Source organism: Massilimicrobiota sp. An134, from assembly GCF_002160815.1.
In the GTDB taxonomy this organism is placed as follows: domain Bacteria; phylum Bacillota_I; class Bacilli_A; order Erysipelotrichales; family Coprobacillaceae; genus Allocoprobacillus; species Allocoprobacillus merdigallinarum.
Window position 1 is genome coordinate 1 of sequence record NZ_NFLH01000009.1, and the last position, 57,671, is coordinate 57,671.

Genomic DNA, 57,671 nt, shown 5'->3' on the forward strand with positions numbered 1-57,671 from the left:
CCAGTGTGGCCGTCCACCCTCTCAGGCCGGCTACGCATCGTCGCCCTGGTGAGCCTCTACCTCACCAGCTAGCTAATGCGTCATAAGCCCATCCCTGTGCTATCCCGTAGGATATTTAACATACTCGACATGCGTCATGTATGCCTATGCGGTCTTAGCTGCCGTTTCCAGCAGTTATCCCCCTCACAGGGGCAGGTTGCTTATGTATTACTCACCCGTTCGCCACTCAATGCCGAAGCATTGCGTCCGACTTGCATGTATTAGGCACGCCGCCAGCGTTCATCCTGAGCCAGGATCAAACTCTCCATTGTCCTTTTCTATCTTCAGACAATTTCATGTCTTCTTGACTCTTTCTTTTTTCCTATCTTTATTGACGTGTTTACTGTTCAGTTTTCAATGTCCCTGTGCTCTCTCGTCGAGTGCTCATCTATAATACCATCTATCCTTTACCTTTGCAAGTCTTTTTTTTACTTTTTTTCATTTTTTTTATTCATAGTTAGACAAAGGAAACACTATAAATTCAATTTTCCTTTTTATAATCAACAAAAAATGATATTTTATAGTTTAAAATTTTTTTATAATCACTATTAAAATATAAAATATTTCATTTTGTTTAACTTTATTAATACAATTTTAAATAACTTTATTCTTCTTTTTATACATATAGTATAAAATTATATCTCAAATAATCTTATCAACTTTCAATAAATTACTATATTATTTATACGAATAATATATTTCTTACATGATATCAAATACTATACTAGAATTTTCATTGCCTACATACACACATTTAATCTAAAATTATTAACATGAATATTGATATCATTTCTCAATATTATATTTTGATATCTTTTACTTTTTTTACTATCAAAAAATGGCTAACTGTGGCTATTTGATATAATTTTCAATAAAACAATATAAAAAAACCGCTTAAAATCAATGTTTTTAGCGGTTATTGTTTTCTTTGGTGGAGGCGAGGGGAATCGAACCCCTGTCCAAAAGCCGTCCCATATGAAACTTCTACAGCTTATCTTGTCGAATGAATTTAACTAAGCTACGATCCACAAGCAGTCTTTCACTTAGCGATTCTGTACATTTTCGTGGTATAAATCCAGAATCTTTATACCCTTAACCTATTAGATATGTTACCAGTTCTATAGCCATAGGTATGCTATAGGCTGATATTCGCTAAAGTCTAACGTCGACTAGCAAGCGAAAGATAATTGTTGTCTGTTTCCAGATATTTTTTGTTTGCAATTAACGTATGCCCACGGCTGCCATTCCATTCAAACTGACCCCTGTCGAATCCAAGACGCCCCCATTAGTAAGCATTTTTTAATGCTCTTTCCATATCTCTTTTTGCATCTTTAGCTTTCAGATCCTGACGTTTGTCATATAATTTCTTACCTCTTGCTAAAGCAATCTCTACTTTTAACTTAGACGTATTAAAATATAATTTTGTAGGAACTACTGTTAAACCATTTTCTTTCACTTCTCTTTGTAGCTTTTTAATTTGCTTTTTATGAAGCAATAGCTTTCTATTACGAAGTGGTTCATGATTAAAAATATTTCCTTGTTCATAAGGAGCGATATGCATGTTTTCAATAAAAGCTTCATCGTTCTTAAAACGAATAAAAGCATCTTTTAAATTGACATGTCCAAGACGTACTGATTTAATTTCTGTCCCTTTTAACTCAATTCCAGCTTCATAAGTATCTAAAATAAAGTAATCATGAAATGCTTTTTTATTCTGAGTGACAACTTTCATGCATATCACATCCTTTCTATCTATGTTTTCTTGTCTTTCTATGTGACCTATTTATTTTACCCTTTTTTGTACGTTTTGTCTTTACTTTTCTATCATTTATTTTCACAATTTTTGATTTCTTTTTTCTTGATTCCATTCCCACAACTTCAAAATCAATTGTTCTTTCTTTTTTATCGCAAGCGACAACTCTAACTTTCACTTTATCAGATAATTTAAAGATTCTTCCTGTTCTTTCACCAACGAGAACCATTTGTTTTTCATCATAGTGATAATAATCATCTGTTAAATCTGTGATATGTACCAAACCATCAATAGTATTTGGCAGTTCAACAAAGAAGCCAAAAGAAGTAATAGAAGAAATCATACCTTCAAATTCTTCCCCAATATGTTCAGACATATACTCAGCCATCTTCATATCTGTTACTTCTCTTTCAATATCAACAGCTTCTTTTTCACGATATGAAGATTGTTCTGCTAATTCTGGAATCACTTCTTCAAAATGGGCTGTCTGTTTATAATCCTGTTTAAATAAGAATGTTCTAATTAAACGATGTCCCAATAAATCAGGGTAACGACGTATTGGTGAAGTAAAGTGTGTATAATATTCATCCGCTAAACCAAAATGCCCTAAACATTGAGCGTCATATCTTGCTTTTTGCATACATCTTAACAATAATGTTGACACAATCACATGTTCATCAGTTCCTTTAGATGCATGAATAATCGCATTTAATTCATTTGGATAAACATGTTCTAAAGATCCTTTAATCGTATATCCTAATGGTTTTACAATATTCACAAATTGTTGTAATTTCTTAACCTTTGGCTGTTCATGAACACGATAAATAAATGGTAAATCCATCCATTTAAAATGTTGCGCTACTGTTTCATTGGCTTTCAACATAAACTCTTCAATAATTTTATCAGAAGCGCCACGTTTTCTTAAAACAACATCAGTTGGCTTTCCTTTTTGATCAACAAGCACCTTAGCTTCATCAACATCAAAATCAATAGCACCACGTTCATCTCTGACTTTTCTTAATAATGTCGCTAATTCCTGCATTAAAAAGAATAATGGCACAGCTGGTGCATATTCCTGCTGTAATTTTTGATCACCATCTAAAATCTTATTCACATTATTATATGTCATACGATAAGAAGAATGAATCACCGTTGGTAAAATATCATGATTAACAACTTCACCATGTTTATCAATTTCCATAATACAACTGATTGTATAACGATCTGTATTTGGATTTAATGAACATATTCCATTTGATAATTTATGTGGTAGCATTGGAATCACACGGTCAACCAAATAAATAGATGTTCCTCTTTTAATGGCTTCCTTATCTAAAGGTGAACCTTCTGTGACATAATAAGAGACATCTGCAATATGAACTCCTAAGTGATAATGTCCATTATCCAATTTCTTTAAAGAAATGGCATCATCTAAGTCCTTAGCATCATCACCATCAATTGTCACAATCAACTCATTTCTTAAATCCACACGATTTTCAATATCACTTGGATCAATTTCATCTGAGATACCTTCAATTTGTTCGTAGACTTCCTTAGGAAATTCAATATCTACATCATGCGCATGGACAATAGATAAAATATCTATTCCAGGATCATTACGATGTCCAATAATTTTAATAATATCGCCCTTAATTTGTGGTTTAAAAGTCTTAATTTCTACCACAACCTTATGCCCTGGCATAGCGCCATGCATATGTGCTGCATCAACAATAATAGGCTTATCAAATTTCTGATCATCTGTTTTGACAATATAGTCTTTTCTTCCACGCTTCACTTCCCCAACATAACGAAGTTTTCCACGCTTTAAAACACGTACAACACGTCCTTCTTCACGTTGTCCATGAGATTTAATCTTTTCGATTAAAACAGTATCATTATGAAGTGCATCCTTCATATTGGAATCATGTATATAAAATTCTCTATCTTCATCAACTTTTACAAAACCAAATCCACGTTTATTTAATTCTAAGACACCTTTATAATATTGAAGCTGATTAATCAAATAATAATCATTAATACGACTTCTTATAATAAGCCCTTCATCTTCCATTTCATTAATAAGTTTGATAAACGCAACATAATCCTGTGTTTCTGTCATATGAAAGTGTTCTGCTAATTCTTGAATTTTTCTTCTTGTATAAGTTTGATCAGATAATAACTCTAATATTTCTTCTTTCAATTTTCTCACCTCACTTTTAGTTTATCCAATTAATAAAAAGAGGACACATCAAAGTGCCCTAATGATTAACCCATTCTAATTAAGATTGCAAGAACAAAAAATGCAATTGCAAGTCCAACAGTAATACGTGTTAAAACCAAATCTGCTCCTCTTTCTTTTTGATGAGCAAATAGGTTAGAACTTTGACCAGTCAAAGCATTCACCACACCATCAGATTTTCCACTTTGTAATAGGCATACAACAATAAGAGCAATTGAAACTATAATCAATAAAATATTTAAAATCATTGTCGTACCTCCTTTTCTTTTTTATACATTCGCATAGACATCATAGCATATCATCATTTAAATTACAATACTTTTATTTTTAACGAAGATTTTCATCAACAATGGTGCCCCAATTAAATAGAAAAAGAAGTTTCCAACTGCATGAAAAGTATCAAATAATAATCCCGATATATAATAAACAATAAATAGTGATGGTCCACCCACAACAAATTTATCTAATGATACAATAAAACCAAAAACATATCCCATCAAAAAAGCAAATATAGCCATAACTAAAATATGTGGTTGTTTATGTATTTTCTTAAAAAAATCCATTAAACATTGCGTCAATAAACAAATCACAATCCATGCTAAAATCTGAAAAATTGTCCAAATTCCCATACCTAAATAGATATTAGAAACAAGTGTTGTCACAATCGTTAATTTAATACCAAATGCCAAACCAAAAATCATCACTGAAATAATGATAATGGATGTTACGGGCTTAATATTAGGTAATGCCTGTAAAGCTATACGTGATGCTATATTGACAGCCGCTAATATTCCAATCAAACTGATTTCTTTAACTTTATCCATTTGTTGAATAGACCCATTCAACCTGATCACCATCTTTTAAAGTGCAAGCACCTGCACTCGTTTGAGGATATGTTCCATTAACCTTATATTTCCATCCTGACATGCCACCATAATCAAATTCCATAAGTCCGTTGATCCCTTTCACATAAATGGCTTGCCCAATTCCTGATGTACTCACAGGCATTTCATAATTATCTGCTAATATTTTTAAAGCATCATAAGCACTTATACCTTCTTCATATTCTATATAATCTTGTGCCATAACACCATCAACACCAGTGATTGTCACATAAACAGATGCAATTTCTTCTTCAATATAAACTTCTTCCTCTTTTTCAGGTACATCCTCTACTTGTGTTTGGTGAGATGTAGATGTTTCCTGATTGGAAGTTGTTGTTTGTTTCTGTTGTGTTGATTGAGATTCAGGCTTTTGTTTTGATGACTGTTTTTTTTCTTGCTGAGAAACTTGATTCACTTGTTCTTCTTTTTTTTCTTGTTGAGAAGTTTGATTCTCTTGTTCCTCTTTTTTCTCTTGGGAAACTTCCTCTTTTTGTTTCGAATCTGTCATTTCTTGTTGAACTTGATTTTCTGTATTTTCAGTCACTTGTTTTGCTGACTGACTTGGTGAAGCAAAGTAGGCATGATAAATGCCTACTCCACCTATTAATAAAAAACATACAACAACAAAAATGAGCGTATATTTCTTTGTTTTATTCAAGATACTGTCTTCCTTTCAATAGAAGTATACCACTTCCAATAAATAATAAACTATATCCTATCAACCATGATGAATCATCTGTTTGAACCACATCAGCTTTTTGTGATGATGATTCTTCTTTTGTCTGATTATCATTTTGCATTTCTGTCGAAGATGTTTCTTTATCTTCTTTAACTGAATCTTCTTCAACAGGTATTTCTGGTTCTTTTTCTATTTCGGTAACTTCACCTAAAGCTAAGTATGCTTGATGGGCCTTTTGATAAACTGAACCATTATAATAGTATCCTATTGTTTGTACACCTTGTACAGTTGCAAGCAAATTATATTGCCCTTCTCCTGTAAATGATGACCAAAAACTTCCATCAGAGTTTTGGAAAGATAATAAGACATCATATGGATTATGTTCATTTTGATTATATGTTCCGGCTTTCACACCAGCACTATCATATGTTAATAATCCCGCCAGTACACATGCCTGCGTATTAGCATCTGCACCATATCCATACATATCAAATCCAGCATCCTCTTTTTGATATGATAAAATATATGTCATAGCCTGTTGAATAGTTGGCTGATATTTCTCTTGATTAACTAAACTCAAAGCTTCTATTGCCCATCCTGTGACAGCAAGATCTTCATAACCTCCAGCATATGTAAATGCTCCATTATCTTGAATCATAGAAGCTAGATAATCTGCGGCTAATTCTTGTTTATCTGAGCCTACAATATATAAAGCATCTACACAAAAAATCTGATTATTTGAACCAAAACCATTCTCATTTTCAAAATGAACAGCTCCATCACTTTGAATTGCTGATTCTAATAATTCAACATAGTTGACCCCGTTATAATTTCTAGGATCATTTCCATGTAAAGTTAAAACTATAATTGTTTTCGCAACATTTGATGCTGTATCTGTTGCAAGAAGTTCTTCAGGTATAACCTTCTGATCCGTTTCTACTCCAACTGATTCACTCGCAATGATTTCATCAACTGATTGAAACGCGCTTAAATTTTGAAAATAATTTTTTGCTAATGTATAGCTTTCATCATAAGTAAGTGCAGCTATTGGAAAAATATTTCCCATCACCAACATTAGCATAACCAATAAACATGTAAAAATTTTCTTCATTTTGTCCTCCTCTTTTTCTAGACAAAAACAGGACATCTCTGCCCTAGAATTGAAACTAGAACGACTTTATACTCCGTAAAGTGTATTCCAAGATGTTGGCATGTATTCCGGCTCAAGTTCTTTGTCTTTGCACCTTCCCAGTTGCCCAGTGGTTATATTACATTGACTCCCTTTCACGGCTGCGGGACAGCTCAGGATTCACACCTGCTTCCATTTTCATGAAATATCTCTATTTCCAACCAACAAATTCATAAACTTTTACACCATCATTATATACTATTACGAAAAGATAATAAAGAAAAAGAAGCATCATGATATGCTTCTATTGAACAATTATTCTTCCTAAATAAACACCAATAATACATCCTATCACACTTATCATAGCATATACTACAGCAAGTGCATAAAATCCATCTTCTAAAAGCGTCAAAGTTTCTAGAGAAAATGTAGAAAAAGTCGTAAATCCTCCACAAACTCCAGTTTTTAAAAATAAATTTATAGATGGTGAAATACGTTCTTTGGTAAACAAGCCTACAACCATTCCAATAATGAAAGCTCCTAGAATATTTGTTATAAGTGTGAGTATAGGAAAATGATTTTTTAATGGTATAAGACTTATGCCATATCTGAATATAGCTCCAAGTGCTCCGCCAAGTCCTACCCATAAAAATTTATCCATTATCGTTCTCCATCGCAACAACACTAAACTTCTGATCTTTTTCAATTAAAGTCACCGTTGTTGTATATTGTAATGTATCTAAAATAGGATTTATTTCTTTAAAAGTCATTTGAACTTTGACATCGTAATAACTATAATCTTCCAATCCTGACAAAGCTTTATAAGAAACCACATTAGATAAAATATCATAACGGATAACTTCAGGTGGATTTATATCTGTCTGTATTTCTTTATAATATTCATTTCGAGCATAAGCTGTAAAATCATCTTTTTTCTCAGCATAGAAATAATCAATACCACCTATTTCTCCATTCTCTTTATTCGATAAAGTATAGTAATCACTCACAAAATAAGCAGCCACTAATTGCCTTTCTGCTGTTTTATCACCACGATTAATAGCTGTGACTAATTGATTATATATATCACTCATTAAACTTGTTTCATTTTGCGACTCTATATACTCAGTAGTCACTGGTGTCTGAGGTTCTACTTTTTCCTCATTATTCAAAACAAAAACCATTGAGAATACAATACCTATAACAAGAACCAAAATAACAGCATATTTTTTCTTGGCTTTTTGAATAATTCTTTGGTATGGTTTTGTATCTTTGATGGAAGGCAAATATTCACTTTTAATGAAAATATTTAAAATCGTTAAAAGTGGTTTATATTTACGATCAATCATATTTGTTGCTTCTACAAAAAGTTCAAATAAAACCATCAAAGCAATAAATAAAATAGTTGCTGCAACCTTATCAAATAAATAAAGATAAGAACATAAAGAGAATAATACTGTAACAGCATATAAGATTAAAACACTCTTGGTTTGTCCAAGTTCTAAAGAAAACATCAATTTATGATGAAGATGATTACGATCAGCTTCACTAAAACTTTTATGATGAACTTTACGACGAATAATCGCAATAAACGTATCCATAATTGGAACCATCAAAACAACAATCGGTGCCCCTAATGTAAAAAAAGATGAGCTTTTATAACCAAATCCAAGTAATGAAATGACTGCAATCATAAAACCAATAAACAATGCCCCACAATCACCCAAAAAGATAGATGCAGGATGAAAGTTATACACTAAAAAGCCACCTATTGCGCCAGCTAAAAGCAATGATAAAGAAGAAATATCTGTACGTCCATAAGTTAATGAAGTCAATGAAATAGTCACCAGAACAATAATAGATATACCTGCACACAATCCATCTAATCCATCAATTAAATTAATAGCATTACTAATACCTACGATCCATAAAATAGTAATAATAATAGCTAGTATATAAGACACTGATTCAGGTAAGAATGGAAGCGTGAATCCCTTTAAAACAATATCACCATAAATAATAACGACTAACGCGGCAATGACTTGACCAAGCATTTTTAATTTCGGAGATAAATCATGAATATCATCATAAAATCCTGTTAAGAAAATGATAAAGCCACCTATTAAAATAGCATTAATCTGTGTGTCTGTTTTTAAGAAGATCATCGTTCCAATTAAAAAACTCATATAAATCGCATAACCACCAGTTCTTGCGATAATGCCTTTATGTATTGTTCGTTTATTTGTATGGGCAATAATACCAAGTTTTTTTGAAACCTTTCCTACTATTGGAACAAGAATTAAGCTTAATACGAATGTCACAACAAACGATAAACATATTTCTAAACTCATGATTCTTAGCTCCTTTCTTCAATTCTATATCTTTTGTTATATCATAAATATGCGATTTTGCGAAGTCCTGACTGCATTTATTTCATTTATTTATTCTTATTAATGAAAAAAATTTTCCATTTATATACTCATCATATAGACTTATCTTTTCTTTTGAAGTTATTTAATTATCTCTTTAAAAATATCATAATATAATATATTTTAAATGACAAAATCTATTCTAAGCTCTTTTTTGCTTAAAGTCTATTCACAAAGGTGTTATAATGTAAAATATAAGGAGGAAAATGAATATGCACAAATTAGGTATTTCTGTATACCCTGACAAAACACCAATGGAAGAGGTATACGCATACATGGAAAAAGCTGCAAAATTAGGTTTTAGCAGAATTTTTACATGTTTCTTATCTATTCCAGATGATGAAAGAGAAAGTTATTTAGTTCAATTTAAAGATTTCATGAAAAAAGCTCATGAATTAGGATTTGAAGTTGCTGCTGATACAAATCCACAAGTTTTTGACTTAATTGGAGCAACACCTAGCAATTTAAAACCATTCGCTGATTTGGGATTAGATATTATTAGAATGGATGGTAACTTTGGAACTCAAGGTGATATTCAATTAACACGTAATCCATACAATATTAAAATTGAATTTAACGCTAGTATGGATATGGGTGTAGAACTTTTAATCAATAATGGTGGTAATAAAGATCAAATCACTATGTGTCATAACTTCTTCCCAGAACGTTATACTGGGTTAGATTTTGATTTATTTATGGATTTTAACCGTTATTGGAAAGAATTAAATTTACACACTGCTGCTTTTGTTTCTAGTAACAATGAACATACAATTGGTCCATGGCAAGTTTTCTGTGGTTTACCAACTGTTGAAATTATGCGTGGTTTACCAATTGATTTACAAGCTCGTTATATGCTTGCGACTGGAGATGTTGATGATATCTTAATTGGAAACTATCCTGCAACTGATGAAGAATTAGAAGCATTATCTAAAGTGAATATGCAAGCTATTGAAATTAGAGTTGATGAAGCTGAAGGTATTAGTCAAAACGAAAAAGAAATCATGTATGATTTCGCTCCTCATTGGGATCGTTATGATCATTCATCATTCATGTTACGTTCTTCATCACCACGTGTATGGTTTAAAGAAAAGAAAAGTGTTCAAGATGGAGATATGGGAAAAGATTCTCAAATGAATGTAGAATCACAGTCTATTCCATATAGAGATCCAGGTAAAAAAGTTTTCACTCGTGGAGATGTATTGATTGTTAATGATAATTTAGCACACTATCGTGGTGAACTTGAAATTGTTTTAACTGAAATTCCTAATGATGGTGAACGTAACTTAGTCGCTACTGTAAAACCTGAAGAATTAATGTTGTTAGATTTCATTAAACCAGGACATCACTTCAAAATCTTAAAATAAAAAACAAAGGATTGAAAGTTTCGTTTTCAATCCTTTTTTATACCTATTTTCTTGATTCAACTGGTGCAATCAAAACCTTTCCTGTGCCACGATAGACATTCACAAGGCCTTCACCAGATGCTGCTGATCCTGCTAATGTTTTTCCAGAACGTTCTACTTTGAACTCAAGAGTTCCACTCCATGCAATAGCCATGTTACCATCAATCTTTAAAACATCATCTTCTAAAGTTATTTCAATCAACTCTTCCTTTGGACAATCAGACTCTAAACAGACAACACCAGATCCTTCAATTCCCAAGTTAAATAGTCCTTCATTTCCCGCAGCAGCAGAAGACAAATTAGAACGCATGACAGCTTTATGTTTTAAATTGGCATCACATGCTAAAAACAATCCATCATCTAATACAACTGAATGATTCCATTCATCAAGATCAAGCAATAAAATATGCTTATATGTTGGCTCTAAAACCAAAATTCCTTCTCCTGTATATTCTGGTTTAATTGCTGTTTCCCCTGTAACTTTTCCACGAACTGCTTTAGATAATAAATCTCCTACACCTTTTAATCCTGTTGTGGCATAAACATTTCCAACCATCCATTGCATTGCCCCTGCCTGAACAACAATATTTGCTTTATTAATATCACAAATAACTTGTCTTTTTCGAATATTCATTTCATTACAAAAATATGCCGTTTGAGCATGATGTGGCATAACACTTAAATCACGTTGATATTCAATAACCTGAAATGGTCCACATTCTTGAATAATTTGAACATCATTATTGTTCGTAAAATTTGAAATCTTAAACATGTTTTTTTCCTCCTTTTCTTTTATTATATCTAACGGAATAACAACTGTTTTAGCTGGTATTGTTTTATTCTATAAATATAAAGAAACATTTTTAAATAAAGATAAATAATTTTTACTCAAGTTGACTATTTCCTGTCGCATAATCAATTTTTACACCAGGTTGTACATTATAAACAAATACATTAAATTCAATATCTAATCCTTGATCTTCTACTGACATAGCTTCCATTAAAACACCATCAGCAACCAAATGATTTCCTTCAAAAACGGGCGTCACGCGATAAAGAACATGATTACCTGTTTCTTGTACATAATCAGCCACTTGATTTTCAAAAGGCAGCATTCCTTCTGTATTCATGTATCTTGTACCTGTAATTAGATTTTTCTCATTTGCATTTTCACCACTCAACTGATATCCAATCAAATGACAACGATTATATAAATATTTCCCATCTATAAAATCATATTTTTTAATTTGCCATCCAGAGGGTTTAATCATTCCAATATTCCCTCTTTTTTCTGTTGGCATAGTTTCTTCACCAATATTTGCATAAGCTACACCACATCTTCCTAATGAATCTAAAGAACTATATTTTTCAAATGCTTGTGTTGTTAAATCATCCTTATCAAAGTAAGGTTCATTATCATTAATAATCACATAAGGTTGCCCACTATATTCTGGGACATCTTCAATACTGATAGCACTATATGTCTGCTGATGAAATTCAACACCAAGATATCCACCCAGTGCAACAACACCAGCAACAATAATTTTTATAAGTTTCTTTTTATATCTTTTTCTCATTTCGATTCTCCTTGCATGATAAAGTTAATTTCTTCAACAATTGGCTTTAATGCTTGAAAATCAACAAAATCAACTTTTTTATTATACGAATCCACCATAGCTTGATCTTCTGCAGTCATATTTTCTCATGGTTTATTTTTAGTAACCTTATATAAAAGAGTCATCATAGTCTTGTGTTTAAAGCTTAACTTTGAATAATCAATACCTCCACGTAAATGAAAAAACTTTGAGCCATGAAAAAGTTCTGGTGATAATTGTTGTTGGAGAGCATGTCTTATATTTTTTATATTTTGTTCATCTTGAACATCTGCTAAACCTACTGTCACGACAATCATTTGTGTCTGTGATGGTATCATTTTAACTATATGTTTTAATCCCTTAACTCCTCCAGCATATAATCCACCTAAATAAACAATGAAATCATCTTGTATATTTTTTACATCTTCTTCGTTTTCTAATGGTAAATGTGTTAATCTTGATAATTCTTCAGCATATTGTTTTGTTGTTCCATAGTGAGAACCATATATAATAATTCCTTTCATTTTTATGCCTTCCTTCCATGATATTCATTCCTTTTTCTTGCTCTATACATACAATAAAATAGAAACCTTACTATTTCTAAAAAATCATTTTCTATCACATGACTCATTTATATCCGTTTCTTTTCTTCGTATATAAATTGTGTCCAATATTCCATTATTCTCATGAGATTCTACTAATTGTAATGGAATTGTTGAAAATCCTGTATGAAACAATGAAATGCCTGATCCTAAAAGAATTGGAATAATAGAAATATGATATTCATCAATCATTTGATTTTGCATAAGCGATTGAATGATTTGTACTCCACCACAAATCCATATATCTTTTCCTTCTTTTTGTTTTAACTCCCTAATCAAATCGCTTGGATCCTGTAAAACAAATTGAATATTTTCTGTTGATTCTTTTTGATTATGTGTTATGACATAGCTTTGAAGTGAAGAATAAATCCACTGATCTGGTGATAGTTCTGTTACAATCTGATGATATGTATTCCATCCCATAATAACTGTATCTATATTTTGAATAAATTCTGTATAAATATCTTTTGTTTCCTGATTGGAGTCCTGTCCTTGTAACCAGTCTACTCCACCATTTTGATCAGCAATATATCCATCTAGACTCATCGCAATAAATAAAATAACTTTTCTCATTCATCCACCTCAATGCTTTCAAATTATAACATGTTAAATCTTTGTCGTCATTTCTTTTTATATGCAATTAATACTTATATAAATGTTCATCTTTTTTATTTTTGTGAAAAAAAAGAAGATTAATACATAGTATCAATCTTCTCATTATTGTTATTGAGCATTTGAAGCTGCGATTTTTACTTTACTGAAGTAATCTGAAATGATTTTACGAGTTGCTTCATCATATTCAAAAACTTCATCTTTATCATTACCAGTTCTAGGTACGTAAGCATTAATTCCTTCATAATCTCCACTTGCTAATTCATCCATAACTTCCTGATTAGCAGAAGTATATCCTACAAAGCTTGAATTATCCATAGCAGCTTCATAGCTACAAGCATAGTTAATAAATTCATGTGCTAATTCTACATTTTCAGCATTCTTTGGAATCACCATAGCATCACTCCATAAATTTGTTCCTGTTTCAGGCATATAGAATCCCATGTTTTCATTTTCACTCATAACATAAGCAGCATCTCCAGAGTAAATCAATCCTAAAGCTTTTCTACCTTGAGCCATGTTATCAATAATTTCATCAGTTACGATTTCTGGTTCCATTGTTTCTACACATTTCACTAACCAGTTATAAGCTTCTTCTAATTCTTTTTCATCTTTTGTATTCATTGAATATCCTAAAGCTTTTAATGCCATCATGAATGAATCACGTTCAGAATCATATAGATAAATATCTCCTTTGTATTTAGTATCTAAGAAAATATTGTATCCTTCTTTTTCTAAGTCAGCTTCACTGACTTTTGTTTTGTCATAAACAATTCCAACTGTTCCCCAGAAATATGGAATAGAATATTCATTGTTTGGATCATAAGGTAATCCTTTGACAGCATCAACAAGCTCATCCATACATGTAATCTTATCTTTATCTAATTTTTGAATAAGATCTTCTTGAATTAATCTTTCAATCATATAGTCACTAGGAACTAAAATATCATATGGTTCTCCATTTGCGACTTTGATATACATAGCTTCATTTGAATCAAAGTAATCCACAACGACTGTTGCGCCTGTTAAATCTTCAAAACCAGAGATAAAATTTTCACCCATGTATTCTCCCCAGTTATAAAGGTGTAATTCTTGTCCAGCATATGGCTTATCTGCATTTGAATCCCCTCCACACGCTGTTAAAGTAAACATTGTTGCAACCGCTAATAAACTAGTTAATAACTTTTTCATCTTTTTTCTCCCTTCTTGCTTTAATTAGTGGTACTACATTGATAATCACTAAGACTACCGTTATCAATACTACGACAAGCGTAGATATTGCATTGATTGTTGGGTTAACTCTTTTACTCATTGTATAAACCATGATACTTAAGTTTTTAACCCCTCCTCCTGTTACAAAGTATGAAATGATAAAATCATCAAATGACATTGTAAAGGCAATTAAGGCTCCTGATACGATACCAGGCATAATTTGTGGTACTAAAACTTTTGTTAAAGCTTGCCATGGTGTTGCTCCTAAATCCATTGCTGCATCAGATAGATTTGGATCTAGTGAACGAATTTTAGGCATCACACTTAAAATGACATAAGGTATACAGAATGTAATATGAGCAAGTAACATTGTCATAAAACCACGTTCTATATGAAATGTAATAAATAGTAACATCAACCCAATAGCTGTCACAATTTCTGGATTCATAATTGGAAAATCATTTAACTGCATCATGACTTTTTTAACAATCTTGCTTGATTTTGATAAACCAATGGCACTAATTGTTCCTACTATTGTCGATACAATTGTAGCAATCACAGCAACTGTAATTGTGACATATAATGATTCCATCATATCTCTATTTTGGAAGAGTTTTTCATACCAGTTTAAACTAAAACCAGTAAAATGTGTTAATGATTTACTTTCATTAAAAGAGAAGATAACCATAAATACAATTGGTAAATAGAAGAATAAAATCATCAGAACCATTAAAATTTTACCAATAATTCTCTTATCTTTTTTCATGATTCCTGATTCCCTCCTCCACTATTACGTTCATCAATTTTTCTAATTGCATACATACAAATCATCATAATGACTGCCATAATCATAGAGATTGCACTACCAAAGTTCCATTCTCCAACTGTAATAAATTGATTTTCAATCACGTTACCAATTAAGAAGAACTGTCCTCCACCAAGAAGTTTAGGAATAAAGAATGAACTCACTGCTGGTAAAAAGACAAGTGTTATTCCACTGACAACTCCTGATAAAGATAATGGCAAAGTGACACGTAAGAATGTCTGAACTCTGTTCGCCCCTAAATCAGCACTGGCTTCTAATAATGATTTATCCATCTTACATAGAGATGTATTGATTTGTAGAATCATAAATGGAATAAAGTTATAAACCATTCCAAGCAATACAGAACCTTCTGTATATAACAACTCCATATCTTTAAATCCAAAGAAACCTAAAATTGTTTGAGCTATACCCCCATCAGAAAGAATTCCTATCCAGGCATATGTTCTGACTAACATATTAATCCACATTGGTAAAGTAATAGCTAAAACAAGAATATTACGAACACGATCACTGCTTCTTGCAATAAAATAAGCAACTGGATAACCTAAAACAACACAGATAATTGTTGTCTTCACAGCAATCGTCAATGAACGCCATAAGACAAGTAAAAAGTCTGGGTCGGTAAAAAACTTTTTAAAATGATCCAAAGTAAATGTAAAGTTAATGATGTCATTTCCACTTGTTGTTAATGAATAGAAAAGAATTAATAACATTGGTAATAAAATCATTAAGATCACCCATATCATATAGGGCCATGCTAATTGTGAAAAACGTTTCATTCTAGAACCCCATCTTTTCCATGACATGAATATCTTCAGGGAAGAATGTTAAACCGACCTCTTTACCTTCTTCCACATAATCTGTTGTATGAATCTTTAATTCTCTACCTTCTGTTGAGAAAGTGACTTTATATGTTCCTTCTTCAATATGTTCAGGATCAAAATCATAATCTACATAAATATCTACAGATTCATCTTCATCATTCAATTTCCATCCTTGAGCATTTGCCCATGTTTTTAAATCTGTATCTAATGCTACGGATTCATCAAGTTCATCAACTGTTTTAAAGAAATTGAATGCCATAACCCCCTCATTCGCTCTTTCATTCTTCACAACAGGTTGATTCACAACAATGATCTTACGTTCTACTGATGTTCCACTTGAAGTCGAGAATGTCACTGCATATTCACCAATTTCTTCTTTTAAATCATAATCAATCTTACTGATAGAAATATAATCATCTGTTTCAGGATTCCATGCCTGTGCATCAGCACGCGCAATAATTTCAGCATCATCTAATGATTTGACATCTTCAATATCGACATAGAAATCATTGGCACTGATTTTTTCTTTTCCGTTTTCAGATGTCACATCACGATTTCTGATGACATGCATGTTCACAGTTACACTTGTTCCTGGAACAGTTTCAACCATAACTTCATAATGTACACCTTTAAAAAGAACACTTAAGACTTCACCTGTCATTTTTCCATCTTTGACATCGACAATATCAATATCCTCTGGACGAATCACAACATCAACAGGTTGTTTATCTTTAAATCCAAAATCCACACAGTCAAAAACAATATCATCAAATTTCACTTTATAATCTTCTAACATGACAGCTGGAATAATATTACTTTCCCCAATGAAGTTTGCTACATATCTATTTTCTGGTTCATTATAGATTTCCTGAGGTGTTCCAACTTGTTGAATTTCCCCATCCTTCATAACAACAATCTTATCTGACATAGTTAGGGCTTCTTCCTGGTCATGTGTAACAAAGATAAAGGTAATTCCAACTTCCTGTTGAATTCTTTTTAATTCATATTGCATTTCTTTTCTTAATTTTAAATCCAATGCTCCAAGCGGTTCATCTAATAATAAAACCTTAGGTTCATTAACAAGTGCTCTGGCAATCGCTACACGTTGCTGTTGTCCCCCTGAAAGAAGTGTAACGTTTTTATTTTCAAAACCTTCTAAACCAATGAGCTTTAACATTTTCATAACTTTTTGTTCAATAACGTCTTTACTTATTTTCTTAATTTTTAATCCAAAGGCAATATTTTGATAAACACTCATATGTGGGAAAAGAGCATATTTTTGAAAGACAGTATTTAACTCTCTTTTATGTGCAGGAACTTGACTAATGTCTTCCCCATCAAAAATAACTTCTCCCTCAGTTGCATCTAGAAAACCACCTAAAATTCTTAGTAATGTTGTCTTTCCACAACCACTAGGTCCCAGTAAAGTCACAAACTCATTTTCATAAATATCAAGATTGACACCTTTTAAAACAATTTGTCCATCAAATTCTTTCACTATATTACGAAATTGTATTAACTTCTTCTTATCCATAATCATACTCCCTTCTTTTAAAACATTGGTGGTGTTGTGACCCACAATATTTTGGCATCACTTGAACCATTATTGATAAAATAATGACTTTCTTTACCATCCATATAGAATGTTTCTTTTGCTTTTAATCTATATTTTTTATTCCCACGAACTAAAGTGACATTTCCTTTTAAAATATAACCGAATTCTTCTCCATTATGACATTCCATTTCTTTACTTCTTTCATGTCCATGAATAGTTAAAAGAATTGGTTCCATTTCATTTTTCTGAGCATTAGGAATAACCCACTCAATCGTATATTCGTCTTTTTCATCCACAAAGAAATCCTGTGTATGAAAGACAATCTTTTCTTCCTGATCAGATTGAAAGAACTCAGAAAGATTGGTGCCTAGTGCCTCTAACAAATCTTCAAGTGTAGAGATACTTGGACTGGTTAAATTTCTTTCGACTTGAGAAAGAAATCCTTTTGTGAGTTCACTTCTTGAAGCCAACTCTTCCAAGGTCAAATCATTTTTAATACGCAAATCCTTCAATTTCTTTCCAATGTCCATATAAACCTCCATGTCACTATACTAAACTTTAAATTCAAAAAATCAAACAACTTTATTATACATATTTCTACCCCTAATGCAACAATAAATTTCATATTTTTAAAATAAAGTTCATAAATATTAAACTTTTTTATCAAAATCAATTTGAATATATATAATAAATTCATTATAATAAAAAAGTAAAGGAGTATAGATTAGATTATGCACACATATACACATCAAGTTCAATATTATGAAACCGATAAAATACAAATTACACATCATTCTAATTACATTCGTTTTATGGAAGAAGCGCGTATTGATTTTTTAAATCATATTGGTTTTGGTTATGATAAGATGGAAGAATTAGGTATTAGTTCTCCTGTTATAGGCATTCAATGTGATTATAAAAAAAGTACGACTTTCCCTGATCTTATTAACATTGAAACAAATGTTTCTGCATATAAGGGAACACGTCTAGAAATAGAATATACGATGAAAGTCAATGATGACATTGTAGCTATTGGGAAAAGTTTACATTGTTTTCTGAATCAAAATGGTAGACCTATTATTTTAAAAAGATCTCTACCTGAATTAGATCAAATTTTTGTTCAACTTCTTAACGAGGATACAAACAATGTTGAATGAACTCTTTCAAACTGATGGCTTTCATACATTGATATATCTTATCTGGTTTATTTTGCCTTTTCTCTTTGTGTTTTCATTAGCTTTTGGCATTAAAAATGAAGTACACGAAAAAACTGGCTTTAACTTTGCACTATTAGTTGCCAGTATATCCTTACTTTTTATGTTTGCAATGATATTATTTATGTAGATTTTATATGAGCAGAATGTTTCTGCTCTTTTTATATTATCAATAATACGAAAAAACTAGCTTTGATAGCTAGTTATTCATTAAACATCTTTTCTAATTGTATAGCCACTCCATTTTCCTGAACACTTGGACATATGATTTCTGCTCTTTTTTTAATATCTTCAATAGCATTTCCCATCGCAATAGGATGTCCAACTGTTTCAAACATTTCTACATCATTAGGACCATCCCCAAAACAGTAACTATCTTTAATATCAATATTTAATTCATGTAAGACATCTAATATACCTGTTGCCTTAGATACTTCATTAGAATAAATTTCTAAGCTATGATGATCTGGATGCAATTCGTAAGAAAAAGATTGAAAACATGAAATCGCATAATCTAACTCTTCCTGATTTTTTGTCCATGCTTCCATTTTAACTGTTCTTTTTATAATATCTTCTTCATCATATTGATAACATAAATTATGAAAATCTATATTACAATGAGAATAGAAATCTAATAAACATTGGTTTGACTGATTCAAATAACAAAGTGTTGGTGTCTGCAAAATATATTCAATATTTTTAGACTTTAAACACTCAGTCAATTCTTTAACCTTTTCTGGATTTAAATATCTTGCTGTTAAATCTTTATTATGATATTTCACATTAGCCCCATTTGCCAGTACATATCCATCAAACCCTATTTCTTTTACATTTTCAGCAATGAATCCATAAGGTCTACCACTTGCAACAAAACATAAATGTCCTTGCTTTTGAACTGATTTAATTGCATTTTTCACTTCATCAGTAATACGTCCTAACTCTGGACAAAACAATGTTCCATCAATATCAAAAAATATAATTTTCCTACTCATTTAATCCACCCATCCAAAATGCTGACATGCTTTATAAATGCCATCTTTATCAGCATCATCTGTAATATATGTTGCTTTTGCTTTTAATTCATCAATAGCATTTCCCATCGCAATAGAAGTCCATTCATCACGAAACATACTCAAATCATTCTTCTCATCACCAAAAACAACAACATCCTGATAATCTCCACCAAAATGATCAACAATAGCTTTAATTCCTACTGATTTATCTCCTGGTTCAACAAATAAATATTCTTTATGGAAACGACACCAAGGTAATTGCTTTAAAGTTTCTAGTTTTTCTTCTTCTGGAGAAAAACAAGCCACATAAACTTTATAAATTTGATCATAATTTCTTGGATCCAAGCCTTCTTCAACAACTGTATCCATATAAATATCATGTGTAAAATCATAAAAGCGATTATCTGGTGCTAAACGTCTTGTTTCATTATCTGGTGATATTGCCCAAATGAATCCTTTTTCTTTACATTCATCAATTAATGCTAGACACTTATCATAATCTAAAGGTTTGATTTCAATTAGTTTTTCATTGATAGTGATTCCATTTCCCCCGTCACTCACCATATTTTTAAATCCTAATTCTTTCATATGATTGACTGCCATTGCATAACTTCTACCTGTTGCAATAGCAACAAAATGTCCTTTTGCTTCTAATTCTTTAATTGTTTTTTTCGCTGATTCAGGAACATATTGATCTCCTGGTGTTCCTACAGCTAAAGTTCCATCAATATCAAAGAAAAAATATTTCTTTTTCCCCATCTTTATCACCTCAGTCATCTATTTTAACAAAATCATATAAAAAATCTATTTTTTTACAGATAAAGAAAAAACTATTATTTTCAATATTTTATAGATGATAAAAGATATTTAAACTATTTATAGAATTGGTTTTATATTTGAGTCAATATATATATCATAGTATAATTGAAATAGAAAAAGAATAATATGCCAAGGAAGGATGGTACGAAAAAAGAAGGCAATTCTTTCCATTATAGATACAGTAATAAAGGTAAAAATGACATATAAGATTGTATGAAGAAATAATTAAAATTTCTCTATGACTATTGATAATATTATGAATATTCTTATAACAATGATCAATGCAGTATATTTCACTCATATTGTAATCATTCAGTTGAAGAATACTTAGAAAAAGATGTATCCATTCATAATATTTAATTATATCATTTCAATGGAAAACAATTCTATGATTCAAATAAATTGATTGATGATTTTGCTAATACTATGGTGGAAAATAATAATTATTCATATAGAAATAAGTTCTACTATTTTAAACTTGATGATTATAACTTATATATAGCTCTTATGAGCTATAGTTCAATGATTAAACTTTCTAAAAAACTTATAAAAAATAGTAGGATAATGGGAATAAAGCTTGTCGAGGTAAAAATGTAATATGAAAAAACGTATAATAATAGTTTTAGGTTTTATGAGTCTTTTGATAATTGGATTTTTGTTTTCACAATTATGGGGATATAATGACTATAATCCGTATTTCGTGGAGAATTATGATAGCTTTGATTTTATTTATAATAAGGAAAATGAACCTGTTGGTGTTTCATTACAAGATGATACAGAGTACATCTATTTTCTAGAGGAAAGAGATTCTAAAGCGTATATAAATGATTATAATAAGAAACAACATGAATATAATTGGAAATATGAAGGATATGAATGTGAAGTTGAGCTGATGAGTAGCACTTCATTATGGATATACGGTAAAAAAAGTATATATGTATTTATCAAAACTGATGATTTTTGGATTAGAAGATATGTTGACTGTTCAAATATACAGAACAGTTCAGATTTTGAAAATATAAAAAATATTCAAGACATAGTGAATCCGTATATTACAAAAATGATCAACATATATGAAAAATACCATCAGCAAATTATACAAACTTATCAAAATGGCAGTGAAGAATTAATGCGCAGTAAAGATGAATTAGTCTAAGATATGGATGGTGGTTTTATGAAATTTATGAGTCCTAAGATGAATAATTTATGAATTTGTGTTTTAGGTCTTTTAGCACTATTCTAACAAAACGGCGAATATCACTTTTCGTTTATGAATGATTCAGTTATGTTGCTAATGATTGTTTTATTTATAGGTTTTGTTTTCTTTCCAAAATCATGATTTCATTGTATTTGGGGATTATTAATGGGATTTGCAGTCAGTATACCTTTATTATTGGAAGTATTTAATGGAACAAATAATATGATTGCTATTGTGTTTGATTCTATTTTATCATTCTTGATCTTTGGTTATTTTGGTTTCCTAATTTATAAAAAGTTAAAAATCAAGGTTCAATAATATTCTATGATTGATTTCATTGATTTTGTCAATGAAGACATTATTAAAAATAACTCAACCAAATATTTTTAAGTCATAATAAAAATGGGCAATGATCATCATTGTCCATTTTCATATCATAAGTTTATCATTTTTTATTCTCAAAATTCACATAAAAAAGCTGTACGCATTCACTTTAAAAAGCTATTTCGTTACAGCCTCTTTTATTAACTATTGTAAATATTGAGTATTTTCTAACATAACTCCACAACCTTCAGCGACACAGTCAAGAGCATTTTCAGCTACAAATACAGGAACTCCTAATCCTTCTTCTAAGAATTTATCTAAGTTATGAAGTAAAGCTCCTCCACCTGTTAAGAAAATACCTTTATTAACGATATCAGCTGATAATTCTGGTGGTGTTTGTTCAAGAACTTGTTTTGTAGAACGTAAAATTGTCATACAACATTCTTCTAAAGCTTCTTGAGTTTCTTTAGCATTCAATTGGATTGTATGAGGTAATCCTGTAACTAAATCTCTACCTCTTACATCCATTACTTCTTTTGAATCAGCTTCATAAGCACTACCAATTGTCATCTTAATTTCTTCTGCTGTACGGTCACCAATTAATAATTTATATTTATCTTTAACATATTTAATTAATTCAGCATCCATTTTATCTCCAGCAATCTTTAAAGATGTACTTGTAACGATATCACCTAATGAAAGAACTGCAATATCAGTTGTTCCACCACCGATATCTACAACCATGTTTCCTGATGGTTTAGAAATATCTAATCCAGCACCAATAGCAGCTACTTTTGGTTCTTCTTCGATATAAACACGTTTAGCTCCACATCTTAATGCAACATCCTGAATAGCACTCTTTTCAATTGAAGTGATATTTGATGGACAACAAATTAAGATAGTTGGTCTTGAGAAAACTCCTTTTAAGTTAAGTTTATTAATAAAATGAGTTAATAATATTTCAGTAATTTGAAAATCTGCGATAACCCCATCTTTTAAAGGACGAATAGCTTGAAATTTACCTGGAGTTTTTCCAAGCATATCTCTGGCTTCTTCTCCTACTGCGATAGGTTTATTTGTTTCAGTATTGATAGTTACAACAGAAGGCTCATTGACAACAATACCTTCACCTTTGACATAAATAAGAATGTTAGCTGTTCCTAAGTCAATACCAATTTCCTTTGATAATTTCATTGAACATTCCTCCTATAAGCATTTCTATTGTATCATTTTTCCTATTAATTACAAGAAAAAATTATTTCTATATCAACATAATTTTTATCTTTTTCAAAACACTTTCTTTTCCTCAATGATAATATACCAAATGTATGAAATTTATGTGAATATTTTAAAAAAATTTAGATTCCTAAGAACCTAAATTTTATTTAATCATATCAAGTGTCTGTCCAATAAATTTCTCTGGATTATACAATTGATCTCCTTTTTGAAGAATAAAATGTAAGTGATTTTTTAAGTCAGCTTCATAAACATTCTCACCACTTTTACCAATCACATCACCTTGTTTGACTTCTTTATTTAATTCTACTGATACTTCTGATAATGATTCATAAGTTGTAGAAATATTATCACTATTGGTAATAGTGATAACCCAGCCAAGTACAGGATCATTTGTTTTCTTTGTAACAGTACCACTGATAGCTGCCAACACATCAAATTTTTCATTCTTATTGGCATAGTCAATACCTTGATTAGGACGATAAACATCTTCAAATAATATTAAAGACTGTTCCTGCTTTGTGGCATCATCATCCTTATCATAATAATATCTCACTATCCCTATACCATCTTTAACCGGTGATTTTAAAGTTTCTACTTTCTTTTCTTCAGTTTTGTTTTCTTTTGTCTGATTTTCATCCACTTTGACAACAGTTTCATCTTCAAAATTTTGAGTACGTTCATCTAAAATATTTTGAACAATCCCAATTCCACCTAAAAATAAAGCTAAAGCTAGTGAGATTCCTAATATCTTCTTATAATGAAAAGATCTTTTCTTCATGTTTTCACCTCAACTTAAGTATGAACAAAAGTTAAGAGTCTATACTTTCAATTTCAACATTTTGATAATAATGATGTAAAATCTCTTTATAACTTTTCTTTTCTAAAGCCATAGCTTGAGCACCATATTGACTCATACCAACACCATGACCATTGCCATGCGTAATAAAAGTATAACCTTTTGATGAAAACTGAATTTGAAAACACGAAGATGGTAGCGATAGTTTTTCTCTGATTTCTCTACCTGTATATGTTTTTTGATTAATAGTGACTTTGTCAACATAGCCACTTGATGTATGGGATGTGATTTTGATTTGTTCAGGAACAACATTAAATATATTGGCTAATTGCTGTTTGGTAAAAGTCTGACTCCTTGTATTATGAGGATCAATACTTGTATCCCAATGACTATCAACCGATTTAAGATAGGCCACTTCTCCCGTAAAATAATCTTCACTATTAACAGTTCTGCCATTACTGCTAGAAAAAAACAATGCAGAAATATATTCTCCCTGATATGTCATAACTTCGCCTTTTGTTTCTTGAATTGCTTCTTCTATTTTCTGTTTATTTTGTGCATATTGTTTTCCCCATTTTTTCTTCATTTCATCATCATCTAAATAAACCTGTGAATTGGTTGTATTATCAACTTTTAAATTCCTTGATAATACAAAAGTACGACTGGCTACTGCCTGTGCCTTGAGTGCCTCCTTTTCAAAACTGACTGGCATTTCCCCGGCAATAACTCCTATAAGATATTCTTCTAATGGGATGGATACAACCTGATCAGACATTTGAACTTGTACATTTTTTTCCTTTGTTTTCACTTGATATTTTGAATGAATCCAAACCATTGCATCCTGATAATGAAAACAACCGATCACTAATAAAATAGAAAATATAAAAAGAAGTTTTACATATATTTTTTTCATCATTCATATATATGTTGAAAACTTCTTATTTAGAATTGAAAACTTAAACTTCCAAAATCCAATATAAAAGATGCAAATAAATAACCTAAAGCTATTGATGTAACAATAAAGAAAATATGAAATTCTCTTTCTTTACCTTTTCTGATGTATTGATCAAAGCGAAAACAGCTTAAACCAATCATAGCAAGAGTAATCGAAACAATATACACGATAATACTAACAATATGATACATGGAAACACCTCTTTTTCTTTTACATTATAATCATTATTTTATATAATAACAACAGGAGGGACTAATTTATGGAATATTTTCAAATATCAAAATCAGATTTAAAGGCTTCTCGTTTAGCTTTAGGTTGTATGCGTATTGCTGATAAAAGCCTAGAACAAGTCGAAGAACTCGTTCAAACTGCTTTAGATGCAGGTATTAACTTTTTTGATCATGCTGATATTTATGGTGGAGGAAAATCAGAAGAAATTTTTGGTGAAGTTTTAAAAAAGCACCCTGAATATCGTGAAAAAATGATTATTCAAACAAAATGTGGAATTGTTCCAGGGAAACGCTATGATTTTTCTAAGGAGCATATCTTAACAAGTGTTGAAAATTCTTTAAAAAGATTACAAACTGATTATATTGATATTTTATTATTGCATCGTCCTGATGCCTTATGTGATCCAAAAGAAGTTGCTGAAGCTTTTGATGAATTATATAAAAGTGGAAAAGTGAAATATTTTGGTGTTTCTAATCATACACCTTTACAAATAGAACTTTTACAAAAATATACTCAACACCCATTAATTATTAATCAATTACAGTTATCTATCGTACATTCTGTTATGATTGATTCAGGAATGAATATGAATATGAAAGAATCATGGGCTCAAGATAAAGATGGTGGTGTTTTAGATTATTGTCGTTTACATGATATCACGATTCAACCTTGGAGTGTTGTACAGGCATCATGGGCAGAAGGATGTTTTATTGATCATCCTAACTATGAAAAACTTAATTCTGTCATGGAAAAACTAGCAGATGAATATCATGTGACAAAGAGTGCTATCGCAATTGCATGGTTACTTCGTCATCCAGCTTGTATGCAACCTATTATGGGAACAACTTCACCTGTTCATTTAAAAGAAATGGTCCAAGCGTGTGATATTCATTTAACACGTCAACAATGGTACGATCTTTACCTTGCGAGTGATAAGCCTCTTCCTTAAGGAGAGTCTATGATTATTGAATTAAAAACTTTAGATCAAATTGATCCCTGTCAATTAGCATATCATGCTAATGAAAAAAGTATTGGTACGTATTTAAGAAATACTTTTCCCTATCCATATACATTAGATCATGCTATGTCTTTTATTACTCATTCTTTACAAAATCATGGTCTAGATTTTGGAATTGTTGTAGATGGTATTTGTGTAGGTTGTATTGGTGGAACTTTGCATAATGATATTTACGTCCATAATTGTGAATTAGGATATTGGTTAAATCCACTTTATGCTCATCGTGGTATCATGCGACAAGCTGTACGTTTATTTTGTCAGCATGTTTTTGAATGTTACCATATTCATAAAATTTATGCTGAAGTCTTTGTAGAAAATAAAGCATCATGTCGTGTTTTAGAATGGAATCATTTTGAAAAAGAAGGTTACTTATTTGAACATGCCTATAAGAACTTTCAATATCATGATGTCATCATTTATAGTTTAAGGAGAACAACATGGAAATAAGAAAATCTCATCTTGATGATGTACAAAGAATTATGACACTTATTCATCAAGCTCAAAATTATTTTAAACAACAAAATATTGATCAATGGCAAGATGGTTACCCTCAATCTTTAGATATTATTGAAGATATTCAAAAGAATAATAGTTATGTTATTGAAGATCATGATATTATTGGAACAATGTATTTTGCTATTGAAGACGAGCCAACTTATCAAAAGATTCAGGGACAATGGTTAACTCATCATAAGCCTTATGCTGTTATTCATCGAATAGTTGTAGATGAAAGTCATAAGGGTCAAAATATAGCTCATCAATTATTAGAATATGCTATTCATGAATGTCAACAAAACCATATTCATAGTATCCGCATTGATACCCATGAAGATAATTTATCTATGCAACGTTTTTTACAAAAACATGGTTTTCATCAATGTGGAGAAATTACTCTATTAAGTGGTGACTTGCGTATCGGTTTTGAAAAAATATTAGAATAATTATAGATAACCTTCATACAGTAGAAGTATGGAGGTTATTTTATGAACTACTTTATCAACAAACCTTATCCAGAAATGATTGATATAAAGGAAAATCCACAATATGCATCTTTAATGTTATCTAATTTAGCTGGACTCTATTCGGAAATGAATGCTGTTAGTCTTTATTTTTATAATCATGTTATTTTAAAAGACGTTTGGCCTGAATTATCTGTAGCAATGGAAAAAATCAGTATTGTTGAAATGCATCATTTAGATATCTTTGCTCATTTAGCTTATCATTTAGGTGCAGATCCTCGACTTTGGGATTGTCAGCAAGGTTGTCTAGAATACTGGTCACCTGGATATAATGTCTATCCTAGTCATTTAAAATCTTTATTAGAAAATGCGATTATTCAAGAACAAAATACAATTGCTATATATCAACAACAAATAACCTGTATAAAAGAAAGAACAATCCAAAAGATTTTGCATCGTATTATTGAGGATGAAGAATTACACATTCAAATTTTTGAATATTTTTTAAATAAATATTTACAAAATAGTTCCGAAATAGAAAAAGGAAGATTTATATAGAAATACGAAATCTATATAAACCTTCCTTTTCTTATTCGATAGGTTCTTGATAAAATCTTCCTGTTACACCTTCAGAGTTGATAATATTAATAAAAACATGTGGGTCTAATGCTTTAATCAACTGAACAACATCTTTCACTTCATCTGCTCCAACAACAGTATATAACATTGTTTTATTTTCTTTTAAATAACATCCTTGTCCTTCAAATTGTGTTACACCATGATGTGTATATTCTAATAACTCTTGTCCAATTGTTTCCCCATCTTTTGTAATAATTAATAAAGTCACTTTATGATCTCTACGATGTAATCTTTCTATGACTTGTGTTGAAACAAACTGGAAAATAATTGAATACATGGCTGCTTCAAATCCAAATAAGAAACCTCCTGTTGTTAAAATAACAACATTAATTCCAAATACAAAATTCCATGATGGTTTCTTTAATTTATTTGATAAATAGACAGCAATAAAATCAGTACCTCCACTTGATGCTTTTCCATATAATGCAATGACAATAGCTATACCATTTAAAATACCCCCAAAAACTGATACAAGTAATGGATCATATGTAATAGGTGTGACTGGTATTAAGTCGACTAAAAATGAATTGAGAACAATCATTAGCACTGAATAACTTGTAAATTTCTTTCCTATTATCTTAAATCCAATAAATGCTGGTACAGCATTTAATGAAATATTAATAAGAGAATAAGGTAATTCTAATTGAAAAAAAACACTACATGATCTTTGAATCAATAATGATAAACCTGTAAATCCTCCTGGTATCAAATCCCCTGCTCTAACAAATGATTTTATATTGATAGACATAATAATGGAAGCAACAAGTACACATATAAACGAAGTAATATGTTTTTTCCATTCTTTTTCATTTCTTGTCTTGGCATAAACCATTATATTTCACTCTCCCCTTTAAAACGCCTCTATTATACTATTGTACAAACATAAATACAATATGAAAAGGTATCGCTTTACAGCAATACCTTAACTTTTTAAGCGACCTTCTTGAAGGAGTCTTAATAATTCTAAATTTTGTCTGGCACTACCAGTATAGTTCTCAATTCCATTTTTTTGTGCTAAATCTTTTCTCGATGCAAAAGATGAATCAACTCCTATCTGACTCAAAGCATCTACCAATGAATCTCCACGATATGTTGGATGAGATAAATATCTGAGAGTTCCTGTAATACTTTCATTATTCACCCATCCAAGACCATTTCCTATCAAGTATGGATTTCTCACATTAGGAACAACTCTTGTAATAGTACCATGATTCATATATGGAACTAAAGGAACACTACTGTCTGAAGAGATAAAAACATGATTAAATGTTACATGATCTCCTACCTGATAGTTTTGTTGTGGTACTTCTGGTTCTGGTGCAGGTTCTGGGTTTGTTTCAACATTGAAGTTGTTATATCCACCAGCTTTAATTTCTGTTGGAAAATCACGATATGAATGATTTCTATCTACAGGTACACTTATTCCTTCAACAAAACCATGATTCGTATATTGCCACATATCAAATCCTTCTACTCCTAATTCTTCAGCATAGCGAGCAACCCATCTTGTATATCTTTTAAATGTTGGACCAGTTAGTTTTGTTGTCCACCAATAATATGAAGCATAGAATCCTGGGAAATAATTATGTTTAGCAAGCTCATCAGCCCAGACTCTTGCATTTTTTTCAATTTGATCATTTGTCAATCTTCCTATACTCGGATCTTCTAAATCCAAATAAATAGGATATTCCATCTTATAATCTTGAATAAGTCTCATAACATGTCTAGCTTCTGATAATGCCGCCCTTTCATCAGTGGCATATGAATAAAGATAAACACCAAAAGGAATACCTAATCTTGTACATTCATCAGCATTACGTTTAAAAGTAGGATCATCTTGTCCAGGCAAATCCTGCCCAAAGCCACATCTCAAAATTGCAAAATCAATATGATTTTTAACAAGTTCCCAATTGATTTCACCTTGATATTGTGAAACATCAATACCATCTTTAACCATTAACTCACCTCCTCAAGATACAATATGTTCTTATAAAAAAAATGCCTCCACATTTGCCATAGTTATAACGACTTTCTATTATATGCTTTATAATATATAAACATGTATGAATACTGACTTTCATAAATTCTATGAATTGGTATTTTTTTTAGAGTTTTTTATGTTATAATGTTTTTTACAGAGGTGATTAATTGAATGAAAAAATTAGGTATAAGTTTTTTAGCTTTTTGTTCAGTATTTGCTATGAGTCTATTTCCAATAGATGTTCATGCGACTGATTTTGAAGGACAGGAAGATAAATATATTAAAATTTGTTCTTCAAATCTAACAAATTCTAATAAAAAAGTATGTCAGGAATTTAACAAATATTTAAAAGAAAAAAATCAAGATTTAAAAGAAGAGATTCAAGATACAAAAGATGATTTAAGTGAAACTAATGATAACATTGAAGAAGTATCTAAAAAGATCGAAACTTTAAATTCTCAAATAGATGAAAAAAACAAAGAAATTGATTATATGTTAAAATCAATCGAAAAAATAAAGAAAGACATTGCAAAGAAAGAAGAACAAATGAGAGAACGTTTATATGTTATGCAAACAACATATAACTCTAACTGGGTTTTAGATTTCTTATTTGGTTCTGAAGATTTCTCAACTTTCTTCTCACGTATAGGAAGTGTTAATGATATTACAGCTTATGAAAAAGAGTTAGTAGAAGAACTCACACAACAAAAGCAAAATCTTGACACACAACAAAAGTCTCTAGAAACAGCTAAAGAAAACTTAGAATCACAGAAAAAATCACAGGAAGCTTTACAAGAAAAATACATAGAACTGAAAACTGCACAACAAGAAAAAATTAAAGATAGTCAACAAGAATCTAAAGAAGTTTCCTCTGCACAAAAGAAAATTGATGCAGCTTTATCTGAATTGATTTCTCGTGCTCCTAGTGGTGGTGGCGGTGGTGGATCATATGTTCCAGGTGATTCAGCCGTAGGAAATGCCATTGCTCAAAAAGCTCTAACAAGACTGGGTTGTCGTTATTGGTGGGGTGCAAATGGTCCTAATTATTTCGATTGTTCTGGTTTAGTTTATTGGGCTTATAACCAAGCTGGCGTAAGTCTTGGTCGTACAACTGCTGCAGGATATGCTGGTAGTGGAAAAGCTATTTCTCGATCAGAATTACAACCTGGTGATGTCATTACATTTAGTTATGGTAGTGGTGTTGCTCATATTGGTATCTATATTGGTGGTGGAAGTTTTGTTCATGCTTCTGGAGAAGGTTCTGGAACTGTTGGACAATATCCTGATCAATGTGTTAAAACTGCCCCATTATCTGGATACTGGGAAAGATATGTTTATAATTATAGAAGATTATATTAATAGCAAAATAAATATCCAATAGTCTACAAAAAGGGTAATGAAAATCATTTTTTGATCATCATTACCCTTTTTCATTTCATTGATAATACATATATTCTTCATCAATCATAATAAATCTTCTATAATAAGTAAAGAAATGTTAAAATTATATTGTAAAAACAGATATGGGGTGACACTATGAAACATTTATTGAATAATACAGGTGTTAAAATTTTTTTAGGTATAATACTCAGCATCATTTTAGGTAAAGAAATTGTTTATAGTTTTATATCAAACATGAATGGTACTGACTATATTCTTAAACAAATTTTAGCTATGCAAATTACAATCATTATCTTAATCATTACTTTTGGTTTTATTATATTAAAGAACATAAATAAATAGAAGTCATTTATAAAAAAACAAAGAGAATCAATTTTGAAGATACTATTATTTTTTTTAAAATTCAAATTAAAGAAAAGAAGCTGAACATATCAATTTTTAAAAAGATATTTTGTCACAGCTTCTTTTTTATTCCAATAAATTGTATATAGCAATTTATGCTTTTAGTTTTAACTTATTCATTATAACGATTAATAGTGTTCCTATGATCAGTGAAATCATTAAACTAGAGATAAAATAAATTGGATTATTAATGAGGAATATTGTCCATATACCACCATGTGGGAAAGCTTGACCACATTGAAAATACATTGATAATGCGCCAGCTATGCTTGATGCTATAATACATGGATATTTAACAGCGCTTTTATATTTTTTCATATATGGAATAGCTACTTCACTGACAAAACACAATCCATTTAATAAACAAGACCATTTCTTTTGTTTATCTTCTTGATCAAAAACTTTTGTTGTTAACATTGTTAACCATATGATCAATGGTGGCATCATACCAGCTAACATAACTGCTGACATCATATCATATCTACCTGTAAAGATACCGATAATACCTATTGTATAAGCAATCTTATTAATTGGACCACCTAAATCAATGGACATCATCATACCTAAGATTGCACCAATAATAACAATTACAATACTATCTAGATTTTGATTCAATAAACTGACATAATCAATAAAATATGGGGCTAACATATAAATGAGAAAACTTAATATTGTTGTTCCTATAATAGGTACAAATAAATTTGGAGTTAAACTTTGTAAATCCTTTGGTAAATATGAAAACAAATGTGATAAGCCTAATGCTAGATATCCACCTATGAATCCTACTAAAATCCCTTCTATAATATTACCCTGCACATTAATCAAAAAGATGGATGAAATCAAAGAAACAACAAATCCCTGTTTTCCTGCTATACTATCACCAATAAAAGCACTGGTTATTGGAATTGCAATATTAATAGCAAGTGATGCAATATAATACATGATAGTTAAATATTCCTGATCAACATCCATATTCTGTAAGTAAGGAATAAGACTCATTAATATACCTGAAATCATTAAGATAGGTATAATCTGTGATATACCATTCATGAGATGTTGATATATTTTTCTAGTCCCCTTTTCATTACTTTCTTTGTATAATTCTTTGCCATGATAAATTTCTGCTTTTTGCTGTAATGCGTTTTTTAATAATTCTTCAGTATGATCAATCGCTTTTGTCACAGGAACTTGAATAACATATTTATTTTGAAATCTTTCCATCTCCACTTTCTTATCTGCCGCTACAATAACACATTTTGCCTTTTCTATATCTTCTTTTGTTAATTTATGTTGAATACCACTTGCTCCATTTGTTTCAACCTTTATGGATATATTCATTTCTTTTGCTTTCTCTATTAATGCTTTTTCTGCCATATAAGTATGTGCTATTCCTGTAGGACAAGCAGTTACAGCTACTAGATCAATATTATTTTGAACAACATTGTGATCTTTCATTGTATCCATATTTTGAAATAATAAATGAATAAACTCTTGTTCATCTTGACTATTAATCAATTGCTTAACCATATCTTCTTCCATTAACATTTGACATAGTTGAGCTAATATCTGTAAATGCTGTGATCCACCATCTTTAGGTACTGCAATCATAAAAAAGAGAGAGACTGGCTTTTGATCTAATGCATCATAATCTATACCATTTTTGTTAACCATTGCTACTAAAGAAGGATAACAAACTGTTTCACTTTGAGCATGAGGTATTGCTATCAAATTGCCCACTCCTGTTGATGATATCTTTTCCCTCTCTAAGATAGCTTTTTCAAAAACGAACTTATCTTTGATATGTCCACATTGAAAGTGTTTTTCTACCATTTCATGAATCGCTTCATTTTTATCTTTAGCATTTGAATTAAGAATAATACTATCTTCTTTTAATAAATCTTTAATATTCATATTCGACCTCATTAATTGTTTTTAATAAAAGTTCAACTTCATCAGCAGTCGCTAAGTTTTTTGAAAATGCACTTGCACTTCCTGTTGCTACTCCCATTTTAAAAGCTTGTAGATAATCTTGAGTTTTGACATATCCTGCAATGAATCCTGCAACCATTGAATCTCCAGCACCTACTGAATTGACAACTTGACCTTTAGGTGCATCACAAAAATAGACTTTTCCATTTTCACATACAAAGAGTGCTCCATCTCCTGCCATTGAAATCAATACATTTTTTGCACCCATTTCTTGAAGCTTTTTAGCATATTTAACAATGTCTTTTTGATTAAAAAGTTTCACGTGAAACATTTCTTCTAATTCATGATTATTAGGTTTAATTAAAAATGGTTTATATTCTAATACATTCATTAATAAATTTCCTGTTGCATCAACAACAACTTTTATTCCTAAATGATTAATCTCTTTCATGATATGAGCATAAATATCATCAGATATACATTTTGGTATGCTTCCTGATAAAACAAGTATATCCCCTTTGTTTAATTTTTTTATTTTTTCAATAAGCTTTGTTAAATCAGTTTCATTAATCATTGGTCCATTTCCATTAACCTCTGATTCTTCATGACTTTTCATTTTAAAATTAATACGTGAATAACCATTTTGAACATCAATAAAATCTGTATGTATACCTTTTTCTTCTAAATGACTTTGAATATAGGAACCTGTAAATCCTGCAATAAAACCTAATGCCTGACTTTCAATTCCTAAATTATTTAAAACGATTGAAACATTAATTCCCTTTCCACCAGTTAAAATATATTCATTTGCTGTTCTATTGACTTTCCCCAGTTGAAAATCATCTACTTCAACAATATAATCAATTGATGGGTTAAATGTTATTGTATAAATCATATTTATTCCTCCTTTTTTATATGTTTATTATACATAAAATATAAAAAAAAGAATATATTTCTATATTCATTTTTTATGATATTCATTATATACAATATTTTTAGATAAACCTCTTTCTTTTGCTACTGCTTTAATAGCATCCTTAGTAGTTAAACCATTTTCGATATACTCTTCAACATGTTCTTCAATACTCTGATCAAAAGTTTTTATATCTTCTACATTTTCTTCTTGATTACCTTCTACAACAATGACCATTTCACCTTTCATATCATCTATAACAGATAATATGTCATCAATTGTTCCTCGATTAATTTCTTCATGCTTCTTAGTTAATTCTCTACATAATGCAATTGAACGATTTCCTAAAATCTCTAACATCAATTTTAGTGTCTTTTTAATACGATGTGGTGCTTCATAAAAAACAATTGTTTCTCTATAGTTTTTAAGTTTTTCTAACTCCTTCTTCTTATTCTTATCATTCCTATCTAAGAAACCATAAAACATAAATGGCTGAGGAGCAATACCTGAAACAACTAATGCATCTAAACATGCATTAGCACCTGAAACAGGTACAACATTAAATCCTTCACGAATAACCTCTTTAACAAGTTCATAACCTGGATCGCTAATTGCAGGATATCCAGCATCACTAACCAAAGCAATATTCAAACCACTCTTTAAATCATTAATAATTTTAGGTATTGCAATCATTAAATTATGTTCATGATGAGAAACAAGTTTTGTTGAAATGTCAAAGTGGTTTAATAATTTAATGGTATTGCGTGTATCCTCTGCAGCAATATAATCGACTTCTTTTAAAGTTTGTATAGCACGATAAGTCATTTCATTCAAATTACCAATAGGTGTCGCTACAATATATAGTGTAGGTAATGAATTTTCAAAACTTTTTTGTCTATTCATTGATATCTTCTCCAAACATTTTTCTTATTTCGTTCGTATAACTACCATCATCATTATGAGCATATAATGGTGATTCAATTTTCAGTCCTTTATTTCCTTTATACATACCTTCAATTAAAAAGATATGAGAATCCTTTCCAATTTTAGGATAAACAAAGCGAATACGTTTTGGTTCAATATCATATTTTTGCATGATATTAATAATTTCAATCATACGATCAGGACGATGAACCATTGCAAAACGTCCTTTATTATCCAAAATTCTTGCTGCTGATTGAATAATTTCTTCTAAGTTTATTTTAATTTCATGACGAGCTATTTTAAGGAACTCATTATCATTAAGATTACTTCTTTCATCAACCCTAAAGAATGGCGGATTACATACAACCAATTTCACTTTAGAAGCATTCTTTACATAATCTTTAATATCTGAATGTATAATTTTAATCTGATTCTCTAAATGATTTAATTGAACATTCTTCAAAGCCAAATCTACAGCTTCTTTTTGTATTTCAATCCCCTTTATTTTCTTGTCAGTTCTTAAACTCAACAAAAGAGGAATGGCAGCATTATTCGTTCCAAAATCAATAATTTCATCTAAATCTTTATTAATTGTACAAAAGTGAGCTAATAAAACAGTATCCAAAGAAAAGTTAAACATATCTTTTCTTTGGATAATCTGCATATTTTCATAAGCCAATAAATAATTAACGACTTCTTGGTTCATGTTTATGCTCTCTTGGTGGTAATATTTGAATTTCATCTAATGATACAAATGAAATATTACCATCATGTTCAATTTTGACTAAATCACTTATTACATTTAAACCAGTCACTTTTACAATTTTATTATCGTATTTTACTTTTGAACCAATTTTAGGAAATCTTTGTTTTTCCTTTGTGTATGTATCATCTTCATATTTAAGACAACAAAGCAATCTTCCACATGCTCCTGATATCTTATCAATATTGATTGCAAGCATCTGATTTTTTGCCATATTAATAGAAACACCATCAAATTCTCCTAAAAATGATGAACAGCAAAGTGGTAAACCACATGATCCAAGTCCACCCACAATCTTAGATTTATCACGAGGTCCAATTTGTCTTAATTCAATACGACATTTAAAAACACTTGCCAACTCTTTCAACAATTCTCTAAAATCTACACGTGTTTCAGAAGTGTACATAAATATAACTTTTGAAGCATCAAGTGTATATTCACAACTTACTAAATGCATGTCCAAATCATACTCTTTGACAATCTCTTTACATATTTCTAAAGACTTTTCAGCCTTTGCTTGATTATAAACAAATAATTCCAAATCCGCACGATTTGCAACTCTTTTAATTTTCTTCAGTTCAGTATCAAGATTAAATTCAGAAATATGTTTTAAATTTGATACCAACTCTCCTAATTCCAACCCTCTTATTGTTTCTACAACGACTTTATCACCTTTATAAAGATCTAAATCAGTTGAAAAATAATAAGATTTTCCAACATTATTAAAACGAATAAGAGCTAATCTTTCTTCCATAAGTTCTCCTTTCTATATTCTAAACATCATACTATCCATTAACAACATAACATTGGCATTTGTACTCAATAAATATTCTGTATTTAAAATCAAATCAATTTTATTAATAATATTTTCATCACTATCATTTATTCTTTTATATAAACTTAAAAAAGATGGATAAGTGAGATTCATAGAATGTTTCACGTGAAACAAATCTCTTAATGCTAAAACAAGCATATTCAAAAATAATTGAATGTTCTCTTTTTCTTTAAAATCTTTTAATAAATGAGTCTGAACATTAATAATTAAATTATCTCTGTGAAAATAAAGATCATCAAGAAAATGATAAACTTCAAGCTTTAGTTTTTCAAACATATCAGATTCAATATATTTTTGACATTCATCATAGCTTGTAAACAATTCAGATAAAATATTTATATCATCTTCCAAGATGTCATCTCCCTTTAACTCTTCTTTCAGTGATTTTTGAGAAACAGGTAATAATTGAATAACTTGACATCTTGATTGAATCGTAGGTAAAACACGATTTAAGTTTTGACAAGTAAAAATAGCATAAACACCTGAAGTTGGTTCTTCAAGCATTTTTAATAAACTATTCATTGCTTCAATAGTTGAATTTTCAATATTTTCCATTAAATATATTTTTGACTTTCCTTCTAAAGCAGATTTAGAAAATTGTTCTTGAATATATTCAATATGTGGTTTCTTAATTGTTTCTTCAAGTCCATTACAATAAATAAAATCCCCATAATTATGTTCATCAATACGTCTACATTCATTGCAATGATCACATGCGAGAACATCATTTTCACAAATCAAACTTTTCGCAATAAAATGAGCTGGTTGTCGAGCATTCTTCCCTACTAATAAAAAAGCATGTGGAATTTTATTGTTTTTAAAGCTTTTTGAAATAATCTGATATAAAATAGGTTGTTGTTGTTTTAAGATTTCTTTATAACTCATAGAATTTCTTGAATTCTTGATAAGACTTGATTAAAAACTTGATTTACATCTAGTGAAGCATCTATTTTTACAATACGTTCAGGAAATTTATCACATAAAGTTAAATAACCTTGATAAACTTTTCGATGAAAATCAATATTCTCTAAATCCAACCTATTTACTTCTCTATCCTTATTTGCATATACACGTTGGAGTCCATCTTCCGGTAAAATATCAAAGAAGATTGTACGCTTTGGTAAAATGTTTTCAGTCGCAAATAAATTCATCTGATAAACTTCGTCAATACCAATCCCTCTGGCAATACCTTGATAAACCATTGAACTATCAACATAGCGATCACAAATCACAATATATCCTTTTTCTAATGCTGGAATAACCTTTTCAACTAGATGCTGTCTACGACTTGCTGCATAGAGTAAAGCTTCTGTTTTTCTATCCATATTTGTATATTTTACATCATGTATAATATCACGAATTTTTTCAGCAATTTCAACACCACCAGGTTCTCTTGTTAAAACAACATGATACCCTTCTTTTGTAAGCGCTTCTTTAATCATTGAGGCAATAGTTGTCTTTCCACTACCTTCTCCACCTTCAAAAGAAATAAAAACGCCTGACATATTAACACCTCATTTCTTTCTCTATTATATAAAAAATTAATCCAAAGATAAAGTTTTATTTCTTGACAATTAAAGGACAACTTTTAAAACAATGCAAAGTATAAAGCCAAAAATATCAAATATAGAAATAATAAGAATATTAAATATATTGAGTGATAAAGTTAAATGAGTTATTGAGGAAAAAGCATTAAATATAAAAATTGAAATAGTTGCCATAAGCAATCTCATAAAAATGCGTGTTACTTTCAACAAAAAAATCACCTCATTTTAATATATGAGATGATTAGATTTTTTTTCTTCCTTCTAATGATTTTAATAAAGTCAATTCGTCAGCATAATCTAAATTACTTCCTATTGGTAATCCATTAGCTATTCTAGAAGCTGGAATATTCTCTTTTGAAAGAAGTTTAGCTAAAAATAAAGCTGTTGTTTCACCTTCACGTGTAGGATTTGTAGCAATAATAACTTCTTTAATATTGTCATTGAAACGTTCAAACAAAGAATGAATATTTAAATCATCAATTGTTTTACCATCCATAATGGATATAGTTCCATGTAATACATGATATAATCCATGATATTCTTTCAATTTTTCCATTGCAAAAACATCTTTAGGTGATTCTACCACACAAATAGTTGTCTGATCCCTTGTTGGATCCTGACATATATCACAAATTTCTCCTTCGCAAATATGTCCACACTTCTTACAATAATGAATTCGTTTTTTCAAATTTAATAAGGCATCTGAGAATCTTTCAACTTGTTGTAAATCCATTGAAAGAACATGATAAACAAGTCGTTCAGCTCCTTTTGTTCCAATACCTGGTAACATTTTAAAACATTCAACCAGTTCTTCAAAACTTTGTGGATATTCCATTATAGAAATGCTGATACATCAACACCATTTGTAACTTGATTTAATGTATCTTCCCTTTCTTTAGAAACTTTAGCTATTGTTTGATTAATAGTTGCCATTAATAAAGCTTCCATATTGTCCTGATCTTCTTGCATTAAAGAAGGTGCAATATGTAATTCAATAATAGAAAGATTCCCTTTCATCTTTCCAACAATCAAATCATCCTGACTATTGAATTCAAATTCTCTTTCATCAAATTCCTTCTTTGCTTTATTGACTTTACGTTGCATTTGTTGCGCTTGTTGTAATAAATTTCCAAAATTCATATTAATCCTCCTTAAATTCTACAATATCTTCTCCAAATAATTGAATCGCAAATTCTTGTGCTTCAGTCATATCAACATGATCTAAATCATGACTATCTATATGCTTTAATGTTAATTCATGAGGTTGAGGTAATTGACCTTTTCTCTTTAATTCAATAAAATGGCTACGCATTTTCAACCACTCATCCTGCTGAATAGCTATAAAACGATACTCATTTCCTAAAACTTCGCTAAGAAAAGCACTTAACTGTTTATAATTCTTATAATAATTAACAGCATTAACAGATGGCTGATATTCAAAAGAAATAATAAGTCCACCTTCACATGCAGCTACTGCTGTTCCATCACATAACATACTTGCACTTTTAGCCATGTTCAGATTAGCTAAATATCTTTTAATAATTGGCCATCTTTCTTGAATACTTTCCAATATTGTTCTTTTGGCTTGAACAAGGATATTCATAATATCAGCTTCATCTACTTGAATTTCATCATCAACAGTTGGCTCAATATCCTGCTTCTGTTCAAATTCAAAAGTAGGAATATCATCATTTTCATGACTTTCTAAAGATGAATCATCAATGCTTTCATCAATAATCTCTTCTTGAACAGGTTCTTCTTCTATCATATCATGATGATCTTCTTCAACATCATGATGGTCCTCTATAATCACATCACTTTGTTTAAGTTGTTGAATAGGCTGTTCAGGTACTTTTACAGTTTCCATATGAATAACTTTTTCATCTTTTATTTGATTACACATTTTTAAAATAGCTAATTCAAAATAAACGGAAGGATTGATTACTTTCGCATATTTTTCACTGGCATCCATTAAAATATCAATAAAATCTAATGCTTCTTCACAACCCATATACGGTACAATTAAATCTAAGTAATATTTAGATAAAACAAATAAAATAGATTCATCATGTGTATTACGATAAATAACAACATCTTTTAAAATATCAACTAAATCTAATGTTAATCTTTTAATATCTGTTCCATTCATTTTCATATCATCTAATAATGATAAAGCTTTTTTCATATCTTTAGAAAGAATTGTTTTTATAAAATCAATCTTATTTTCTAAAGAAACAATTCCATATATCTGATTCACATCTTTTACAGTTAAATGTTGATCATTATAAGCAAGACATTGTTCTAAAATAGACAATGCATCACGCATTCCACCATCAGCCAGTTTTGCAATCAATTCCAATGCCTCATCATCACATTCATAATGTTCCTCATTAATAATATCTTTCATACGATGAACAATATCTTGAATGCTTAATTTAGTGAAATCAAATCTTTGGCATCGAGAAATAATTGTCGGTAATATTTTGTGTGGTTCTGTTGTTGCAAAAATAAATATAACATGAGTTGGAGGTTCTTCTAATGTTTTTAATAAAGCATTTGAAGCACCTGGTGACATCATATGAAATTCATCAATAATATAAACTTTATATTTTCCTTGTGTTGGTGCGTATTTGACCTTTTCAATAAGATTTCTCACTTCATCAACACCATTATTGCTGGCAGCATCAATTTCAATAACGTCTGGATGCGTACCTAAAGTTATCTGTTGACAATTCTCACATTGATCACATGGTTTAGGAGAACCTGTACAATTAACAGCTTTTGCTAATAATTTAGCAATTGTTGTTTTTCCAGTTCCTCGTGGACCACAGAATAAATAAGCATGAGCAATTTTATTTTCATCAACAGCATGTTTTAAAGTTGTAATAATATGTTCTTGTCCAGCAACATCTTCAAACTTTTGCGGACGATAAACACGATATAATGTCTTATATGCCACCTCTATCAACTCCTTGTCTTGTCACATTATAACATAAAAAAAGATATCTTTCGATATCTAATTATTATCCATGATTAACATTAAAATATCAATAAAGATATTAACAAAATCCAAATACAGTTCAAAAGCACAAAACAATATTAATCCTTCTTGGTATTCTTCTGACGATTGTTCATACATTGTCGAAATCATTTTGAAATCATATAAAGTAATACCTGTAAAAATTAATAAATCTAAAAAAACAATAATATAATAAAGCATTGGTGCCTGAATAAACAATAAAATGATATAACCAATAATCATGACTGGTAATACTGATATACAAACTTTAGCGATATTTGAAAAACTTGAACTTGTATATTTTGTTATGGTATATAATAATCCAAAATAAGCACATGTTAAAGCAAATGCTAAAGCTGTTATATAAATAGAAACTGATGCTAATATAAATGAAAAAATAACACCATTAACAATTGAATATAAGATAAAAAATCTTTTAACTGATGAAAATGATAATTCATCTATAGGTTTGTCTATCTTTTTATTTAATATCCATACAAATGCGATTTCAATAATAACTGAAATTATCAAAACTGGAAAATAAAAAGGTATTAAAGCATAGATAATCCCTGAAAAAATCACTAATATGGAAGTTATAGCCGTTATGCCTACGCCAAAGAAAACCCATTTGATAACTTCAGACAAGAATTTTTCATAATTCATTTGTTTCGTTAACATCTTTTGATCCATATATCTCACCTCTAAATATAGTATATCATATTGATATGGATAAATGATGAAAGTCTATAAGATAATATCAAAACATATGCTTAAGATAAAAAATCTGCATTAATGATTTCTTTTTCCTTTAAAATATTGGGACAATAATAAACAGCATTGTTTTTCTAAGATTCCTGAAATCACTTGAGGATGATGATTAAACTCATGATTTGCTAAAAAAGTTGATAATCCATGCCATCGTTGTCCTTTAGCAGCAAAAACAACTTTTTCTATACGACTTTGAATAATAGCTCCACTGCACATAATACATGGCTCTAATGTTGAATATAATGTACAGCCATCTAAATGCCAATTGCCTAATTTTTGACAAGCTTCTCTAATTGCAATCATTTCAGCATGTGCCGTTACATCATGGGTAGATTCTTTTTGATTATAAGCCTTTGCGATAATCTCACCATCTTTGACAATAATAGCTCCAATAGGCACTTCATCAATGCCTCTTGCTAAACAAGCTTGCTGATAAGCTATTTTCATATATTCTTCATCACTCATAATCTCACTCCTTATAAAAAAGCCACTACACATAAACGGACATTCTTAATGCTGCTACCTTCCGGTCCTGACATGGTTCGAAGCCGCCTATTGTAATGGCAAAATCTATTATAGCATATTTCTTATACAAATCAATAAAAAATTCTATTTCCCAATAAATCCATCTTTTCCTTTATAAAACTTCAACTTTTGATGATAAGTTAAATAATTCGTGTTCTATTGTTAATGTTTTAAATCACTACGATAGTTTTAAAAAGGATACTGTTAGTTCATATTCTTCTCAATATTAAATAACCTTCTAAACACCAAAATTATCTAAATGATGTCTTTATGACTGTCTTGAATATAAATTTGATATGTACGAATATTCAAACAAAATCATTATTTATCTTTATATATAAACTTAAAAATTATACAATAATATATATCACTCAATATAAAGGAGATTTATATGAAAACAATAAAAATCATTTTTTTGATATTGATGGAACACTTATTGATATGAATAAAAAACAAATATCTCAAAAAATGCTTGAAACATTAAAAAGATTAAAAGAAAATCAAATCAGAATCTGTTTAGCAACTGGTCGAACACCCATGAGTTTACCACATTTTGATGGGATTGAATTTGATGCTTTCTTAACTTTTAATGGTTCTTATTGTTTTACAAAGGATCAAGATATTTCAAACTTCCCTATTCCATCTTATGATGTTCAACAAATTATTCAAAATGCCAAAAAACTACATAGACCATTATCCATTGCTACAAAAAACAGAATTGCCAGCAATGGAAAAGATGATGATTTGGTACAATATTTTGACTTTGCCAAAATGAAAGTAGAAGTTGCTGATGATTTTAATGAAGTCGCTAAAGATGAAGTTTATCAAATAATGGTTGGTTGTAGAGAAAAAGATTATTCAATTCTTATGGACAATGTAGAAAATGCTAAAATTACAGCATGGTGGGATAGAGCTGTTGATATTATTCCTGCTCAAAGTGGTAAAGGTATTGGTATTCAAAAAATTCTTGACTATTATCAATTAGATGCATCACAGGCTCTCGCTTTTGGTGATGGAAATAATGATATAGAAATGTTACAAACAGTAGGGACAGGTGTTGCAATGGGAAATGCTTCATCACAAGTGAAAGAGATTGCTGATGATATATGTGGTCATGTATGTGATGATGGTATTTATCACTATTGCCTTTTACATCACCTTATATAAGATCTAAGCTGCATCTTTGCAGCTTTTTTTATATCTTTATAAAATAAAAAAATGCCCCGGATTTTTATCCAGGACACCATGTCATTTTTGAATCTTAACCAATTCTTTCTTTTCCACCCATATATGGTCTTAAGACTTCAGGAATAGAAATACTTCCATCTTCATTATAATTGTTTTCAATAAATGCAATTAATGCACGTGTACTTGCTAGAACAGTATTGTTAAGAGTTGCGACATAATATGTTCCTCTTTCACCTTTTGTACGAATACCTAAACGTCTAGCTTGCGCATCTCCTAATGTAGAACAAGATCCGACTTCAAAATATTTCTTCTGTCTAGGTGACCATGCTTCTACATCACAAGATTTAACTTTTAAATCAGCTAAATCTCCACTACAACATTCTAGTGTTCTTACAGGAATATCTAAACTTCTAAATAATTCAACAGTATATGACCACATTTTATCATACCATTCCATAGCTTCTTCTGGTTTACATAAAACAACCATTTCCTGTTTTTCAAATTGATGTACACGATAAATACCACGTTCTTCAATACCATGAGCACCAACTTCTTTTCTAAAACATGGTGAATATGAAGTTAATGTAATTGGTAATTCTTCTTCTTTAACAATCTGATCTTTAAATTTACCAATCATACTATGTTCACTTGTTCCAATTAAATATAAATCTTCACCTTCAATTTTATACATCATAGCATCCATTTCTTCAAATGACATAACACCAGTCACAACATCACTTCTAATCATAAATGGAGGAATACAATAAGTAAATCCTTTATCAATCATAAAATCTCTGGCATAAGATAACATGGCTGAAGAAAGTCTAGCAATATCACCCATCAAATAATAGAAACCATTACCACTTGTTCTTCCACTTGCTTCTTTATCTAAACCATTTAATTTTGTAATAATATCAGCATGATATGGAATTTCATAATCAGGAACAACAGGATCTCCATATTTTTGAATTTCAACGTTTTCACTGTCATCTTTTCCAATAGGTACACTATCATCAATAAAGTTAGGAATTTTCATCATCACTTCTTTTAATTTTGGACCTAATTCAACTTCTTTTGCTTCTAATTCTTTTAAAGTATCAGCCATTTCACTGACTTTTCTTTTATTTTCTTCAGCTAAATCTTTTTTCCCTTCACGCATAAATTGTCCAATTTCTTTAGATAATGAATTACGCATAGCTCGAAGTTCACTTGCTTTTGTCAGAGCTTCACGATATTCTTTATCTAATTCATAAGCTTCATCAACTAAATGTAAACGATCATGCTGAAATTTCTTTCGCATATTTTCTTTTACAGCTTCTGGATTTTCTCTTAGTATAGCAATATCAATCATTTTTCATTTCTCCTTTTTCAATAAAATAAAAAGCACCTTTCACAAGGGACGAATTTATCGTGGTGCCACCCTATTTCTTATCAAAATGATAACTTTTATGAGATAACGGTTCAACCGGAAGTGATTAGCTTCTCTTATTGGTAGATTTCAATGTTTCCTCATACTGATTTACACCAACCATCAGCTCTCTATCATGATTTCACATTTACTTATCCAATGCAACGATTTGATATACTGATTATAGCATAAGACTTGATAATTTCAATAATTATTTAATCAAAGAATACATTATCATGTCATGAAACTCACCATTTTTAAAGCCATTCTTACGTAAAATACCTTCTCGTTCAAAACCACATTTTTCTAAGACTCTTTGTGAGGCTGGGTTATAATCAAAAGGAGCCGCAAAAATTCTCTCTATATCACTATGTTCAAAAACATATTGACATGTCTGTTTCACAGCTTTACTCATAATACCTTTTCCCCAATAAGAATATCCTAAATAATATCCTAATTCTGCACTTCTACGATAAATATCATCTTGTCTTAAAACAGAAATACTGCCAACAACTTGTCCTTCATACTCAATCGCAAAAGCAAAGATTTCATTTTCATCAGCAGATAACATAGCATCTATATAATCATAGGCATCCTGTAAATGATATGGGTAAGGTATACGATCTGTTAAATTATTTAAAACTCTTAAATCATTAATAGATTGTTGTAAATCTTGAGCATCTTCTCTTTTCCATTTTCTAATCAAACAAGTCATCCTCATAACACCTCTGTTTCTTATAAAAAATTATATCATTTTTAATAATTACAAACAAATGAATCAGTATATTGACAATTAAAAATGCATAAACTATAATGAAAATGTAAAAAGAGCAACCGATAAACGGTTATGCCTTGGATTTTGTGAAGTAAGAATAACTACCTCAACTTTTCCAGAGACAGAGGTAGTTATTTTTTTATACTCTTATCAATAATAATAAGAAGCATTTTCATAATCAAACTTATTAATGTCACAAGGAATGTCAGCATTCCTAATACTATCGTGATCATTTCATAAGATGTCATGTCAATCACCTCCGCCATTCATATTTCCATCAAATTGATGGATATCTATGTTAACGAAGGATTACGTACCTTCGATCAAGACGACCAAGGCATAACCACCTACCGCTATTGTTGCTCATATGCATTATATCATTCATAAATATCATATTCTATAATGTTTAGAAAGAATGATTTTATTTTCGAAATTTACTTTTAGCAAATATTAAAACAAAAAATAAGCTCGATTATGAGCTTACTTAACTGTTATAAATATCTTCATCTAACATATTTTCTTTTTTACCAACAATAACAGAAGTTGCTGAATCTCCAACAACATTTAATGATGTCACAAGCATTTCAATTGGTCTATTGATTGCTAAAATTAATGAATAAGCCAATAATGCCCCATCATTTGTATATCCCATACCAGTCAAAATAGTAAATAAGATAACAGCTCCTGCTCCTGGTGCAGCAGGTGTTCCTACTGATGCAATTAAAGCAAGAAATGCAATGACTGCCATAGATGTTAAAGATACATCATAACCAGAACTTGCTGCAATAAAGATAGCTGCAATAACTTGCATGATGGCTGTACCATCCATATTGATTGTCATTCCTAATGGTAAAACAAATGAAGCTATTTCATCACTTACACCCAATTCATGAACTGTTGTTTCTTTATTTAATGGTAATGTTGCTGCACTTGATGATGTTGAAAAACCAAATAAAGCAACTTTTGGTATTTTACGCATAAATGGTTTTGGATTGATTTTTCCCATCACCATTAAATAGATAGGATAAGCTATAAACAGATAAACAAACAAAGCAAATAGAACTGTTAAGACATAAGCTAAAGCAGGTAATAAATAATCAATTCCATAGATTGCAAATGTTCTTGTTAATAAACAAAATATTGCATATGGTGCACATTTTGTAATTACAAATGATAAACAAACTGAAATAATATCACTACATTCAATTAATAATTTCTTTAATGTTTTTGTTTTATCTTTTAATTGATTCATCGCAAGTCCAATCGCTACTGCTAAGAAAACAACTGCTAAAACATTACCATTATTTGTAAATGCATTAATTAAATTATTAGGAATCACTGATACAATGATATTTAATGGATTAGAACCTACAGCTCCTTGTTGAATCACTAAGTTATCAGCATGTACAGCATTAAATGCTCCTAAATGATAAACAATTGAACCAATAATACCAGCCCATATTAAAGCACAAACTGTTGTTATAAGGAATGTTCCTATTGTTTTAGAAGAAATTCTTCCTAATTTCTTTGTATCTGTAATAACACAAATAGCCAAAATAATAGATACAAATACCATTGGAATAATAATTAATTGTAATGCATTTACAAATAATTGACCTACAATATAAAATAAACCAATTGCACTATTAGCGCCTTCAGCAGTAATATCTTGAAATAATACATTATTGATTGTATTCCATAAAGCTTCCTGCCCATTCGTTAATAAATTTTCTCTTAATAAAATACATCCAAACCCTGCAATTAAACCACAAATTAAAGCAATAATCATTTTCTTCGCTAATTTCTTACCACTTTGACTTGAATTCATATATGACCTCCCATTTCTATATCCAAACTTCTAACATTATACTATAATATCGTTATATTTCAACAAAAAATGACAGAACTTTAAGATTCTGCCACTTTTATTTCAATTTTATAATCATCTGAAGATGAATACATTGATTCTACAAATGTTTGTATTGTTTCTTTAGCTTTATTTTGAGCTTCTTCCAATAATGCTTTTTCTTGTGCTTTACTTTCCATGCTCTTTTTTTGATCTATCGCAAATTGATTATAATCAGTAATACTAATCTGATTAAATATATTTTTTGTTTCATCAAAAACTTCAATACTTTCCTGATCAATTTCATGAGATAGGATTTTAGCTTGTGGTATTGTTATATCAATATTTTGACCATGAACATTGACTTCTACTAAACTCATATCAATACCAGCCTTAATTTGACCATCATATGATAAAATGAAACTCTTTGTTGTAAAAGGGACTTTCCAACCATAAAAAGTCGCCTGATTTTCATATTTTCCCATATTGGTATAATTATATTCTACACTTGCTAGTTCGCTAATACCTTGAATTTGTTGTGACAATAAATCACTTGTAATGGTTGTTGGTTCTTCACCACTTGGCCATACTTTTCCAACAAAAAAGAAAACAACTGCTATCACAACAATAACAATAATATTTTTTAAAGTTTGACTGATTTGTATTTTTTTCATTCATTTCACCTACTTACAAACATTGTAGAAAAGATCAAGATATTTGTCAAATATTGTTGAAATGATATGAACATATAAAATACACATGATTTTCAAAACTTCATGATAATCTGTAAATAAGGAGGTATGATCATGGCTAAATATTCTTGTGAACTTCATGGTTCTTTCAATCATTTCTGTCAGTTTTTAAAAAATGAATTAATAAATTCAAGTTTTTCAGCTTCAATAGAAGATGAACATTATTATGATATACACGATGTTCATGTTGGTATTTTAATATTAGAGAGATATAGTTATACAGGCGGAAACCGATTAAGCTTGTCTATTACTATTACAGAATATCAAAATCATATTCAGGTCACTGCTATTAGTTCTGGTGGAAGTCAAGCTATGTTTTTTAAAATCAACACTTTAGGTGAAGATGCTTTTTTAAATAAATTGAAAGAAGCTATTAAAAATTATAAAAACAAATAACTCAATACATTTTATTTGAACATCATTGTAAAAAAAGATTTCTACATAATTGAAGTAGAAATCTTTTTTACATTCCTAATGATGCTATATATGATTGCAATGATGATTCACCAAGTACACGTACTCGTGGTAATTTTGTTGGATCCTGACCTTTTTTTACTTTTCCATACTCTGTTGTAAAAGCACATAAAATTTCAGCTTCTTGAATAGCTTGTTGTCCTTGTACTGTGACATCTCCATATGGATAAGCAAAAGCTTCTGTATTTTCAACAATATTTTGAGCCTTTAATAAATCTTCTTTAATTTGTTCCATATTTAAAGCACTGATAATACCACCATGTCCAATATTTCCTCCACCTTTATGCATATCATACGAATGAGATTGAAAAGTAATATACTCACTGGCATATTTTTTTACTTTTTCTTTTCCATTTTGGGATGCAATAATAAACGAAGTTGCTGGAATCTGATATTTTTCTAATAATGGAATACCATACTTTAAAAATCCTTTTTGTCCATCATCAAAGGTTAAAATAACACTTTTCTTTGGCAAATCAATTTCACCTTTTATATAAGCTGATAATTCCTGATATGATGGAAAATAAAAATCTTGTTCTTTTAAGTATTTTAATTGTTCTTCTAATTTTGAATCAAGAATATAATTTGTATTTATCGTTTTTGGTAAATCATCTGGAGTATAGACATAATGATACATTAAAACAGGTATCCCATGACTATTTTTTTCAAATTCTTTGACAACATGTACGATTCTTTTCTTAGAACAATAGATACCTTCTTTATTTTGAACAGAATATATAATCTCATAATCGCCAACCTTTTGAGTATCAACTTTTCCTGTGATTTTAACTTGATCAGTCAGATTACCTTCATTTTGATCAATAACATGACATCCTGATTCTATATACTTCTGTCCTTTTAAAACATAAGTATCCTGAGATCCATTTAAATTCATAACGATTTGTTTATTATTTAAGACTTCAACAAGACGTTTAACAGTCTGATTTTTGTATTGATATTTAATTTCATATTGTCCTTCTTGAGATGTATCAATATTCCCAATCATTTCTACATCTTCAAGATTTGTTCCCTTTTCTTCATAAATAGAATTTAGCATGAAAACTTCTTTTTCATTTCCTATTAATTCTAATGTTTCTGTTTTTCTAAACACAAACCAAAAAATCAAAACAATCATAACAATGATAGGAATGAATGTTATCATAACATGTTTTTTATTGAGTTTTCTCATTTTTTCCTTCCCCATAAGAGAATAGTATGTCCTACAACATACTATTCTTCTTCATTATCTTCAGTTTCTTCTTCAGATTTATCAACAACTTCTACACTTGAAACAATTGATCCTTCAGCAACTTTAATTAATCTAACACCTTGAGTATTTCTTCCAGCTAATTTTACTTGTTCCATTGGAAGTCTAATCATAATACCTTCACTTGTCATAATTAATAAATCTTCATCACCATTAACAGCTCTTAAAGCTACCAATTGTCCTGTCTTTTCAGTCGTATTAATGGTTTTTACACCTTTACCACCACGATGTGATTCACGGTAATCTTCTATTGGAGACATCTTACCATAACCATTTTCACTTATAGCCATAATATATTGTCCTTCTCCATTTGTTGTCATACCCACAACATGACTACCATCTACATTAATACCTCTGACACCTGATGCTGTTCTACCCATTGGTCTGACATCATTTTCATTAAATCTAATTAATTTTCCATTAGATGCTGCAACGAGAATTTCTTCATTTTCTTTTGTTAATTTCACAGCAACCAACTGATCTTCATCTTTTAAATTAATCGCAATCTTACCAGACTGTCTAATATTTTTAAATTCTTCAATAGAAGTTTTCTTAACTAAACCATTTAATGTCACAAAGAATAGATATAGATTCTTATCTTCATCAATATCATCTTTATCAATAGAAATCATAGATTTAACACTTTCATCTTTATCTAGATTTAATAAATTAACAACAGGTAATCCTTTAGCAGTTCTACCAAATTCAGGAATATTATATCCTTTTAAACGATAGACTTTACCAAAGTTTGTAAAGAATAATAAATCATCATGAGTACTCATATGAATAAGAGCATCCACAATATCATCCTCATTGGTTCCCATACCTTTGATACCTCTACCACCTCTATTTTGTGTTTTATAAGTATCAACAGGCATACGTTTGACATATCCATTAGAAGTTAAGGAAATAATAACATCTTCGACTGGAATTAAATCTTCATCTTCTAAATCAAATGTTCCTTGAATAATTTCAGTTCTTCTCTTATCAGCAAATTTAGCTTTAATTTCTAATAATTCTTTTTCAATAATTTCTAATATTCTTTCTCTTTTTGCAAGAATATCTTTTAAATCAGCAATCAATTCTAATAATTGATTTAATTCATTTTCAATCTTTTCTCTTTCCAAACCAGCTAATCTTTGAAGCTGCATTTCTCTGATTGCTTTTGCTTGTCGATCAGACATATCAAATTCATCCATCAATCTCTGTTGAATAATTTCTGTTGTTCGTGATGAACGAATGAGTTCAATAATAGCATCAATCTGATCTAATGCTCTTTTTAAACCATCTAAAATATGAGCACGATCTTCAGCTTTCTTTAAATCATAAGCTGTTCTTCTTCTAATCACTTCTTCTTGATGATCAAGATAGTAAGTAATCATTTGTTTTAAATTTAAAGTTTGAGGTTGATTATTTACTAAAGCAATAGAATTGACACCAAATGTTGTCTGTAAAGCTGTTAATTTAAATAACTGATTTAAAATAACTTCTGGTTGAACATCTTTACGAAGTTCAATCATAATACGAATACCTTCACGGTTAGATTCATCACGTATTTCTGTAATACCTTCAATACGTTTTTCTTTAACATGTTCAGCCATTTTTTCAATTAAACGAGCTTTATTGACCATATATGGTATTTCAGTAACAACAATAGCTTTTTTACCACCATGAATATCAATAATATCCGTTTTCGCTCTCATGACAATTAAGCCATTACCAGTTTCATAAGCTTTTTTAATCGCTGATTTACCTAAAATATAAGCTCCTGTTGGAAAATCAGGTCCCTGAATATAATTTTCCATTAATTCTAGAATCGTAATATCAGGATTATGAGAAACAGCCAATATGGCATCAATGACTTCACCTAAATTATGAGGTGGAATATTTGTAGCCATACCAACCGCAATTCCTGTTGTCCCATTGACTAATAAGTTAGGGAAACGTGATGGCATAACTTCTGGTTCTGATTCTTCACCATCATAGTTAGGAATAAAATTAACTGTATCTTTATTAATATCTCTCACCATTTCCATAGAAATCTTAGACATTCTGGCTTCAGTATAACGTTGTGCCGCAGCGCCATCACCATCAATAGAACCAAAGTTTCCATGACCGTCTACTAACATATAACGATAACTGAAATCCTGTGCCATACGAACTAAAGCTTCATAGATTGAAGAGTCACCATGAGGATGGTATTTCCCCATAACTTCCCCAACAATACGCGCTGATTTCTTATATGGTTTATCACTATAACATCCAAGTTCATTCATTCCATGCACAATTCTTCTTTGAACAGGCTTTAATCCATCTCTCACATCTGGTAAAGCTCTTTGAACAATAACTGACATGGCATAATTGATAAAGGATTGTTTCATTTCTTTTGTTAATGATCTTTTCTTAATTCCACGTTCTTCCATTTTTTCTCTCCTTTACTATAAGTCTAATTCTGCCATTTGTGCATTTTCTTGAATAAATTCACGTCTTGGTTCAACTTTTTCACCCATCAGCATATCAAACATAGCATCAGCCTGCATCGCATCATCCAAATCAATTTGCCATAAAACACGATGTTCTGGGTTCATTGTTGTATCCCATAACTGTTCAGCATTCATTTCTCCTAAACCTTTATAACGCTGAATAGAAATTTTGGCATTTTCACCAAGTTCTTCTTTTTTCTTTTCCAATTCATAATCAGAATATAAATAATATTCTTCTTTTCCATGTTTCAATAAATATAATGGTGGCTGTGCAGCATACACATATCCTTCTTCAATTAATGGCTTTAAGAAACGATATAAGAATGTCAACATCAAAATACGAATATGTCCACCATCAACATCGGCATCGGTCATGATGACAATTTTATGATATCTTAATTTACTAATATCAAATTCTTCACCAATACCCGTTCCAAAAGCTGTAATCATCGAACGAATTTCAGCATTCCCTAAAATTCTATCTAATCTTGATTTTTCAACATTTAAAATCTTACCACGTAATGGCAAAATGGCCTGAGTTCTACGATCTCTACCCATTTTGGCACTACCACCGGCAGAATCCCCTTCGACAATGAATACTTCACATTCACTAGGATCCTTAGATGAGCAGTCAGCTAATTTACCTGGCAAGGCAATACTATCTAAAGCTGTTTTTCTTCTTGTCATTTCTCTGGCACGTTTAGCTGCCATTCTGGCACGACTTGCGACAATGGCTTTATTGATAATAATTTGTGCAGTATTTGGATTTTCTAATAAAAATTTATCTAACGCTGTTGAAATGATATTACTTGCGATTTTTCTCACTTCAGCATTTCCTAATTTTGTTTTTGTCTGTCCTTCATATTGAGGATCAGGATGTTTCACTGAAATAATTGCTGTTAAACCTTCACGGCAATCGTCCCCACTTAAAGATTCTTCATCTTTTTTCAGAAAATTATTATTTTTTGCATAATTATTAATGACTCTTGTTAAAGCAAGACGGAAACCTTCTTCATGAGTTCCTCCTTCATGTGTATTAATATTATTACAGAAAGAGTAGATATTTGGCTGATATCCATCATTATATTGCATACCAACTTCAACTTTAATATCATCTATTTCATCTTCTACATAAATAATTTCTTCATGAATAGGCGTTTTATTACGATTTAAATAAGCTACGTATTCTTTGATACCACCTTCATAGTGATATTCATTTTTCTTATGTGGTGTCTGTCTATGATCTTCTAAAATTAATTTCAATCCTTTATTTAAGAAAGCCAATTCACGGATTCTCTGATTTAATGTTTCATAATCATATACAGTTGTTTCTTCAAAAATCAAAGGATCAGCTTTAAAAGTCACTGTTGTTCCAGTATCATCACAATCACCAATAATCTTTAAATCTTCAACAGGTTGTCCACCTTTTTCAAATCTTTGATAATAAATATGACCATCTCTATGTACATAAACTTCTAACCATTCACTCAATGCATTAACAACGCTGGCACCAACACCGTGTAGACCACCAGAAACTTTGTAGCCTCCACCACCAAATTTACCACCAGCATGTAAAACAGTTAAAATTGTTTCAACTGTACTCTTACCAGTTTTCGCATGAACACCTGTTGGCATACCACGTCCATTATCAATAACCTTGACAACATCGCCTTCTTCTAAAATCACTTTAATTTCACTACAAAATCCAGCTAAAGCTTCATCAATAGAGTTATCAACAATTTCCCATACCAAATGATGTAAACCTCTAGAAGACGTTGAACCAATATACATACCTGGTCTTTTTCTAACAGCTTCTAATCCTTCTAAGACTTGAATATCAGATTCATTATAACTGTGTTGAACTTTATTATTTTCTTCCATAGCTTTCTCCTTTCACATTTCCATTTTCAATGACGATTTTCTTTGCTTTATCTATAACCTGATGATGAATACCATCAATATTTGTTGAAGTTAAAAAAGTCTGAACCTTTCCTTCAATTAAATTCAATAACTTCGTCTTTCTTGTATCATCTAATTCACTTAAAACATCATCTAACAACAAAACAGGATATTCTCCGATTTCTTTTTTAATCAATTCTAATAAAGCGATTTTGATTGCTAAAACAATAGATCTTTGTTGCCCTTGTGAAGCATAAGTTATAGCATCCTGTTGATTTAAACACATCACCAGATCATCTTTATGAATACCATGTGTTGTCTGTTTAAAAGCAATATCTTTTTGATAATTCTTTCGATAATCTTCTAAAATACCTTCATAACTCATATCTTTATAATGTGTTTTATATTGAATTGATAATACTTCCTGATGTAAAGCAATATAATCATACATTTTCGTAGATATCTCATTTAATAATTCAACAAATTCAATTCTTTTCTTTAATAATTGAACTTGTAATCGTGCCATCTGTTCAGATAAAACCTCTAAGTAATCATCAGCTTTTAAATGTTTTTCATTTAATAATTTCAAATATTTATTTCTTTCTTTTAATAATCTTTGATATTTATTAAAATCATACATATATATAGGTGATATTTTAGATAACTCCATATCAATCAATTTTCTTCTTAATTTTGGACTCCCTTTTATTAACATTAAATCCTCAGGAATAAATAAAACAACATTTAAATAACCAACATAATCACTTGTTTTTTTAATTTCATTATGATTAATCAAAGCTTTCTTTCCTAACTTTGATAAAACAATCTCTAAATTTAATGTCTTTTGATTATTAATAACCTGTCCTTGAATTTTCGCAAAGTCCTGATCAAAATAAATCATTTCATCTATGACTTTTGTCTTAAAACTTTTAGACATTGATAAAATATATATAGCTTCTAATAAGTTTGTTTTTCCTTGAGCATTTTGACCAATTAAAATATTAATAAAAGGATCAAATTTTACTGAACAATCAATATAATTTCTAAAATTCTTTAATTGAATACTATGAATCTTCATTAATGATTAGATATTCTTGTCCATCAAAAGAAACAATATCCTGATGATAGAGCTTTTTCCCACGTCTTGTTTCTACTTCACCATTGACAAGAACCAGTCCATCACTAATGACTAATTTAGCTTCAGCTCCACTACTTACAGCATCAGCTAATTTAAGTAATTGTCCTAAAGTAATATACTCACTATGAATTGTAACTTCTTTCATATATTTATCACCCATACTTTCATAACCTGAACTATTATATCACAAAAACATCAAAAATGATAGTTTTTATGGCTTATATTCAATATTTATAAAAAAAGTGATAAATCTCATTTTTATATAAAAACCTCTTATAAGCTAAATATAAGCTAAAAAATGATATATAGTCTTTTTGACTACATATCATCTTTTAATGTTTCTATAATATTCTGTTTTCTAAAACGATTTCATCCTAATTTAAATGTTAAAATCATCACTATCATCATCACAATTAAATGATAACCATTTTCTCTTAAATAAGAATTTAAATGCTTAACGATTTGTAAATCATCTTCAACCAGTAAAATTTTTTCCATAATACCACCATTCAAATTATAACAAAAAAAGCTAATCGTGAATAGATTAGCTTAATAAGTTCTCACAGGTAAAACCAATTGAATAATATCTTCTCTTTCAAAGTCTTTAATAATAAATGGTTTCATTTCACCAGTAAATAAGACTCTCACTTTTTGTCCATTAATACTCTTAATAGCATCAGTTAAATATCTGGCACTAAATGAAATTTTTAAAGGCTCACCTTTATAGAAAGCTCTAGATAAGTTTTCTTCTACTGACCCAATTTCTTGAGAGAATGAAGATAAGATCACTGTATCCTGATTCATTGTGAGTTTAACGATATTTGTTTGTTCATTTGTCAGTAATGATGCTCTATCAATAGAATTTAATAAACTTGTGCTATCAATACTCATAGAGTAATCAAAACTATCAGGAATTAAACGACTTGTATCAGGGAAAGTTCCATCAATTAATCTTGTTTGAATTAAAACATGATCAAAAACAAATAAAACTTTACGATCAGATACATATAAATCAATCAGTTCATCTTTTTCAATAATACGGCTGATTTCAATTAAACTCTTTTTAGGAATAATAATATTAAATGAAATATCAGAATCAATATTTAAAATACGTTTTGCTAAACGATAACTATCTGTCGCAATACATTCTAAAACATGATCTTTAGCTTTGAAGTTAACTCCTGTTAAAACAGGTCTTGTTTCTTTTTCACTTGTCGCAAATGAAGTTTGTTCAATGGCTTCTTTTAAATC

The 57,671-nt window shown here is 30.0% G+C and carries 62 protein-coding genes, 1 rRNA gene, 2 other RNA genes, 1 riboswitch and 1 other annotated feature (1 of these 67 running past the window's edge); of the genes, 12 read left to right on the forward strand and 53 right to left on the reverse strand.

Annotated elements, in window-relative coordinates; translation table 11 throughout:
- The 10 genes from B5E79_RS05350 to B5E79_RS05395 form a co-directional block, all read right to left on the reverse strand.
- A 16S ribosomal RNA gene (locus B5E79_RS05350) occupies positions 1-311 on the reverse strand; the annotation flags it as partial.
- Positions 312-968: 657 nt separating this feature from the next.
- Positions 969-1,323: a transfer-messenger RNA gene (ssrA, locus tag B5E79_RS05355) on the reverse strand.
- Between the two features lies 1 nt (position 1,324).
- Complete coding sequence (gene smpB / locus B5E79_RS05360; protein WP_087244999.1) at positions 1,325-1,771, reverse strand: SsrA-binding protein SmpB; 447 nt, start codon at positions 1,769-1,771, stop codon at positions 1,325-1,327.
- A 16-nt stretch (positions 1,772-1,787) separates the two neighbouring features.
- Positions 1,788-3,992, reverse strand: a complete 2,205-nt coding sequence (gene rnr, locus B5E79_RS05365; RefSeq protein WP_087297233.1) for a ribonuclease R — start codon at positions 3,990-3,992, stop codon at positions 1,788-1,790.
- A 65-nt stretch (positions 3,993-4,057) separates the two neighbouring features.
- Positions 4,058-4,279: a preprotein translocase subunit SecG gene (gene secG, locus B5E79_RS05370; RefSeq protein ID WP_087244997.1), complete on the reverse strand. Its 222-nt coding sequence runs from the start codon at positions 4,277-4,279 to the stop codon at positions 4,058-4,060.
- A 57-nt stretch (positions 4,280-4,336) separates the two neighbouring features.
- Positions 4,337-4,876 carry a hypothetical protein gene (locus B5E79_RS05375; protein ID WP_224759525.1) on the reverse strand — a complete coding sequence of 180 codons (540 nt, stop codon included), beginning with the start codon at positions 4,874-4,876 and terminating at the stop codon, positions 4,337-4,339.
- Positions 4,848-5,573: a DUF4430 domain-containing protein gene (locus B5E79_RS05380; protein ID WP_087297234.1), complete on the reverse strand. Its 726-nt coding sequence runs from the start codon at positions 5,571-5,573 to the stop codon at positions 4,848-4,850. Before B5E79_RS05380 ends, B5E79_RS05375 begins: the two co-directional genes overlap by 29 nt.
- Positions 5,566-6,705 (reverse strand): prenyltransferase/squalene oxidase repeat-containing protein, encoded by a 1,140-nt coding sequence (locus tag B5E79_RS05385; protein WP_087297235.1) that lies wholly within the window; start codon positions 6,703-6,705, stop codon positions 5,566-5,568. The genes B5E79_RS05380 and B5E79_RS05385 overlap by 8 nt, the downstream gene beginning before the upstream one ends.
- Before the next feature lie 80 nt (positions 6,706-6,785).
- Positions 6,786-6,964: riboswitch (cobalamin riboswitch) on the reverse strand.
- A gap of 63 nt (positions 6,965-7,027) precedes the next feature.
- The gene (crcB, locus tag B5E79_RS05390; RefSeq protein ID WP_087244995.1) at positions 7,028-7,384 is read right to left on the reverse strand and encodes a fluoride efflux transporter CrcB; all 357 of its coding nucleotides are present in this window, start codon (positions 7,382-7,384) and stop codon (positions 7,028-7,030) included.
- Positions 7,377-9,071, reverse strand: coding sequence for an MraY family glycosyltransferase (locus B5E79_RS05395; RefSeq protein WP_087297236.1), 1,695 nt, complete (start codon positions 9,069-9,071; stop codon positions 7,377-7,379). Before B5E79_RS05395 ends, crcB begins: the two co-directional genes overlap by 8 nt.
- Before the next feature lie 290 nt (positions 9,072-9,361).
- Between B5E79_RS05395 and B5E79_RS05400 the strand changes: the two genes are divergently transcribed.
- Positions 9,362-10,513, forward strand: a complete 1,152-nt coding sequence (locus B5E79_RS05400) for a DUF871 domain-containing protein (protein WP_087297237.1) — start codon at positions 9,362-9,364, stop codon at positions 10,511-10,513.
- A gap of 43 nt (positions 10,514-10,556) precedes the next feature.
- Here B5E79_RS05400 and B5E79_RS05405 read toward each other — a convergent pair whose 3' ends face one another.
- From B5E79_RS05405 to B5E79_RS05445, 10 genes are all read right to left on the reverse strand, one after another.
- Complete coding sequence (locus B5E79_RS05405; RefSeq protein ID WP_087297238.1) at positions 10,557-11,324, reverse strand: AIM24 family protein; 768 nt, start codon at positions 11,322-11,324, stop codon at positions 10,557-10,559.
- 112 nt (positions 11,325-11,436) lie between these two features.
- Positions 11,437-12,129, reverse strand: a complete 693-nt coding sequence (locus B5E79_RS05410; RefSeq protein ID WP_087297239.1) for a DNA/RNA non-specific endonuclease — start codon at positions 12,127-12,129, stop codon at positions 11,437-11,439.
- Entirely contained in the window at positions 12,126-12,248 is a 123-nt protein-coding gene (locus B5E79_RS13900) for a hypothetical protein (protein ID WP_255376341.1), read from the reverse strand. Before B5E79_RS13900 ends, B5E79_RS05410 begins: the two co-directional genes overlap by 4 nt.
- 6 nt (positions 12,249-12,254) lie before the next feature.
- A complete protein-coding gene (locus B5E79_RS05415; protein ID WP_206393134.1) occupies positions 12,255-12,671 on the reverse strand; it encodes a flavodoxin domain-containing protein in 417 nt (138 codons plus the stop codon).
- 84 nt (positions 12,672-12,755) lie between these two features.
- Positions 12,756-13,322 (reverse strand): dihydrofolate reductase family protein, encoded by a 567-nt coding sequence (locus tag B5E79_RS05420; protein WP_087297240.1) that lies wholly within the window; start codon positions 13,320-13,322, stop codon positions 12,756-12,758.
- 150 nt (positions 13,323-13,472) lie between these two features.
- Entirely contained in the window at positions 13,473-14,552 is a 1,080-nt protein-coding gene (locus B5E79_RS05425) for an ABC transporter substrate-binding protein (RefSeq protein ID WP_087297241.1), read from the reverse strand.
- Positions 14,533-15,339, reverse strand: coding sequence for an ABC transporter permease (locus B5E79_RS05430; protein ID WP_087244987.1), 807 nt, complete (start codon positions 15,337-15,339; stop codon positions 14,533-14,535). Before B5E79_RS05430 ends, B5E79_RS05425 begins: the two co-directional genes overlap by 20 nt.
- Positions 15,336-16,178, reverse strand: a complete 843-nt coding sequence (locus B5E79_RS05435; RefSeq protein WP_087297242.1) for an ABC transporter permease — start codon at positions 16,176-16,178, stop codon at positions 15,336-15,338. Before B5E79_RS05435 ends, B5E79_RS05430 begins: the two co-directional genes overlap by 4 nt.
- A gap of 1 nt (position 16,179) precedes the next feature.
- Entirely contained in the window at positions 16,180-17,757 is a 1,578-nt protein-coding gene (locus tag B5E79_RS05440) for an ABC transporter ATP-binding protein (protein ID WP_087297243.1), read from the reverse strand.
- 17 nt (positions 17,758-17,774) lie between these two features.
- On the reverse strand, positions 17,775-18,308 hold the full coding sequence (locus tag B5E79_RS05445) for a helix-turn-helix domain-containing protein (protein WP_087244984.1): 534 nt from the start codon (positions 18,306-18,308) through the stop codon (positions 17,775-17,777).
- Positions 18,309-18,509: 201 nt separating this feature from the next.
- On the opposite strand from B5E79_RS05445, the gene B5E79_RS05450 reads away from it, so the two are divergent.
- Complete coding sequence (locus B5E79_RS05450; protein WP_087297244.1) at positions 18,510-18,935, forward strand: acyl-CoA thioesterase; 426 nt, start codon at positions 18,510-18,512, stop codon at positions 18,933-18,935.
- A gap of 260 nt (positions 18,936-19,195) precedes the next feature.
- Here the strand turns inward: B5E79_RS05450 and B5E79_RS05460 are convergent, their stop codons facing one another.
- Positions 19,196-19,984 carry a Cof-type HAD-IIB family hydrolase gene (locus tag B5E79_RS05460; protein ID WP_087297246.1) on the reverse strand — a complete coding sequence of 263 codons (789 nt, stop codon included), beginning with the start codon at positions 19,982-19,984 and terminating at the stop codon, positions 19,196-19,198.
- Entirely contained in the window at positions 19,985-20,764 is a 780-nt protein-coding gene (locus B5E79_RS05465) for an HAD-IIB family hydrolase (RefSeq protein WP_087297247.1), read from the reverse strand.
- Positions 20,765-21,422: 658 nt separating this feature from the next.
- Here B5E79_RS05465 and B5E79_RS05470 point away from each other — a divergent pair.
- Positions 21,423-21,980, forward strand: a complete 558-nt coding sequence (locus B5E79_RS05470) for a hypothetical protein (protein WP_087297248.1) — start codon at positions 21,423-21,425, stop codon at positions 21,978-21,980.
- 207 nt (positions 21,981-22,187) lie between these two features.
- Positions 22,188-22,340: a hypothetical protein gene (locus tag B5E79_RS13470; protein ID WP_158095470.1), complete on the forward strand. Its 153-nt coding sequence runs from the start codon at positions 22,188-22,190 to the stop codon at positions 22,338-22,340.
- Positions 22,341-22,550: 210 nt separating this feature from the next.
- On the opposite strand, the gene mreB is transcribed toward B5E79_RS13470, so the two are convergent.
- The 4 genes from mreB to B5E79_RS05490 all read right to left on the reverse strand — a co-directional run bounded on the left by mreB (position 22,551) and on the right by B5E79_RS05490 (position 25,527).
- Entirely contained in the window at positions 22,551-23,540 is a 990-nt protein-coding gene (gene mreB / locus B5E79_RS05475) for a rod shape-determining protein (protein ID WP_087297249.1), read from the reverse strand.
- Between the two features lie 187 nt (positions 23,541-23,727).
- The gene (locus B5E79_RS05480) at positions 23,728-24,363 is read right to left on the reverse strand and encodes a M23 family metallopeptidase (protein ID WP_087245781.1); all 636 of its coding nucleotides are present in this window, start codon (positions 24,361-24,363) and stop codon (positions 23,728-23,730) included.
- A gap of 31 nt (positions 24,364-24,394) precedes the next feature.
- On the reverse strand, positions 24,395-25,297 hold the full coding sequence (gene spoIID / locus B5E79_RS05485; RefSeq protein ID WP_241147454.1) for a stage II sporulation protein D: 903 nt from the start codon (positions 25,295-25,297) through the stop codon (positions 24,395-24,397).
- Between the two features lie 26 nt (positions 25,298-25,323).
- Entirely contained in the window at positions 25,324-25,527 is a 204-nt protein-coding gene (locus tag B5E79_RS05490) for a DUF1146 family protein (RefSeq protein WP_087245779.1), read from the reverse strand.
- A gap of 68 nt (positions 25,528-25,595) precedes the next feature.
- On the opposite strand from B5E79_RS05490, the gene B5E79_RS05495 reads away from it, so the two are divergent.
- From B5E79_RS05495 to B5E79_RS05510, 4 genes are read left to right on the forward strand one after another with little or no spacing between them, the layout of a single operon-like run.
- On the forward strand, positions 25,596-26,516 hold the full coding sequence (locus B5E79_RS05495; RefSeq protein WP_087297251.1) for an aldo/keto reductase: 921 nt from the start codon (positions 25,596-25,598) through the stop codon (positions 26,514-26,516).
- 9 nt (positions 26,517-26,525) lie between these two features.
- Complete coding sequence (locus tag B5E79_RS05500) at positions 26,526-27,032, forward strand: GNAT family N-acetyltransferase (RefSeq protein ID WP_087297252.1); 507 nt, start codon at positions 26,526-26,528, stop codon at positions 27,030-27,032.
- Complete coding sequence (locus tag B5E79_RS05505; RefSeq protein WP_087245773.1) at positions 27,023-27,526, forward strand: GNAT family N-acetyltransferase; 504 nt, start codon at positions 27,023-27,025, stop codon at positions 27,524-27,526. The genes B5E79_RS05500 and B5E79_RS05505 overlap by 10 nt, the downstream gene beginning before the upstream one ends.
- A 42-nt stretch (positions 27,527-27,568) precedes the next feature.
- Complete coding sequence (locus tag B5E79_RS05510; RefSeq protein WP_087297253.1) at positions 27,569-28,102, forward strand: ferritin-like domain-containing protein; 534 nt, start codon at positions 27,569-27,571, stop codon at positions 28,100-28,102.
- Positions 28,103-28,133: 31 nt separating this feature from the next.
- Here B5E79_RS05510 and B5E79_RS05515 read toward each other — a convergent pair whose 3' ends face one another.
- The gene (locus B5E79_RS05515) at positions 28,134-29,015 is read right to left on the reverse strand and encodes a YitT family protein (protein WP_087245768.1); all 882 of its coding nucleotides are present in this window, start codon (positions 29,013-29,015) and stop codon (positions 28,134-28,136) included.
- A 90-nt stretch (positions 29,016-29,105) separates the two neighbouring features.
- Complete coding sequence (locus B5E79_RS05520; RefSeq protein WP_087297254.1) at positions 29,106-30,140, reverse strand: glycoside hydrolase family 25 protein; 1,035 nt, start codon at positions 30,138-30,140, stop codon at positions 29,106-29,108.
- 195 nt (positions 30,141-30,335) lie between these two features.
- Between B5E79_RS05520 and B5E79_RS05525 the strand changes: the two genes are divergently transcribed.
- Complete coding sequence (locus B5E79_RS05525; RefSeq protein WP_087245764.1) at positions 30,336-31,523, forward strand: C40 family peptidase; 1,188 nt, start codon at positions 30,336-30,338, stop codon at positions 31,521-31,523.
- A 177-nt stretch (positions 31,524-31,700) separates the two neighbouring features.
- Positions 31,701-31,907: a hypothetical protein gene (locus B5E79_RS05530; RefSeq protein ID WP_087297255.1), complete on the forward strand. Its 207-nt coding sequence runs from the start codon at positions 31,701-31,703 to the stop codon at positions 31,905-31,907.
- A 153-nt stretch (positions 31,908-32,060) separates the two neighbouring features.
- On the opposite strand, the gene B5E79_RS05535 is transcribed toward B5E79_RS05530, so the two are convergent.
- From B5E79_RS05535 to ffs, 14 genes are all read right to left on the reverse strand, one after another.
- Positions 32,061-33,878: a PTS fructose transporter subunit IIABC gene (locus tag B5E79_RS05535; RefSeq protein WP_087297256.1), complete on the reverse strand. Its 1,818-nt coding sequence runs from the start codon at positions 33,876-33,878 to the stop codon at positions 32,061-32,063.
- Positions 33,868-34,791, reverse strand: coding sequence for a 1-phosphofructokinase (gene pfkB / locus B5E79_RS05540; protein WP_087297257.1), 924 nt, complete (start codon positions 34,789-34,791; stop codon positions 33,868-33,870). Before pfkB ends, B5E79_RS05535 begins: the two co-directional genes overlap by 11 nt.
- A gap of 66 nt (positions 34,792-34,857) precedes the next feature.
- A complete protein-coding gene (rsmI, locus tag B5E79_RS05545) occupies positions 34,858-35,712 on the reverse strand; it encodes a 16S rRNA (cytidine(1402)-2'-O)-methyltransferase (RefSeq protein WP_087297258.1) in 855 nt (284 codons plus the stop codon).
- The gene (locus B5E79_RS05550; RefSeq protein WP_087297259.1) at positions 35,705-36,439 is read right to left on the reverse strand and encodes a tRNA1(Val) (adenine(37)-N6)-methyltransferase; all 735 of its coding nucleotides are present in this window, start codon (positions 36,437-36,439) and stop codon (positions 35,705-35,707) included. The genes rsmI and B5E79_RS05550 overlap by 8 nt, the downstream gene beginning before the upstream one ends.
- Positions 36,420-37,250 carry a PSP1 domain-containing protein gene (locus B5E79_RS05555; protein ID WP_087297260.1) on the reverse strand — a complete coding sequence of 277 codons (831 nt, stop codon included), beginning with the start codon at positions 37,248-37,250 and terminating at the stop codon, positions 36,420-36,422. Before B5E79_RS05555 ends, B5E79_RS05550 begins: the two co-directional genes overlap by 20 nt.
- 12 nt (positions 37,251-37,262) lie before the next feature.
- Positions 37,263-38,216: a hypothetical protein gene (locus tag B5E79_RS05560; protein WP_087297261.1), complete on the reverse strand. Its 954-nt coding sequence runs from the start codon at positions 38,214-38,216 to the stop codon at positions 37,263-37,265.
- On the reverse strand, positions 38,213-38,836 hold the full coding sequence (gene tmk / locus B5E79_RS05565; protein ID WP_087245064.1) for a dTMP kinase: 624 nt from the start codon (positions 38,834-38,836) through the stop codon (positions 38,213-38,215). Before tmk ends, B5E79_RS05560 begins: the two co-directional genes overlap by 4 nt.
- A gap of 69 nt (positions 38,837-38,905) precedes the next feature.
- Positions 38,906-39,097 (reverse strand): pro-sigmaK processing inhibitor BofA family protein, encoded by a 192-nt coding sequence (locus B5E79_RS05570; protein WP_255376342.1) that lies wholly within the window; start codon positions 39,095-39,097, stop codon positions 38,906-38,908.
- Between the two features lie 22 nt (positions 39,098-39,119).
- A complete protein-coding gene (gene recR, locus B5E79_RS05575) occupies positions 39,120-39,713 on the reverse strand; it encodes a recombination mediator RecR (protein ID WP_087297263.1) in 594 nt (197 codons plus the stop codon).
- Positions 39,713-40,018, reverse strand: coding sequence for a YbaB/EbfC family nucleoid-associated protein (locus tag B5E79_RS05580; protein WP_087245067.1), 306 nt, complete (start codon positions 40,016-40,018; stop codon positions 39,713-39,715). The genes recR and B5E79_RS05580 overlap by 1 nt, the downstream gene beginning before the upstream one ends.
- 1 nt (position 40,019) lies before the next feature.
- Positions 40,020-41,837: a DNA polymerase III subunit gamma/tau gene (gene dnaX, locus B5E79_RS05585; RefSeq protein WP_087297264.1), complete on the reverse strand. Its 1,818-nt coding sequence runs from the start codon at positions 41,835-41,837 to the stop codon at positions 40,020-40,022.
- A 57-nt stretch (positions 41,838-41,894) separates the two neighbouring features.
- A complete protein-coding gene (locus B5E79_RS05590; protein ID WP_087297265.1) occupies positions 41,895-42,587 on the reverse strand; it encodes a Bax inhibitor-1 family protein in 693 nt (230 codons plus the stop codon).
- Positions 42,588-42,686: 99 nt separating this feature from the next.
- Positions 42,687-43,130: a nucleoside deaminase gene (locus tag B5E79_RS05595; RefSeq protein ID WP_087297266.1), complete on the reverse strand. Its 444-nt coding sequence runs from the start codon at positions 43,128-43,130 to the stop codon at positions 42,687-42,689.
- Positions 43,131-43,145: 15 nt separating this feature from the next.
- Positions 43,146-43,233, reverse strand: an RNA gene (ffs, locus tag B5E79_RS05600) — signal recognition particle sRNA small type.
- A 227-nt stretch (positions 43,234-43,460) separates the two neighbouring features.
- Between ffs and B5E79_RS05605 the strand changes: the two genes are divergently transcribed.
- Entirely contained in the window at positions 43,461-44,357 is an 897-nt protein-coding gene (locus B5E79_RS05605) for a Cof-type HAD-IIB family hydrolase (RefSeq protein WP_087297267.1), read from the forward strand.
- A 94-nt stretch (positions 44,358-44,451) separates the two neighbouring features.
- Here the strand turns inward: B5E79_RS05605 and serS are convergent, their stop codons facing one another.
- The 4 genes from serS to B5E79_RS05625 form a co-directional block, all read right to left on the reverse strand.
- Entirely contained in the window at positions 44,452-45,729 is a 1,278-nt protein-coding gene (gene serS, locus B5E79_RS05610; RefSeq protein WP_087297268.1) for a serine--tRNA ligase, read from the reverse strand.
- 41 nt (positions 45,730-45,770) lie between these two features.
- Positions 45,771-45,960, reverse strand: a binding site (T-box leader).
- A 37-nt stretch (positions 45,961-45,997) separates the two neighbouring features.
- Positions 45,998-46,492: a GNAT family N-acetyltransferase gene (locus tag B5E79_RS05615; RefSeq protein WP_479684567.1), complete on the reverse strand. Its 495-nt coding sequence runs from the start codon at positions 46,490-46,492 to the stop codon at positions 45,998-46,000.
- 553 nt (positions 46,493-47,045) lie between these two features.
- Positions 47,046-48,389 carry a dicarboxylate/amino acid:cation symporter gene (locus B5E79_RS05620; RefSeq protein WP_087297270.1) on the reverse strand — a complete coding sequence of 448 codons (1,344 nt, stop codon included), beginning with the start codon at positions 48,387-48,389 and terminating at the stop codon, positions 47,046-47,048.
- An 80-nt stretch (positions 48,390-48,469) separates the two neighbouring features.
- On the reverse strand, positions 48,470-49,081 hold the full coding sequence (locus tag B5E79_RS05625) for a DUF4230 domain-containing protein (protein WP_087297271.1): 612 nt from the start codon (positions 49,079-49,081) through the stop codon (positions 48,470-48,472).
- 132 nt (positions 49,082-49,213) lie between these two features.
- Between B5E79_RS05625 and B5E79_RS05630 the strand changes: the two genes are divergently transcribed.
- Complete coding sequence (locus B5E79_RS05630; protein WP_087297272.1) at positions 49,214-49,555, forward strand: DUF6054 family protein; 342 nt, start codon at positions 49,214-49,216, stop codon at positions 49,553-49,555.
- 67 nt (positions 49,556-49,622) lie between these two features.
- Here B5E79_RS05630 and B5E79_RS05635 read toward each other — a convergent pair whose 3' ends face one another.
- The 7 genes from B5E79_RS05635 to dnaN form a co-directional block, all read right to left on the reverse strand.
- The gene (locus B5E79_RS05635) at positions 49,623-50,822 is read right to left on the reverse strand and encodes an immunoglobulin-like domain-containing protein (RefSeq protein WP_143746766.1); all 1,200 of its coding nucleotides are present in this window, start codon (positions 50,820-50,822) and stop codon (positions 49,623-49,625) included.
- A 41-nt stretch (positions 50,823-50,863) separates the two neighbouring features.
- Positions 50,864-53,323 (reverse strand): DNA gyrase subunit A, encoded by a 2,460-nt coding sequence (gene gyrA / locus B5E79_RS05640; protein ID WP_087245078.1) that lies wholly within the window; start codon positions 53,321-53,323, stop codon positions 50,864-50,866.
- A gap of 15 nt (positions 53,324-53,338) precedes the next feature.
- Positions 53,339-55,264, reverse strand: coding sequence for a DNA topoisomerase (ATP-hydrolyzing) subunit B (gyrB, locus tag B5E79_RS05645; protein WP_087297274.1), 1,926 nt, complete (start codon positions 55,262-55,264; stop codon positions 53,339-53,341).
- On the reverse strand, positions 55,251-56,360 hold the full coding sequence (gene recF / locus B5E79_RS05650; protein WP_087245080.1) for a DNA replication/repair protein RecF: 1,110 nt from the start codon (positions 56,358-56,360) through the stop codon (positions 55,251-55,253). The genes gyrB and recF overlap by 14 nt, the downstream gene beginning before the upstream one ends.
- Positions 56,347-56,565 carry a S4 domain-containing protein YaaA gene (gene yaaA / locus B5E79_RS05655; RefSeq protein WP_087245096.1) on the reverse strand — a complete coding sequence of 73 codons (219 nt, stop codon included), beginning with the start codon at positions 56,563-56,565 and terminating at the stop codon, positions 56,347-56,349. Before yaaA ends, recF begins: the two co-directional genes overlap by 14 nt.
- Positions 56,566-56,789: 224 nt before the next feature.
- Positions 56,790-56,918: a hypothetical protein gene (locus B5E79_RS13905; RefSeq protein ID WP_255376343.1), complete on the reverse strand. Its 129-nt coding sequence runs from the start codon at positions 56,916-56,918 to the stop codon at positions 56,790-56,792.
- Between the two features lie 51 nt (positions 56,919-56,969).
- Positions 56,970-57,671 carry the 3' portion of a DNA polymerase III subunit beta gene (dnaN, locus tag B5E79_RS05660; protein ID WP_087245085.1) on the reverse strand. Its footprint extends 402 nt past the window's final position, so only the last 702 of its 1,104 coding nucleotides appear in the window; the start codon falls outside the window, past its right edge; it ends in the stop codon at positions 56,970-56,972.

Excerpts from the sequence above, each read along its gene's own strand:
- B5E79_RS05500 (WP_087297252.1), top strand. The coding sequence starts at position 26,526 with ATGATTATTGAATTAAAAACTTTAGATCAAATTGATCCCTGTCAATTA.
- pfkB (WP_087297257.1), bottom strand. The coding sequence starts at position 34,791 with ATGATTTATACAATAACATTTAACCCATCAATTGATTATATTGTTGAA.
- B5E79_RS05550 (WP_087297259.1), bottom strand. The coding sequence starts at position 36,439 with ATGAACCAAGAAGTCGTTAATTATTTATTGGCTTATGAAAATATGCAG.
- B5E79_RS05450 (WP_087297244.1), top strand. The coding sequence starts at position 18,510 with ATGCACACATATACACATCAAGTTCAATATTATGAAACCGATAAAATA.
- B5E79_RS05405 (WP_087297238.1), bottom strand. The coding sequence starts at position 11,324 with ATGTTTAAGATTTCAAATTTTACGAACAATAATGATGTTCAAATTATT.
- yaaA (WP_087245096.1), bottom strand. The coding sequence starts at position 56,565 with ATGAAAGAAGTTACAATTCATAGTGAGTATATTACTTTAGGACAATTA.
- B5E79_RS05630 (WP_087297272.1), top strand. The coding sequence starts at position 49,214 with ATGGCTAAATATTCTTGTGAACTTCATGGTTCTTTCAATCATTTCTGT.
- B5E79_RS05425 (WP_087297241.1), bottom strand. The coding sequence starts at position 14,552 with ATGAAAAAGTTATTAACTAGTTTATTAGCGGTTGCAACAATGTTTACT.
- B5E79_RS05505 (WP_087245773.1), top strand. The coding sequence starts at position 27,023 with ATGGAAATAAGAAAATCTCATCTTGATGATGTACAAAGAATTATGACA.
- B5E79_RS05525 (WP_087245764.1), top strand. The coding sequence starts at position 30,336 with ATGAAAAAATTAGGTATAAGTTTTTTAGCTTTTTGTTCAGTATTTGCT.
- tmk (WP_087245064.1), bottom strand. The coding sequence starts at position 38,836 with ATGTCAGGCGTTTTTATTTCTTTTGAAGGTGGAGAAGGTAGTGGAAAG.
- B5E79_RS05430 (WP_087244987.1), bottom strand. The coding sequence starts at position 15,339 with ATGAAAAAAGATAAGAGAATTATTGGTAAAATTTTAATGGTTCTGATG.
- B5E79_RS05580 (WP_087245067.1), bottom strand. The coding sequence starts at position 40,018 with ATGAATTTTGGAAATTTATTACAACAAGCGCAACAAATGCAACGTAAA.
- B5E79_RS05530 (WP_087297255.1), top strand. The coding sequence starts at position 31,701 with ATGAAACATTTATTGAATAATACAGGTGTTAAAATTTTTTTAGGTATA.
- B5E79_RS05415 (WP_206393134.1), bottom strand. The coding sequence starts at position 12,671 with ATGAAAGGAATTATTATATATGGTTCTCACTATGGAACAACAAAACAA.
- B5E79_RS05460 (WP_087297246.1), bottom strand. The coding sequence starts at position 19,984 with ATGAGTAGGAAAATTATATTTTTTGATATTGATGGAACATTGTTTTGT.
- B5E79_RS05635 (WP_143746766.1), bottom strand. The coding sequence starts at position 50,822 with ATGAGAAAACTCAATAAAAAACATGTTATGATAACATTCATTCCTATC.
- mreB (WP_087297249.1), bottom strand. The coding sequence starts at position 23,540 with ATGAAATTATCAAAGGAAATTGGTATTGACTTAGGAACAGCTAACATT.
- B5E79_RS05520 (WP_087297254.1), bottom strand. The coding sequence starts at position 30,140 with ATGGTTAAAGATGGTATTGATGTTTCACAATATCAAGGTGAAATCAAT.
- spoIID (WP_241147454.1), bottom strand. The coding sequence starts at position 25,297 with ATGATGAAAAAAATATATGTAAAACTTCTTTTTATATTTTCTATTTTA.
- B5E79_RS05560 (WP_087297261.1), bottom strand. The coding sequence starts at position 38,216 with ATGAGTTATAAAGAAATCTTAAAACAACAACAACCTATTTTATATCAG.
- B5E79_RS05470 (WP_087297248.1), top strand. The coding sequence starts at position 21,423 with ATGAAAAAACGTATAATAATAGTTTTAGGTTTTATGAGTCTTTTGATA.
- recF (WP_087245080.1), bottom strand. The coding sequence starts at position 56,360 with ATGAAGATTCATAGTATTCAATTAAAGAATTTTAGAAATTATATTGAT.
- B5E79_RS05510 (WP_087297253.1), top strand. The coding sequence starts at position 27,569 with ATGAACTACTTTATCAACAAACCTTATCCAGAAATGATTGATATAAAG.
- B5E79_RS05395 (WP_087297236.1), bottom strand. The coding sequence starts at position 9,071 with ATGAGTTTAGAAATATGTTTATCGTTTGTTGTGACATTCGTATTAAGC.
- gyrA (WP_087245078.1), bottom strand. The coding sequence starts at position 53,323 with ATGGAAGAACGTGGAATTAAGAAAAGATCATTAACAAAAGAAATGAAA.
- B5E79_RS05620 (WP_087297270.1), bottom strand. The coding sequence starts at position 48,389 with ATGAATTCAAGTCAAAGTGGTAAGAAATTAGCGAAGAAAATGATTATT.
- smpB (WP_087244999.1), bottom strand. The coding sequence starts at position 1,771 with ATGAAAGTTGTCACTCAGAATAAAAAAGCATTTCATGATTACTTTATT.
- B5E79_RS05465 (WP_087297247.1), bottom strand. The coding sequence starts at position 20,764 with ATGGGGAAAAAGAAATATTTTTTCTTTGATATTGATGGAACTTTAGCT.
- secG (WP_087244997.1), bottom strand. The coding sequence starts at position 4,279 with ATGATTTTAAATATTTTATTGATTATAGTTTCAATTGCTCTTATTGTT.
- B5E79_RS05385 (WP_087297235.1), bottom strand. The coding sequence starts at position 6,705 with ATGAAGAAAATTTTTACATGTTTATTGGTTATGCTAATGTTGGTGATG.
- B5E79_RS13905 (WP_255376343.1), bottom strand. The coding sequence starts at position 56,918 with ATGGAAAAAATTTTACTGGTTGAAGATGATTTACAAATCGTTAAGCAT.
- B5E79_RS05400 (WP_087297237.1), top strand. The coding sequence starts at position 9,362 with ATGCACAAATTAGGTATTTCTGTATACCCTGACAAAACACCAATGGAA.
- B5E79_RS05420 (WP_087297240.1), bottom strand. The coding sequence starts at position 13,322 with ATGAGAAAAGTTATTTTATTTATTGCGATGAGTCTAGATGGATATATT.
- B5E79_RS05535 (WP_087297256.1), bottom strand. The coding sequence starts at position 33,878 with ATGAATATTAAAGATTTATTAAAAGAAGATAGTATTATTCTTAATTCA.
- rsmI (WP_087297258.1), bottom strand. The coding sequence starts at position 35,712 with ATGAATAGACAAAAAAGTTTTGAAAATTCATTACCTACACTATATATT.
- B5E79_RS05555 (WP_087297260.1), bottom strand. The coding sequence starts at position 37,250 with ATGGAAGAAAGATTAGCTCTTATTCGTTTTAATAATGTTGGAAAATCT.
- B5E79_RS05595 (WP_087297266.1), bottom strand. The coding sequence starts at position 43,130 with ATGAGTGATGAAGAATATATGAAAATAGCTTATCAGCAAGCTTGTTTA.
- B5E79_RS05445 (WP_087244984.1), bottom strand. The coding sequence starts at position 18,308 with ATGGACATTGGAAAGAAATTGAAGGATTTGCGTATTAAAAATGATTTG.
- B5E79_RS05440 (WP_087297243.1), bottom strand. The coding sequence starts at position 17,757 with ATGGATAAGAAGAAGTTAATACAATTTCGTAATATAGTGAAAGAATTT.
- recR (WP_087297263.1), bottom strand. The coding sequence starts at position 39,713 with ATGGAATATCCACAAAGTTTTGAAGAACTGGTTGAATGTTTTAAAATG.
- B5E79_RS13470 (WP_158095470.1), top strand. The coding sequence starts at position 22,188 with ATGGGATTTGCAGTCAGTATACCTTTATTATTGGAAGTATTTAATGGA.
- gyrB (WP_087297274.1), bottom strand. The coding sequence starts at position 55,264 with ATGGAAGAAAATAATAAAGTTCAACACAGTTATAATGAATCTGATATT.
- B5E79_RS05410 (WP_087297239.1), bottom strand. The coding sequence starts at position 12,129 with ATGAGAAAAAGATATAAAAAGAAACTTATAAAAATTATTGTTGCTGGT.
- B5E79_RS05605 (WP_087297267.1), top strand. The coding sequence starts at position 43,461 with ATGACTGTCTTGAATATAAATTTGATATGTACGAATATTCAAACAAAA.
- B5E79_RS05495 (WP_087297251.1), top strand. The coding sequence starts at position 25,596 with ATGGAATATTTTCAAATATCAAAATCAGATTTAAAGGCTTCTCGTTTA.
- serS (WP_087297268.1), bottom strand. The coding sequence starts at position 45,729 with ATGATTGATATTGCTATACTAAGAGAAAATCCAGAAGCTGTAAAAGAA.
- B5E79_RS05480 (WP_087245781.1), bottom strand. The coding sequence starts at position 24,363 with ATGAAGAAAAGATCTTTTCATTATAAGAAGATATTAGGAATCTCACTA.
- B5E79_RS05515 (WP_087245768.1), bottom strand. The coding sequence starts at position 29,015 with ATGGTTTATGCCAAGACAAGAAATGAAAAAGAATGGAAAAAACATATT.
- B5E79_RS05625 (WP_087297271.1), bottom strand. The coding sequence starts at position 49,081 with ATGAAAAAAATACAAATCAGTCAAACTTTAAAAAATATTATTGTTATT.
- crcB (WP_087244995.1), bottom strand. The coding sequence starts at position 7,384 with ATGGATAAATTTTTATGGGTAGGACTTGGCGGAGCACTTGGAGCTATA.
- B5E79_RS05435 (WP_087297242.1), bottom strand. The coding sequence starts at position 16,178 with ATGAAACGTTTTTCACAATTAGCATGGCCCTATATGATATGGGTGATC.
- B5E79_RS05590 (WP_087297265.1), bottom strand. The coding sequence starts at position 42,587 with ATGGATCAAAAGATGTTAACGAAACAAATGAATTATGAAAAATTCTTG.
- B5E79_RS05490 (WP_087245779.1), bottom strand. The coding sequence starts at position 25,527 with ATGTATCATATTGTTAGTATTATCGTGTATATTGTTTCGATTACTCTT.
- B5E79_RS13900 (WP_255376341.1), bottom strand. The coding sequence starts at position 12,248 with ATGACTGCAGAAGATCAAGCTATGGTGGATTCGTATAATAAAAAAGTT.